At 43.1% G+C, this 48886-nt stretch carries 45 protein-coding genes and 1 pseudogene; 24 read left to right on the forward strand and 22 right to left on the reverse strand.

Annotation, left to right across the window (positions count from 1 at the left end; all coding sequences use genetic code 11):
- The 8 genes and pseudogenes from OCT63_RS17755 to pspF form a co-directional block, all read right to left on the reverse strand.
- Nucleotides 1–558 (reverse strand): annotated as a pseudogene (locus tag OCT63_RS17755) (hypothetical protein); the annotation flags it as partial.
- 80 nt (nucleotides 559–638) lie between these two features.
- Nucleotides 639–1439, reverse strand: coding sequence for a DUF2927 domain-containing protein (locus OCT63_RS17760; protein WP_443088553.1), 801 nt, complete (start codon nucleotides 1437–1439; stop codon nucleotides 639–641).
- A gap of 81 nt (nucleotides 1440–1520) precedes the next feature.
- Entirely contained in the window at nucleotides 1521–2303 is a 783-nt protein-coding gene (locus tag OCT63_RS17765; RefSeq protein WP_017057090.1) for a peptide ABC transporter ATP-binding protein, read from the reverse strand.
- Nucleotides 2300–3301 (reverse strand): peptide ABC transporter ATP-binding protein, encoded by a 1002-nt coding sequence (locus tag OCT63_RS17770; protein ID WP_060468013.1) that lies wholly within the window; start codon nucleotides 3299–3301, stop codon nucleotides 2300–2302. Before OCT63_RS17770 ends, OCT63_RS17765 begins: the two co-directional genes overlap by 4 nt.
- Nucleotides 3301–4188 (reverse strand): putrescine export ABC transporter permease SapC, encoded by an 888-nt coding sequence (gene sapC / locus OCT63_RS17775; RefSeq protein WP_017057092.1) that lies wholly within the window; start codon nucleotides 4186–4188, stop codon nucleotides 3301–3303. Before sapC ends, OCT63_RS17770 begins: the two co-directional genes overlap by 1 nt.
- On the reverse strand, nucleotides 4175–5137 hold the full coding sequence (locus tag OCT63_RS17780) for an ABC transporter permease (RefSeq protein ID WP_060468012.1): 963 nt from the start codon (nucleotides 5135–5137) through the stop codon (nucleotides 4175–4177). The genes sapC and OCT63_RS17780 overlap by 14 nt, the downstream gene beginning before the upstream one ends.
- Complete coding sequence (sapA, locus tag OCT63_RS17785; protein WP_060468011.1) at nucleotides 5137–6759, reverse strand: ABC transporter substrate-binding protein SapA; 1623 nt, start codon at nucleotides 6757–6759, stop codon at nucleotides 5137–5139. The genes OCT63_RS17780 and sapA overlap by 1 nt, the downstream gene beginning before the upstream one ends.
- 102 nt (nucleotides 6760–6861) lie before the next feature.
- Complete coding sequence (pspF, locus tag OCT63_RS17790; protein WP_060468010.1) at nucleotides 6862–7884, reverse strand: phage shock protein operon transcriptional activator; 1023 nt, start codon at nucleotides 7882–7884, stop codon at nucleotides 6862–6864.
- 272 nt (nucleotides 7885–8156) lie between these two features.
- Here pspF and pspA point away from each other — a divergent pair, with 272 nt between their 5' ends.
- The 7 genes from pspA to OCT63_RS17825 all read left to right on the forward strand — a co-directional run bounded on the left by pspA (nucleotide 8157) and on the right by OCT63_RS17825 (nucleotide 15480).
- The gene (pspA, locus tag OCT63_RS17795; protein ID WP_060468009.1) at nucleotides 8157–8828 is read left to right on the forward strand and encodes a phage shock protein PspA; all 672 of its coding nucleotides are present in this window, start codon (nucleotides 8157–8159) and stop codon (nucleotides 8826–8828) included.
- A 14-nt stretch (nucleotides 8829–8842) separates the two neighbouring features.
- Entirely contained in the window at nucleotides 8843–9076 is a 234-nt protein-coding gene (gene pspB, locus OCT63_RS17800) for an envelope stress response membrane protein PspB (RefSeq protein ID WP_004734605.1), read from the forward strand.
- Entirely contained in the window at nucleotides 9069–9455 is a 387-nt protein-coding gene (gene pspC, locus OCT63_RS17805; protein ID WP_060468008.1) for an envelope stress response membrane protein PspC, read from the forward strand. Before pspB ends, pspC begins: the two co-directional genes overlap by 8 nt.
- Before the next feature lie 157 nt (nucleotides 9456–9612).
- A complete protein-coding gene (locus OCT63_RS17810) occupies nucleotides 9613–10647 on the forward strand; it encodes an efflux RND transporter periplasmic adaptor subunit (RefSeq protein WP_269984206.1) in 1035 nt (344 codons plus the stop codon).
- A 1-nt stretch (nucleotide 10648) separates the two neighbouring features.
- On the forward strand, nucleotides 10649–11734 hold the full coding sequence (locus OCT63_RS17815) for an efflux RND transporter periplasmic adaptor subunit (RefSeq protein ID WP_161679156.1): 1086 nt from the start codon (nucleotides 10649–10651) through the stop codon (nucleotides 11732–11734).
- Complete coding sequence (locus tag OCT63_RS17820; protein ID WP_161686044.1) at nucleotides 11727–14837, forward strand: efflux RND transporter permease subunit; 3111 nt, start codon at nucleotides 11727–11729, stop codon at nucleotides 14835–14837. Before OCT63_RS17815 ends, OCT63_RS17820 begins: the two co-directional genes overlap by 8 nt.
- A 76-nt stretch (nucleotides 14838–14913) precedes the next feature.
- Nucleotides 14914–15480 carry a DNA-3-methyladenine glycosylase I gene (locus OCT63_RS17825; RefSeq protein ID WP_060468004.1) on the forward strand — a complete coding sequence of 189 codons (567 nt, stop codon included), beginning with the start codon at nucleotides 14914–14916 and terminating at the stop codon, nucleotides 15478–15480.
- A 105-nt stretch (nucleotides 15481–15585) separates the two neighbouring features.
- Here the strand turns inward: OCT63_RS17825 and OCT63_RS17830 are convergent, their stop codons facing one another.
- The gene (locus OCT63_RS17830; protein WP_161679158.1) at nucleotides 15586–16770 is read right to left on the reverse strand and encodes a cystathionine beta-lyase; all 1185 of its coding nucleotides are present in this window, start codon (nucleotides 16768–16770) and stop codon (nucleotides 15586–15588) included.
- Between the two features lie 175 nt (nucleotides 16771–16945).
- Nucleotides 16946–18400 (reverse strand): cardiolipin synthase, encoded by a 1455-nt coding sequence (cls, locus tag OCT63_RS17835; protein WP_269984207.1) that lies wholly within the window; start codon nucleotides 18398–18400, stop codon nucleotides 16946–16948.
- Nucleotides 18401–18767: 367 nt separating this feature from the next.
- Between cls and OCT63_RS17840 the strand changes: the two genes are divergently transcribed.
- The 3 genes from OCT63_RS17840 (at nucleotide 18768) to OCT63_RS17850 (ending at nucleotide 22136) form a co-directional block, all read left to right on the forward strand.
- Nucleotides 18768–20201, forward strand: coding sequence for a sodium-dependent transporter (locus tag OCT63_RS17840; protein ID WP_082710334.1), 1434 nt, complete (start codon nucleotides 18768–18770; stop codon nucleotides 20199–20201).
- 274 nt (nucleotides 20202–20475) lie between these two features.
- Complete coding sequence (locus OCT63_RS17845; RefSeq protein ID WP_161686042.1) at nucleotides 20476–21174, forward strand: TIGR01621 family pseudouridine synthase; 699 nt, start codon at nucleotides 20476–20478, stop codon at nucleotides 21172–21174.
- An 8-nt stretch (nucleotides 21175–21182) separates the two neighbouring features.
- Nucleotides 21183–22136, forward strand: a complete 954-nt coding sequence (locus OCT63_RS17850) for a class I SAM-dependent methyltransferase (RefSeq protein ID WP_161686040.1) — start codon at nucleotides 21183–21185, stop codon at nucleotides 22134–22136.
- A gap of 75 nt (nucleotides 22137–22211) precedes the next feature.
- Here OCT63_RS17850 and OCT63_RS17855 read toward each other — a convergent pair whose 3' ends face one another.
- The 5 genes from OCT63_RS17855 to OCT63_RS17875 form a co-directional block, all read right to left on the reverse strand.
- The gene (locus tag OCT63_RS17855; RefSeq protein WP_161686038.1) at nucleotides 22212–22832 is read right to left on the reverse strand and encodes a CDP-alcohol phosphatidyltransferase family protein; all 621 of its coding nucleotides are present in this window, start codon (nucleotides 22830–22832) and stop codon (nucleotides 22212–22214) included.
- Entirely contained in the window at nucleotides 22822–23472 is a 651-nt protein-coding gene (locus OCT63_RS17860; protein ID WP_161686036.1) for an ATP-binding cassette domain-containing protein, read from the reverse strand. The genes OCT63_RS17855 and OCT63_RS17860 overlap by 11 nt, the downstream gene beginning before the upstream one ends.
- Entirely contained in the window at nucleotides 23438–25138 is a 1701-nt protein-coding gene (locus OCT63_RS17865; RefSeq protein ID WP_161686034.1) for an ABC transporter permease, read from the reverse strand. The genes OCT63_RS17860 and OCT63_RS17865 overlap by 35 nt, the downstream gene beginning before the upstream one ends.
- Before the next feature lie 5 nt (nucleotides 25139–25143).
- Nucleotides 25144–26310: an ABC transporter substrate-binding protein gene (locus tag OCT63_RS17870; RefSeq protein ID WP_161686032.1), complete on the reverse strand. Its 1167-nt coding sequence runs from the start codon at nucleotides 26308–26310 to the stop codon at nucleotides 25144–25146.
- A 311-nt stretch (nucleotides 26311–26621) separates the two neighbouring features.
- On the reverse strand, nucleotides 26622–27068 hold the full coding sequence (locus tag OCT63_RS17875) for an META domain-containing protein (protein ID WP_161686030.1): 447 nt from the start codon (nucleotides 27066–27068) through the stop codon (nucleotides 26622–26624).
- Between the two features lie 194 nt (nucleotides 27069–27262).
- Between OCT63_RS17875 and OCT63_RS17880 the strand changes: the two genes are divergently transcribed.
- Nucleotides 27263–27526: a DUF1289 domain-containing protein gene (locus tag OCT63_RS17880; RefSeq protein ID WP_161686028.1), complete on the forward strand. Its 264-nt coding sequence runs from the start codon at nucleotides 27263–27265 to the stop codon at nucleotides 27524–27526.
- Nucleotides 27527–27633: 107 nt separating this feature from the next.
- A complete protein-coding gene (locus tag OCT63_RS17885) occupies nucleotides 27634–27801 on the forward strand; it encodes a hypothetical protein (RefSeq protein WP_167346763.1) in 168 nt (55 codons plus the stop codon).
- 262 nt (nucleotides 27802–28063) lie between these two features.
- Here the strand turns inward: OCT63_RS17885 and OCT63_RS17890 are convergent, their stop codons facing one another.
- Nucleotides 28064–28285, reverse strand: coding sequence for a hypothetical protein (locus OCT63_RS17890; RefSeq protein ID WP_060467992.1), 222 nt, complete (start codon nucleotides 28283–28285; stop codon nucleotides 28064–28066).
- A 233-nt stretch (nucleotides 28286–28518) separates the two neighbouring features.
- Nucleotides 28519–29757 carry a DEAD/DEAH box helicase gene (locus OCT63_RS17895; protein ID WP_161686026.1) on the reverse strand — a complete coding sequence of 413 codons (1239 nt, stop codon included), beginning with the start codon at nucleotides 29755–29757 and terminating at the stop codon, nucleotides 28519–28521.
- A gap of 389 nt (nucleotides 29758–30146) precedes the next feature.
- Here OCT63_RS17895 and OCT63_RS17900 point away from each other — a divergent pair, with 389 nt between their 5' ends.
- The gene (locus OCT63_RS17900; RefSeq protein ID WP_161686255.1) at nucleotides 30147–30503 is read left to right on the forward strand and encodes a PilZ domain-containing protein; all 357 of its coding nucleotides are present in this window, start codon (nucleotides 30147–30149) and stop codon (nucleotides 30501–30503) included.
- A gap of 139 nt (nucleotides 30504–30642) precedes the next feature.
- Here OCT63_RS17900 and OCT63_RS17905 read toward each other — a convergent pair whose 3' ends face one another.
- Complete coding sequence (locus tag OCT63_RS17905) at nucleotides 30643–31767, reverse strand: M14 family metallopeptidase (protein WP_161686024.1); 1125 nt, start codon at nucleotides 31765–31767, stop codon at nucleotides 30643–30645.
- A gap of 138 nt (nucleotides 31768–31905) precedes the next feature.
- The gene (locus OCT63_RS17910) at nucleotides 31906–32181 is read right to left on the reverse strand and encodes a nitrogenase-stabilizing/protective protein NifW (RefSeq protein WP_019824239.1); all 276 of its coding nucleotides are present in this window, start codon (nucleotides 32179–32181) and stop codon (nucleotides 31906–31908) included.
- Between the two features lie 306 nt (nucleotides 32182–32487).
- On the opposite strand from OCT63_RS17910, the gene OCT63_RS17915 reads away from it, so the two are divergent.
- From OCT63_RS17915 to proX, 6 genes are all read left to right on the forward strand, one after another.
- Nucleotides 32488–33582 (forward strand): NapC/NirT family cytochrome c, encoded by a 1095-nt coding sequence (locus tag OCT63_RS17915; RefSeq protein ID WP_161686022.1) that lies wholly within the window; start codon nucleotides 32488–32490, stop codon nucleotides 33580–33582.
- Between the two features lie 22 nt (nucleotides 33583–33604).
- Nucleotides 33605–36052: a molybdopterin guanine dinucleotide-containing S/N-oxide reductase gene (locus OCT63_RS17920; RefSeq protein ID WP_269984208.1), complete on the forward strand. Its 2448-nt coding sequence runs from the start codon at nucleotides 33605–33607 to the stop codon at nucleotides 36050–36052.
- Between the two features lie 143 nt (nucleotides 36053–36195).
- Nucleotides 36196–36408, forward strand: coding sequence for a TIGR02450 family Trp-rich protein (locus tag OCT63_RS17925; RefSeq protein ID WP_060467988.1), 213 nt, complete (start codon nucleotides 36196–36198; stop codon nucleotides 36406–36408).
- A gap of 538 nt (nucleotides 36409–36946) precedes the next feature.
- Nucleotides 36947–38134: a glycine betaine/L-proline ABC transporter ATP-binding protein ProV gene (proV, locus tag OCT63_RS17930; RefSeq protein ID WP_060467987.1), complete on the forward strand. Its 1188-nt coding sequence runs from the start codon at nucleotides 36947–36949 to the stop codon at nucleotides 38132–38134.
- A gap of 3 nt (nucleotides 38135–38137) precedes the next feature.
- Complete coding sequence (gene proW / locus OCT63_RS17935; protein WP_060467986.1) at nucleotides 38138–39241, forward strand: glycine betaine/L-proline ABC transporter permease ProW; 1104 nt, start codon at nucleotides 38138–38140, stop codon at nucleotides 39239–39241.
- A complete protein-coding gene (gene proX / locus OCT63_RS17940; RefSeq protein ID WP_060467985.1) occupies nucleotides 39234–40241 on the forward strand; it encodes a glycine betaine/L-proline ABC transporter substrate-binding protein ProX in 1008 nt (335 codons plus the stop codon). Before proW ends, proX begins: the two co-directional genes overlap by 8 nt.
- Before the next feature lie 342 nt (nucleotides 40242–40583).
- Here proX and OCT63_RS17945 read toward each other — a convergent pair whose 3' ends face one another.
- The 3 genes from OCT63_RS17945 to OCT63_RS17955 all read right to left on the reverse strand — a co-directional run bounded on the left by OCT63_RS17945 (nucleotide 40584) and on the right by OCT63_RS17955 (nucleotide 42910).
- A complete protein-coding gene (locus OCT63_RS17945) occupies nucleotides 40584–40775 on the reverse strand; it encodes a hypothetical protein (protein ID WP_060467984.1) in 192 nt (63 codons plus the stop codon).
- A gap of 402 nt (nucleotides 40776–41177) precedes the next feature.
- A complete protein-coding gene (locus tag OCT63_RS17950) occupies nucleotides 41178–41699 on the reverse strand; it encodes a prepilin-type N-terminal cleavage/methylation domain-containing protein (protein WP_269984209.1) in 522 nt (173 codons plus the stop codon).
- Between the two features lie 236 nt (nucleotides 41700–41935).
- A complete protein-coding gene (locus tag OCT63_RS17955) occupies nucleotides 41936–42910 on the reverse strand; it encodes an integron integrase (protein ID WP_161673356.1) in 975 nt (324 codons plus the stop codon).
- 229 nt (nucleotides 42911–43139) lie between these two features.
- On the opposite strand from OCT63_RS17955, the gene OCT63_RS17960 reads away from it, so the two are divergent.
- The 5 genes from OCT63_RS17960 (at nucleotide 43140) to OCT63_RS17990 (ending at nucleotide 47109) form a co-directional block, all read left to right on the forward strand.
- Entirely contained in the window at nucleotides 43140–43574 is a 435-nt protein-coding gene (locus OCT63_RS17960) for a hypothetical protein (protein ID WP_161749054.1), read from the forward strand.
- A gap of 741 nt (nucleotides 43575–44315) precedes the next feature.
- Nucleotides 44316–44606, forward strand: coding sequence for a hypothetical protein (locus OCT63_RS17965; protein WP_269984210.1), 291 nt, complete (start codon nucleotides 44316–44318; stop codon nucleotides 44604–44606).
- 151 nt (nucleotides 44607–44757) lie between these two features.
- The gene (locus OCT63_RS17975; protein WP_269984211.1) at nucleotides 44758–45381 is read left to right on the forward strand and encodes a hypothetical protein; all 624 of its coding nucleotides are present in this window, start codon (nucleotides 44758–44760) and stop codon (nucleotides 45379–45381) included.
- 219 nt (nucleotides 45382–45600) lie between these two features.
- Entirely contained in the window at nucleotides 45601–45966 is a 366-nt protein-coding gene (locus OCT63_RS17985) for a hypothetical protein (protein ID WP_269984212.1), read from the forward strand.
- Nucleotides 45967–46698: 732 nt separating this feature from the next.
- Entirely contained in the window at nucleotides 46699–47109 is a 411-nt protein-coding gene (locus OCT63_RS17990) for a GNAT family N-acetyltransferase (protein ID WP_054963648.1), read from the forward strand.
- The last annotated feature ends 1777 nt before the right edge of the window (nucleotides 47110–48886 follow it).

The following is a 48886-nucleotide window of genomic DNA, read 5'->3' on the forward strand; positions in this document are numbered from 1 at the left end:
TACTATTGCATATTGTGGTTTTAATGAAATGGCCAAAGCTATAATTAAAATATTAGCAAATATAACTGTCTTCTTTGGGTTTAGTCCTAGCAGCCTGATTGAGATCATGCTGAAATATGAAAGGAACGAACTGGTGATGATATGTTCTCGTTGAAGGAAATCATTGGGGAAAGTAAAGAAAACACAGAAGGATAAAGTTAAGGCGATCAATAATCCATTTTTTATGTTAATAAAATTGTATAGTATTATACTAGAGCACAAAAATATGTAGGTTAACATCCCCACTCTTAACGCTGATATATCATTGATATGTAAAACAGAACCAATTGAAATGAATAGCTTGTAAATATAAACAATGAGAGGGGGATTAACTTCATAGAATTGAAGGTAAAAATCACTACCTTCTGAATAAATAGCCATTTGTGATAAGAAAGAGACATCTGCATTTAGAATCATGGATGACTGTATGTAAAAAGCCTGAACGGAGAATAGAAAAATCAGGCATATACCTAAACTATAAGATCGCCACTTGAAATGCTGTTTGATTTGGTCTTCCAAGCGGTCTCCTTTTCCTTTTAATCCGTTTAAACTATTGTAGGAAAGAATTTTTGGTTTCACCGTTTATTTTGATGGTTTTATTAGTACCCAATCAACTGATATAGAGGTGCTTGTTGTGCGTCCTTTGATGCTTGTTGAAGTACGCCTGTTTCGCTGTATCTTTTTAGTATCTTTCTAACCATAGGCTTAGCTTGTGCTTTGGTCATTCCCGCTTTCAATTCCGATTCATACAACAGTTTTAATAACACAATATCTAATGGTGATAATAAGTCCTCTGGTGTGTGGTCATTGAAAATAGAAGGGTAGGCTTTATCTGAATCATTCGGCAGGCCTAGAACCTGAGTGATCTCTTCTACGATACAGGCGATTAACTTACCCCGCGACCTTGCTTGATCAACCGGTATTACAATCCCAGCGTAAACAATCTCACCTTTCAAATTAGTTCGATAACCTGCAGTGCAGATGGCGCTGTTTAAGTGTTGAGTCGATTTTAGCTTGAGGATGGTTTTGGCTTCAGCTATCCACTTGCTTTGTCTCGTGTATATCCACTTAATGTTGGCTTCAGATTCTTTGCTGACGATTTTGATGGGGTGTTGGGTGACTTCGGATAAGTGTCGGATATGAAGCTCTGTCAGCTCTTGATGCAGTACTTTATCGCCGACTCGGTGATCGACCCATATGTTGATTGGCTGTTTCCATTTGGCGAGAGGTTTATTACCTTGGGAGTATTCGTGTTGGAGCGCAACATCGTAAAATGCATTTTCGACAAACGTTTTATCAAGCCAAGTCAGCGGAGTGCTGACAACGTTGAAAGAAAGCAATGTTAATAGGGGAAATACCAAGAATAGGAGTGGTGCGAAAATTGAAGTTCGTCTCAGCACGTGTTTCTCCTCTTTGAGGTCAATATTGAATCTGTTCTCCCACCTCTCAATTATGGTAGAGATGGGAGCTTAGGCGATAAGCTAGTGATTGGGTGCTTTGAAGAAATGGCTTTCCACTAACCTTTGTGTGATCTGATGGCTTGGATTGGTTAAGACTTCATGTGTATCACCCGCTTCAACCACACTGCCTTCGTGCATGACGATGATCTTATCGGTGATGTGTTTAATGATACCTATGTGCTGAGATACGTACACAAACGATACCCCCATTTCTTCTTGCAGCTCTAAGAATAGGTTAATGATCTGAGAGCGCATGGCCATGTCTAAACCATTCAACGCTTCATCTGCCACAATGATGGATGGCTGAAGTATCAAGGCTCGAGCCAAACAAACCCTCTGTTTTTGACCTGCAGCCAGCATTTGTGGGTAAAAGTAAGCATGTTCAGGCAAGAGGCCAACTCGTAATAATGTGTCTCTCACACGGCGCATACGTGCTTCTGGCGGCATGTTAGTGTTTCTTTTTAACGGACCTTCAAGAATTAGGCCTATCTGAATTCGTGGGTTTAGTGATGTGTTCGGATCTTGGAAGATCATTCGAATCAGTTTACAGCGAGTTGAGTAGTCTTTGTGCTCCAGCTTTTCACCATTTACACGAATTTCGCCCCCTGTTGGCTCAACCATGCCTGCCAGCATTCGCGCCAATGTTGATTTACCAGAGCCATTTTGACCGATAAACCCAATGGTTTGGCCAGCTTCAAGAGTGAAACTTACAGGTTTAACTGCCTGGTGAATCTTTTTACGGAAAAGACCGGAGCGTGTCGTAAAGTCTTTAGATAATTCATTGACTTCTAATAAAGCACTCATGATTTCTTTTTCTTCTCCATATTTAGAGGAAAATGACAATTAAACTTATGGCTTTTAATACGTTTGGTGTAAGGAATCTCAACACATTGCCTTTGTGCGTAGGGACAACGAGGTCCCAATCGGCAACCGATAGGAAGATGCTGTAGTGGAGGGATAGACCCCGGTAGTGATTGCAACTTCTCTTTATGAGGTATCCAATCGTTGAAATCTGGCATCGCTTTAAGCAAAGCAACAGTATAGGGATGCTTAGGCGCATCTAGTAACTTCTGGGTATCTGCAGATTCGACTGATTGGCCACAGTACATGACGGTAATACGCGTTGCCCATTGTGTAATGGTGGTTAAATCATGGCCTATTAGCACGATGGTCGTGTTATTGAGCTGGTTCATTCGGCTCAATAAGCGCAATATTTGAGACTGTGTAATTGGGTCTAAATCGTTGGTCGGTTCATCAGCGATTAATATTTTTGGTTTAGCCGCAATCGCCATGGCAATCATCACTTTTTGACACTGACCATCGGTAAGCTCATAAGAATAACTGTCCATCAAGCGAGAGTGATCTTTGATACCGACTTTATGAAGTAAGGTGATAGCTTGTTTCTTACGCCACTTAAACCTTTGCCACCATTTTCCTTCAAATGAATGGGAAGGAATTGATTCGATAAGTTGACGACCGACTTTTTCCGAAGGGTCGAGACAAGAAGATGGCTCTTGAAAGATCATTGCGATATCGCGTGCAATCACCCTGCGCCGTTCTTTGGGCGTCAGTTGCAAGAGATCAATATTACCAAGACGCATTCGATCGGCAGATACCTTCCAGTTCTCTTTACAAACGCCAACAATCGCTTTTGCAACCAAACTTTTACCTGAGCCGGACTCTCCTACGAGACCTCGAATCTCCCCTTCGTTAAGAGTAAGGCTCATGCGGTCAACCGCTTTAACAAGCCCTTGAGGGGTTTCAATTTCGATAGTCAAATGTCGAATATCAAGTAACGGCATTATTCGATTCCTGCGTTTAAAGCTTGGCGAACACCTTCACCTACAAGGTTAATAACAATAACAGTAAACATAATCGCTAAACCAGGTAGGGTGACTGTCCATGGTGCCAAGTAAATAAGCTCAACTGAATCACCTAAGATAGCCCCCCATTCAGTGCTTGGAGCTTGTGCTCCTAAGCCCAAAAAACCGAGCGCTGTGATGTCGAGGATTGCTACCGACAATGCGAGTGTTATCTCAAGCGCAACCACGGTAAGAATATTCGGAACGATTGAATTCCATAATAGATAAAAGTTGTTCGCACCATCGAGGCGAGAAGCCAGAATATAGTCTTTCTCAACCTCTGCATGCACTGCAATGTAAACAGAGCGAATAAAGCGTGGTATCAGTGCCAAACAGAGTGCGAGGAATATATTAAATTCACCAAAGCCAAGGAATGCTACGAAAATAATGGCGAGTAGCAAAGATGGGATTGACATCACTGTATCTAGCAAGTGATTCAAAGTACTTGATAGGAGACCGCGCGTCATCCCCGCGAAGACACCAATCAAACAACCGATCACAGCAGCAATGAAGGTAATAATAACAGCGGCACCAAACGTCAACTGTGAACCAATGATGAGGCGCGAAAGGATATCTCGTCCTAAGTCATCAGTACCTAAGAAATACTCAACGGTGCCTGTTGGATCCCAAGAGGGCGGGGTCAACAAATGCCCCGTTTGCTCTTGAGCGTCATGAGGTGCTAACCAAGGTGAAGTAATTGTCACTAGAATGATCAAAGCTAAGCACCACAAGCCAAACATCGAGAGGTTGTTCGCACGAAAGCTTCGCCAGAAACGCTCAAACTGGGTTGGAATTTGCTCTTCTTGGTAGATGTTATTTGTTAGCATACCATTCCTTTCTTACCAGAGGATTGATCATCGCTCCCAGTAGATCTGAAAGAATATTAGCGGTCAGAACTAGGGTTGCTACCACGATGACGCCTGCTTGAATAGAAACGTAATCTTGGTTGGATAGGGCATCTAACAACCAACGACCAATACCCGGCCAGTTAAAAATGGACTCTGTAATGATCGCCAGTGTTAACATACTCGACAGCTGAACACCGACTTTTGGAATGATCGGCGGGATCGCATTTCTTAATACGTGCTGCATGACAATTTCTCTCGTCGAAAGGCCTTTAATTCGTGCTGCTCGGATATAGTTTTGTGTCATCACTTCTGCAACTGATGATCTCATCAGTCGGATAACTTGAGTCGTCGGAGCTAATGCCAAAACAAGACAAGGCAACGCCATGTGTTCAAGAACACTTTGCAGGGCATGGGCTCGATACTTACCTTCTGCAAAGAAAGTATCAATCATCGCAAAACCTGTTACGTGCTCAATCTCATAAAGTAGATCGTATCGCCCCCCGACTGGGAATATTTCAAAATGCAGTGAAAACACCATAATCATCAATAGTGCGACCCAAAACACGGGTGCTGAGTAACCCGCCATGGACGTAAATGAGATGGTAGTATCGACGAATTTACCTTGCCTCATCCCCGCGATAGTGCCAAAAGGAATACCAATAAACAGCGCTAAGATAAAAGCAAAAAAACAGAGTTCTAAAGTCGCGGGAAATACGACAACAAGCTCATCAATGATAGGTACGCCATGTTTACTTAAACCAAAATTAAGTGTTGATAACTCTGTGATATAGCTGAGCCAACCGGACCAAAATTCTTGAATTGCCCAAGGAGACGTTTGATCGAGTCGAAGTAATGAAAAACCAACTAACGTCAAAATTCCAAGAGTAATAACGAATAAGTTTATACGTCTTAATGTATACCAAAACATCAGTTCACCTCTCTTCTGACTTGATCAAAAGGTTGGGCATTGAACGGGCTTTGTTTAAAGCCGGTCAGCGAACGATCGTGAACTCTAAATTGTACACCGTGAGCTAGAGGGATTACTGGGACTTCAGCGTTGAGAATGTTTTGGGCTTGTCGATACAAATTCACACGGTGCCTTTGTTGATTGATCTCCAACGCTAGGTCCAGAAGAAAGTCGAAATCTGAATTACACCACATAGAGACGTTTAGGCCTGCGCGTTCAGAGCTACAAGAGAGAAGGGGGCGCAAAAAATTATCTGGGTCACCAGTGTTACCTATCCAACCTGTAAGCAGTAAGTCTGTTGATGCTATGGATGATAGTTGAGTACGATCGAAACGGTCGTCGGTATAAAGTTTGAGGTCGATTCCAATATCGGCCAAGTTCGCTTGGATTAGCTCTGCGGTTTTTCTGGGACTTGGATTGTAAGCTCTTGGTTCTAGCGGCACCCACATTGAAAGCTCTAATCCTGGTTCTACGCCAGCTTCTCTAAGAAGAGCGAGTGCATAATTGCGGTCATAGCGAACCTGAATGGTGTCTTTCTGATAAGCCCAAGATGTTGGTGGCAATAACGCGTAGGCTTTAGTTCCCGTACCATAGTACACAGAGTCGAGTATATTTTGACGATTTATGGCTAAATTGAGCGCCTTGCGAACTCGTGAGTCACTTAGTGCAGGGTGTTCAGTATTAAGCGCAATGAAAGAGACATTGACCGCTGGTGTCGCCGTAATCACTAGTTCTTCATTAGCTTGAATGATTGGGATTTGGCTAGAAATTGGCGAGTTCAGCACGTCACATTCATTACGAAGCAGTTTGGCGAGTGTGCCAGTTCCACGTTGTGATGTGTCGAACACTACTTGGTCCATTTTTACGCCACCCTTCCAGTACTGTTTGTTCTTTTTTAAGCGTACAAGGTCGTTGATTTGGTATTCATCTAAGTAGAATGGACCGGTGCCTACCGGTTTAGAATCGATTTCATTTTTCTCGTCAGCAGCGACGAGCTTATTGGCATATTCTTTGGAGTGAATGACCGCATAGCTGGTGGCAATATTATTGAGGAATGAATTGTCTGGACGGCTAAGTTGGAATTTAACGGTTAGGTCATCAACTGCTGTGATATCGACAATTAAGTTTTTAAAATCGATTCCTGCAAACCATGGGTATAGACCGCCACCCACATAATGGAATGGGTTCGAACTATCAATAACACGCTCAAAACTGAAGACCACATCTTGTGCGTTCATACTGCGAGTCGGGGTAAACCAATCTGTGGTTTGGAACGAAACGTTAGGACGCAGTGTGAAAGTGTATTCCATCCCCGTTTTATCGACAGACCAACTTGTTGCTAAATTCTGTTTTGGTCGATAAGTCATAGGGTCGAGAGTTAGCAGTGTGTCGAAGATTTGAGGGCTCAGCGACTCTGACGTAATTCCACTATCAACCAGTTGTGGGTTGAAGGTAGTAGGATTACCTTGGCCGCAATAAACGAAGCCTTTCTCTCGAATTTTCTCGTGATCCACACTCTCACCACATCCAGCTAAAAAGCTCAGCGTACAGATGCTCAGTGATAGTTTTATTAGTGCATTCATAAAAAGAAATACTTTTCGAAACGAGGCATTAGAAGAGCCTCAAGATCCGCATAATTTAACATTTTATTTATTCTGCTCCAAATAATAATCCTGTGTGGTCAGCTATTTGTCGTTAACCGATCCGACAATCGCGTACTTCCTTACCATACCTCTTAGTTGGTTGTAGGTCAGCCCAAGTAATTCTGCAGCCTGTTTTTGATTGAATTTACTTTGTTTTAAAGCTTGATTGAGTAGCTTAATGTCTTGTTGTTCTTGCCACGCTTTGTAGTCAAGTGGCAGAGGAAATGGCTCTTCAGGTGAAGTATGGTCGCTGGATGGCTCATTGCCAATTTCTTGAGTTGAAACCTGCTCAGTTTGCCATACTGGTTTAAATGGGTTGAACACCAAAGATTCAATAGGATATGGATTTTTACCGTGTTGATAGACTGCTCGTTCAATGACGTTCTTGAGTTCTCTGACATTTCCCGGCCAAGAATAATCTAGCAACGTTTCAACGGCTGAAGTGGTAAAGCCGACAAATAGCTCTAGCTCTAATTCTCGACACATCTTGATGGCGTAATATTCGGCCAGCAATGTGATGTCTTCTTTACGTTCACGAAGCGGTGGGATAGTAATAACGTCAAACGCTAGTCTATCTAATAGATCCGGCCTAAAGTCGCCTTTTAATGCCATATCTGGTAAGTCTGCATTGGTCGCACACACCAATCTTACATTAGCACTGAGCGCCTTTTGACCGCCAACACGTTCATATTGTCCGTATTCAATAACGCGTAATAGCTTCTCTTGAACAGCAAGAGGAGTTGTGGCTAGCTCATCAAGAAACAGTGTACCACCTTCGGCTCTTTCAAAGCGTCCTTGATGACGCCCTTTTGAGCCAGTGAAAGAGCCCGATTCATGCCCAAATAATTCAGAGTCAATCAACCCTTCACTGAGTGTTGAGCAGTTTAGGGATATCAACGGTTGATCCCAGCGCTTAGAGAGATAATGGAGCCGTTGAGCGATCAGTTCTTTACCAGTACCGCGTTCTCCAATGATCAGAATGGGTCTTTCGATTGGTGCTAATTGAGAAACTTTATCTAAAACTGAGAGAAAGCTAGGTGATTCACCTATTAGGTTCTGCTGCATAGCGGGTCCTTGTGTGAGCTGAGTGCTGGTGGAGGTCATATAAGGGCTGTAGTGGTGAAAAATACCAATACTTGGCTAAATTCATCATAGCATGGTTCGAATTAATCACCATTTTATTGTAAGTTACTGATTATATACAGTTTAAGAGTTGGCACGCTACTTGAATTACTTACAGTAGGTTTAATAATAAACGTAAATTTGTGAGCAAGTGAATTGGAAGTCGAACAACGATTTAAAGCACATTTGCCGTCATTGTAATTAAGGAGTTCCTCATGGGTATTTTTTCTCGCTTTGCAGATATTGTAAATTCAAACATCAGTGCACTATTAGATAAGGCTGAAGATCCTGAAAAGATGATTCGCCTGATTATACAAGAAATGGAAGACACGTTGGTTGAAGTTCGGACTAACTCAGCAAAAGCCATTGCAGACAAAAAGGAGCTAGCGCGTAAAGTTGAAGCTATCGAAACGCAGATTGTAGATTGGCAAAATAAAGCGACGCTAGCACTGACTAAACAACGTGAAGATTTGGCGAGAGCGGCGCTGATCGAAAAGCAAAAACTGGAAGACATCCTTAAGAGTCTACATACCGAACAAACCTTGGTTCATGAAACGATTGAAAAGCTAACCAGCGAGATTGGTAAGCTAGAAACCAAAATCGCCGAGACTCGCGCAAAGCAGCAAGCTTTAATGATTCGTAATAATGCCGCGAGCAATCGTCGTGATGTTCAAAAACACCTGCATTCAAGCAAAACCAACGAAGCAATGGCGAAGTTTGAGCAATTCTCGCGTAAAGTGGATGAATTAGAAGCTGAAGCAGACGTTTACGCAAAAACAGGCAATGCAAAATCTCTAGACCAAGAATTTGCAGAGCTACAAGCTCAAGATGAAATTGAACAAGAGCTAGCGAAACTGAAGCAACAAGTTGAAAACCGCGATAAATAATTTAGGAGTTGTCTATGTCAACATTTCTAATTGCAGGTCCACTGATTGTCTTCTTGATCTTCGTGGCACCGCTATGGTTATTCTTACATTACCGCAGCAAGAAGAAATCCAGTAACGGTCTTTCTGAAACGGATCTTCAGCGCTTGCACAAGCTTTCAGCTCAAGCTGAATCTATGCAAGACCGAGTGAAAACGCTAGAAAAAATACTGGATGCGGAGTCACCTAACTGGAGGCGAAACTATGAGTAAAGAACTGTATCGCGATCCAATCAACGGCAAATTGTCTGGGGTGTGTGCAGGTTTAGCGAACTACTTTGGCCTGGAAGTTTGGTTGGTTCGTATCTTGGTTATCTCTGCCGCACTGCTTGGAGGCAGCTTCCTCGTTTTACTCGCGTATTTAGCTTTGACGTTCATGCTTGAAAAACAACCATCCCAGTATGTCGATGAAATGAAAGCCAAGCAAGAGCATACATTGAAGCAAAAACCTTGGGAAAAAGGACAAACAGCCGAGTCTTTATTGGGCACTCTAGAAAGTGATTTCCAGAAGTTAGAGACGAGTGTGCGCAACATGGAAGCCTATGTCACCTCAGATACTTTTAAAGTCGACCGCGAATTTAAGAGAATGTAGTAGTAAAACCTAAAAACATTAGATAGTGGTTTGGGACGGCTGATCCTAAACCATTATTATTTTTGATAATTTTGTCTAAATAAATCTTACGATAATTGGTAAGTTACATGTGATTAATCTATGTTATAAAAATATTTATAGTTATGGATGATTACTAATGTATAGAGCCTCCGTAGTCCTATTGACAGCCATCGCTGGGTTGTTTGGGTGTGGTAAGGAGCTTCCTCCGGTACCTGAGCCTGAATCTAGACCCGCCAAACTCTTCACTGTCTCTGTCGGCAACAATGCCTTTGAACGTCGCTTTCCTGCCACCACAGAAGCCGGTAATAAAGCAGTCCTTGCATTCCGTGTTCCCGGGTTACTTCAGACTATTGACGTCACTTCGGGTCAACCGGTTACCAAAGGCGACGCACTTGCAACACTAAATCCAGATCAATATCAGTTGTTAGAGAAACAAGCGAGGGCCAACTTTAAGCTTGCCGATGTACAGTATCAGCGTGCGATCAAGCTACGGAAAGATCGCGTGGTATCAGAACAAGATTTCGACCAAGCGAAAGCCAATCACAATTCAGCTAAAGCAGTTCTTAATCAAGCTAAAGCTAACCTGCGTTACACGACTCTGGTCGCGCCTTACGATGGAACAATTTCCATCATTCCAGCTGAAAACCATGAATATATCGCTGCGAAACAAGGTGTGATGAATATTCAAACCAATCAGGTTCTTAAAGTCGTTTTCCTATTACCCGATCAACTTATCTCGCGCTTTTCTTCTGGGTTTGAAACCGAAGCAACCATGGTATTTGATGCATTCCCTGAAAATTCTTACGTTTTAACCTTCCAAGAAGTTGATACCGAAGCGGATCCAAAAACAAGTTCATACAAAGTAACGATGGTGATGGAAAGACCAACCGATATCGGTATTTTGCCTGGCATGTCTGGCACGGTAAATCTCGTGTCTGCTCTCGCTGCGGCAACCAAAATACCAACCTCTGCAATGATGACCGATGGCGATGATGTGTCAGTGTGGCGTGTCAATAATGACGGTATTGTTGAGAATGTGGCAATCGTGATTGATGAAAAACGTCATATTGTCTCTGGGCTGAACGATGGAGACCGTATTGTCACTTCTGGTGTTAATGGTCTTGAACCGGGCGTTAAAGTTCGAGAGTGGATCAAGGAAAGGGGGCTATAACATGAAAACACTTAAAGTGGCCGCAGGGCTGTCGTGTTTAGCCCTACTTACAGCTTGTGAAGATAAACAAGTGGCAGAAGTGGATAACACACCCTTGGTTAAAGCCGTCGAGATTTCAGTCATCGATTTTAGCGATAAGCTTTATTTCCCGGCGGTGGCTAATGCTGCAGAGAAAGCCCGCCTTAGCTTTCGTGTCGCTGGAGAAATCAATAAGCTGGATGTAAAAGAAGGTGAGCGGGTTAAAGCCGGAGACATCATTGCTGAGTTAGATCCTACCGATTACCAATTGGATGTAGACAACGCTCAGGCGCGTTACACGGTAATCAACAGCCAGTATAGACGTTCGAGTCCGCTCGTGAAGAAAGGGCTATTAGCGAAGTCGCAGTTTGATGAAATCGCCGCGCAACGTCAGATTGCTTATTCTGAATTAGAGCTTGCTAAATTACGGTTATCGTTCACTAAGCTTCGTGCCCCGGTTGATGGGATTATCTCTCGAGTCAGTGTTGATCAATATGAAAATATTCAGGTTGGCCAACAGGTTGTAAATATTCACAGTGTTGAGGATGTGGAAGTGGTTATCCAACTACCTGACCAAATTTATGTGAACCAGCCAAGCGAACAACTTTTATCGAATGTAGAAGCTTTGGTTCGAGTGCCTAGTGGTAATGAATACACGGCGAGTATTAAGGAGTTCACGACTGAACCTGATCCAAGCACTGGGACTTTCACCGTCACACTAGCTTTACCTATGCCAAAAGATGATTTGATTCTTGATGGTATGGCCGTTGATGTCACTTCTAATGGGCGAGATATCGGTTTGGATTTAAAAGCCGGCGTCCTTATTCCGATCGAAGCTGTCTTTAATGCCGATGGTGATGAACTGACTCGTCAAAATTCTTATGTGTGGGTTCTTAATGACGACAAGACAGTTTCGAAACAACAAGTCGTGTTAGGAAAAGCAAACCAGAAAACATTGCAGATAATGAAAGGATTAGAAATGGGGCAGCATGTCGTTGTTGCAGGCGTATCGCGATTGCGAGATGGGATGACAGTGGAAGTATTGTCTCAGGAGACGAACAATGAGTGAAGTAAATAACAAGCCCCAAAATGACTCTCAACAGGGTGATGATCAGATCACAGGGGTTGCTTCTTATTTTATACGTAACAAAGTCATCAGCTGGATGTTGTCTCTGATCTTCCTTATTGGTGGTGTTTCTGCATTCTTTGGTTTGGGTCGTCTAGAAGATCCTGCCTTCACTATCAAAGATGCGATGGTCGTGACTTCTTACCCTGGGGCGACCCCTCAGCAAGTGGAAGAGGAAGTGACCTATCCGCTAGAGAAAGCGATTCAACAGCTTACCTATGTGGATGAAGTGAACTCTATCTCAAGCCGTGGCCTGTCTCAGGTAACGGTAACGATGAAGAATAACTACGGTCCCGATGACCTTCCACAAATATGGGATGAACTTCGCCGAAAAGTGAATGATCTTAAGGTGGAACTGCCACCCGGCGTTAATGATCCTCAAGTCATTGATGACTTCGGTGACGTTTACGGTATTTTGCTGGCGGTGACGGGGGATGGCTATAGTTACAAAGAGCTGTTGGATTACATTGATTATTTAAGGCGAGAGATGGAGTTGGTTGATGGGGTCAGTAAAGTTTCTGTTTCCGGTCAACAGCAAGAGCAAGTCTTCATTGAGATATCGATGAAACGTATTAGCTCTTTGGGCCTCTCTCCGAGCACGGTATTTAATCTTTTATCGACTCAAAACATTGTATCAAGTGCGGGTGCGGTAAGGATTGGTGATGAGTACATTCGAATTCATCCCACAGGTGAGTTTCAGAATGTTGAACAACTCGGTGATTTAATTTTGACGGAAGGTGGTGCTCAAGGCCTCATCTATTTAAAAGATGTAGCTGACGTCACTCGTGGCTATGTTGAGGTTCCGAGTAATATCATTGGCTATAATGGCAAACTTGCCCTCAACCTTGGTGTCTCCTTTGCGCAGGGCGTGAACGTGGTTGAGGTGGGGGAAGCCTTTGACCGACGGCTTGCAGAGCTTAAATATCAACAGCCAGTTGGTATCGACATTTCTGAGGTGTATAACCAACCAAAAGAAGTCGATAAGTCGGTAAGCGGTTTTGTAGTCAGTTTAGGGCAAGCGGTTGCGATCGTGATTGTGGTTCTCTTGTTCTTCATGGGGCTACGGTCGGGTCTTCTGATCGGTTTGATACTGCTGTTGACTGTTTTCGGTACCTTCATTTTCATGCAATACCTCAAGATCGACCTTCAACGTATTTCATTAGGCGCGTTGGTTATCGCCTTGGGGATGCTGGTGGATAATGCCATTGTGGTGGTGGAAGGAGTATTGATCGGCACGCAGAAGGGGCGAACCCGGATGCAGGCCGCCACCGATATCGTTACTCAGACCAAGTGGCCATTGTTGGGGGCAACGGTTATTGCAGTCACCGCTTTTGCTCCTATTGGCTTGTCTGAAGACTCAACCGGTGAATATTGTGGCACCTTATTTACGGTGCTACTTGTCTCGTTAATGCTGAGTTGGTTTACTGCTATCTCAATTACGCCTTTCTTTGCTGACATGTTCTTCAAAGGTCAAAAGGTTGACCCTGATAACGAAGGCAAAGACCCATACAACGGGATGGTTTTTGTTATCTATAAAAACTTCCTTGAGTTCTGTATGAAGCGTGCGTGGCTCACCATGCTCGTTTTGATTATCGGTTTGGGGGCGAGTGTTTATGGTTTTGGTTTTGTGAAACAGGCCTTCTTCCCATCTTCAACCACACCAATGTTCCAAGTGGATGTGTGGATGCCGGAAGGGAGCGATATTCGTGCGACCAACACCAAGCTTAAAGTGCTTGAAAGTTGGTTAGCAAAGCAGGAAGAAGTTGATCATATCACGACGACGGCAGGTAAAGGTCTACAGCGCTTCATGCTGACTTACTCACCAGAGAAAAGTTATAGCGCATATGGCGAGATAACGGTTCGTGTGAAAAGTTACGAAGTACTTGAAGGGTTGATGCTGCGTTTTCGTGAACATGTAAATAGTCAGTTTCCTGAAATCGACTACAAGCTCAAACAAATCGAATTAGGCCCTGGTGGCGGTGCGAAAATTGAAGCACGAATTGTAGGTTCTGATCCAACGGTATTACGCTCAATTGCAGCTCAAGTGATGGATATCATGCGCGCCGACAAAGGTGCATTTAACATTCGTCACGATTGGCGTGAAAGAACCAAGGTGCTAGAACCTCAGTTCAATGAAAGCCAAGCACGCCGTTATGGTATTACAAAATCAGACGTTGATGATTTCCTCGCGATGTCTTTCTCTGGTAAATCGATTGGTGTGTACCGTGATGGTACTACGCTGATGCCCATTGTCGCGCGTTTGCCTGAAGGTGAGCGTGTCGACATTCGTAACATCGAAGGCATGAAGATCTGGAGCCCGGCATTAAGTGAATACATCCCACTGCAACAAATAACGTTAGGCTACGAGCTGGAATGGGAAGATCCACTGATCATTCGTAAGAACCGTAAGCGCATGTTAACGGTAATGGCCGATAATGACCTTTTGGGTGAAGAAACCGCTTCGACTCTGCAAAAACGATTACAACCACAAATTGAAGCGATTGAGATGCCACCGGGTTACTCACTTGAGTGGGGTGGTGAATATGAATCGTCAGCAGATGCACAAGCATCACTGTTCACAACCATGCCTCTTGGCTATTTGTTCATGTTCTTAATTACCGTGTTCTTATTTAACTCAGTGAAAGAGCCTTTAATTGTTTGGTTAACGGTTCCATTGGCGTTAATAGGGGTGACGACAGGCTTATTAGCCTTGAATACACCATTTGGCTTTATGGCGCTGTTGGGTTTCTTGAGTCTATCTGGGATGCTTTTGAAGAACGGTATCGTACTGCTTGATCAAATTGAGATTGAGATGAAGTCGGGTAAAGATCCGTATGTCGCGGTTGTTGATGCGGCATTAAGCCGTGTGCGTCCGGTATGTATGGCGGCGATCACAACTATTTTAGGTATGATCCCCCTATTACCAGATATCTTCTTCAAACCAATGGCAGTAACCATTATGTTTGGTTTGGGCTTTGCGACGGTACTGACGCTAATCGTAGTACCTGTGTTGTATCGTCTATTCCACAAGATTAAAGTGGCTTAACGGCAATTAACCTTTGAAATAGTGCCCCTGAATGGGGCGTTATTTTTATATACCGATTGATAAAAGAGAAGACAAAATGGAAGCGAACGCATCGGATAGAACCTGCGCATGGGCTCTTAAACATGAACTGGAAAGGGAATATCACGATACTGAGTGGGGCGTACCGGTTTACGACGACCAAGTGTTGTTTGAATTCATTACGTTAGAGGGGGCACAAGCTGGCCTGAGTTGGATCACGATACTCAAAAAGCGCGACGGCTACCGTGCCGCATTTGATAACTATGATCTCAACAAGCTAGCCGCACTCAATGAAGACAATGTGGCGAATATCATTGAAAACTTCGATGTGGTTAAGCATAAGGGTAAGATTGCTTCGGTTTACAACAATGCTCGTGCAACGCTTGAACTTCAGAAAGAGTTTGGTTCTTTATCCAATGCTTTATGGCAGTTTGTCGATAATAAGGTGATTGAAAATCAATGGACCGAGATGTCCCAAGTTCCCGCCTCTACAGAGCAATCTAAAGCGATGAGTAAGTTTTTAAAGAAGAGAGGCTTTAAGTTTGTTGGGGAAACAATCTGTTACGCGTTTATGCAAGCGACCGGTATGGTCAATGATCATTTAGTCGGTTGTCCTCATAAATAAAGTGTTATTTCTTGTGACGAAATAATTGTGAGGTAATTGAACATAGAAAAGGCAGGGTAGTTCTGCCTTTTGATATGAATAATACGATTGGTATGACTCTTGAAATTAAACCAGAGCGTTGTAACGTTCTAAGCCCGCCTCTAGATCGGCAATCAGGTCATCGACATCTTCTAACCCAATATGAACACGTATCAAGGTACCTTCGAAATTAGGATTGGCAACAGTTCTCAGGCTGTTAAAGCTACTTGGTTCATTTGCTAGAATCAAACTCTCAAATCCACCCCATGAGTAACCCATGCTAAAGTGGGTCATGCCGTCAAGCAGCGCCGTCGTTGCTTGTGGGTTTGAGTTCTTTAAAACAAAAGAGAATAAGCCATTACCACCAGTAAAATCTCGTTTGAAGAACTCATGGCCGGGGCAAGTCTCTAGGGCAGGATGACGAACGTGGTCAACTTCAGGGCGAGTCTCTAACCATTTTGCGACTTTCAAGCTGCTTTCTGCGTGTTGACGTAGTCGAACATCAAGAGTTCGAATACCACGAAGACCAAGATAAGCGTCATCTGGAGAGACACATTGTCCCATCAAGTAACTCTGTTCTCGTAGTTGTTCCCAGCATTTTTCGTTGGCAACAGCGGTCCCCAACATTACATCAGAATGGCCAACGATGTATTTGGTCGCTGCTTGAATCGATATATCGACACCGAAATCAAACGGTGAGAAGTTAACGCCTGCTGCCCAAGTGTTGTCTAGCATCACGATGATTTCATGCTCGTGAGCAATACGTGCGAGTGTTGGGATGTCTTGTACTTCCATGGTGACCGAACCCGGAGACTCGGTAAAAAGCACTTTGGTGTTTGGCTTTATAAGATCTTTAATGTCTTCGCCAATGGTTGGCTTATAGTAAGTTGTTTCCACACCCATCTTTTTCATGATGGTTTCACAAAAATCACGAGTTGGTTCGTAACAGGTGTCGACCATGAGAATATGGTCTCCTGTTTCTACAAAAGATAAGATTGCGTTTGAGATTGCTGCTGTACCACAAGGATAAAGAGCACAGCCTGCACCGCCTTCAACTTCAACCATTGCATCTTGAAACGCGAAATGAGTCGTAGTGCCACGGCGTCCGTAGAAAAGAGTTTGGTTAGCGCGATTAACGGTTGCTTTACGTTTCTCTTCTACTGTGTTGAAAACGACAGTAGAAGCTCGTTGAACTGGTGGGTTTACGACGCCATTGGTCCACTTCTTATCACGACCTGCTGTGATGAGTTTGGTGGTTTTGCTTTCGGACATGCTGTGAATTCCTTATCGATGGTTATGTTCTATTTAAAACACGCCAACAGCCCCCAAATCAAGAGGGAGGCTGGAGTTTTTATACTTTTTAATTTTTGTCGTGGTTTAGGATTAACGGTTACAAGCGTAGTTAGGAAGTGATGAGTGGCCAGTTGTTACTGATTCTTTGACCTTATTAAAGCAGCGGATTGAACAAATAGAACAACCTTTCAAAGAAGCGGTTACGTAGGCTCCTCTTTTCCCATTGTTCTAATTCAACTTGATGAGCCGATTCAATGTAAGACTTTTGTAATTCTGATAGTTGTCGAGTGAAGTGTACATCATCAACGGCAAGTGTGACTTCAAAATTGAGCCAGAGACTGCGCATGTCAATATTGACCGTTCCGATCAAACAGAATTCTTCATCAACCACTACAGATTTGGTATGAAGAAGGCCACCATAAAATTCATAAATTTTCACTCCTGCTTCAAGCAGCTCGGTATAAAAGGCGCGAGAAGCCCATTTAACCATTAACGAATCGTTGTTGTGTGGAATGATCAGTTCTACGTTTACACCACGTTGAGCTGTCATTTTAAGTGTCTCTAATAAGTCTGCACTAGGGACAAAGTAAGGCGTGGTGATGCATAGAGATTTATTTGCCTGATTAATGGCAATAGTTAGAACCTGCAGGATTAAATATTCAGGCATCCCCGGACCTGATGGAACAACTTGAACTGGATGATGAGTCATTATTTCTTCAACAGGACATTTCGGTAAGTCGGGAAGAATTCGTTCGCCCGTTTCTACTTCCCAATCCCAAACATGGATTGCCGACAGCACGTTAACGGTTGGGCCAGTTATACGGACCATTACGTCGATCCAGTGACCCACCCCTGAGCTTTGTTTGAAATGGAGTGGGTCAACCATGTTCATTGAACCGGTATAAGCAATGGATTCGTCAATTACGATGATTTTGCGATGTTGTCTTAAATCTAAGCGCCGTAAAAAAATACGCCATGGGCTCACTTCCAACGCTTGCACAACTTGGACGCCTGCGTTTTTCATCATTAGATGCCAGTGGCTCCTGAAGAAGCGAGGGCTACCTGCTGAATCGAGCAAAACCTTAACATCGACGCCGCGTTTTGCTGCTCTAATGAGTGAAGACGCTACCGAGTCAGTAAGGCCGCCAGGGTGCCAAATATAGAAAACCATCTTAATACTGGTCTGTGCATTTTCTATATCTTCGATAATGGCGTGTAAGCTCTCATTAGGAGAAGCTTGCAGTGAAAGCGTGTTACCACTGAGTGCAGGAATGCCCATCCTATTGTTACAAAGTTCATCAATCTTGTGGATAGGCGAGCCGACTTTGCCTGGCTGGTGCAGTTGGCAATTATTTAACTGGCGGAACCAATCACCAAAGGGAGTAAACATTCGGTGCGCGCGTTCAGCTCGCTTTCTACCTAAGTTCAGTTCACCAAAAAGGAAGTAAAAAGCGACTCCAACAATAGGGAGAATGTAAATAATCATGAGCCAGGAAAGAGAAACACTGAGAGAACGTCGTTTTAGTACGATACGTAAAGTTACACCGGCGACAAGAACCCAGTACAAAGCGACAGAAGCCAAAGTTAAAAAATGGTAGAACTTTTCCACATTGAATACTCGAAAAAAGAGACAGTTAGATAGTAATGCTATTTTAAGAATATGGGAATTTAAGGAATCAACTATTTACAAAATAGAGCAAAAGCTGTAAATAGGTTAAAGTTGTTAAGTTTTAGTTAACTTAAGAAGAAAGCGATTGTTTTGAACGAAAGCGTACTATTTAACCATAAAAATTTACACTGGTAACGAAATATGTACGGTTCGCGCTTCCAATTTTATTTTTAAACTGGTTTACTTGCTATATAACGAGCGTCAATCAAATCTTTTAGTTGTGTAAATTTATTTATACACCTTATCTTTTAAAGACGCCACCCAAAGCAAAACACAACATCACATAACACAAAAGTTTGGAGTACACGTGGCTACGAGTAATACAACCACAACACCTCGCGATACCTGGGGTTCGAAGTTAGGATTCGTAATGGCTGCAGCAGGTTCTGCTGTTGGCTTAGGTAACATTTGGAAATTCCCTTACACAGCAGGCGAAAGCGGCGGCGGTGCATTCGTTGCAATCTACCTGTTTTTTGTCATCTTTATCGGTTTCAGTGTCATGTTGACTGAATTTGCGATTGGCCGTCATACGCAAAGATCAGCAGTAGGCGCATTTAAAACAACAGACCGTCGTTGGACGTTCGCCGGCGTTATCGGTGTGTTCAGCGGCCTATTAATCATGGGCTTTTACCCAGTTGTAGGTGGTTGGTCAATCGCATACATTGGTAAAATTGCTGGTGGTCTTCTTGATGCACCAGAAGCCATTGGTGATAGCTTCGGCGGCTTTATCTCAAACCCAGTTCAACCATTAATGTGGATGGGCCTGTATCTGTTGCTTAACGTTGTTATCGTTATTAAAGGTATCTCTGGTGGTATTGAGAAGGCGGGTAAGATATTGATGCCAATTCTTTTCATCATCCTTATCGTGGTATCAATTAAAGGCATCATGCTTCCGGGCGCGATGGCTGGTCTTGAATTCCTATTCAGCCCTGACTTCTCTAAAGTAGACAGCGGTGTAATCCTAGCAGCACTAGGTCAAGCCTTCTTCTCATTAAGTCTTGGTATGGGTTGTATGTTGACATACGGTTCTTACCTTAAGAAGAAAGAGAATCTAGTTCAAACTACAGCTATGGTTACAGCGATGGATACTGGCGTTGCTATCCTAGCTGGCGTAGCAATGTTCCCTGCAATGTTCGCATTTGGTATGGAGCCTGCAGCTGGTCCTGGTCTAGTCTTCGTTGTTGTTCCTCAACTATTCGCTGAAATGGGCGGCGTAGTTGGTCTTCTATTTGCTCTTATGTTCTTCGTTGGTCTAAGTGTTGCTGCACTGACTTCTTCAGTATCTCTACTTGAAGTTGTGGTTTCTTACCTAATTGATGAAAAAGGCATGAAGCGTGTAACAGCAGTACTGACTGCAAGTTCAGTTATGGTCATTCTATGTATCTTTGCTTCTTTATCACTTGGTGGCTTCGGTCCAACACTGTTTGATACTGGTGCATTCGATATCTTTGACCTATTGACTGACAAGATCTTCCTGGCCGTTGGCGGTATGTTGGTATGTATCTTTGCTGGTTGGAGGCTAAACCGTGCTGACCTAGAGAAAGAAATCACTAACGACGGTGAAGTCTCTTTCCCATTGTTCGGTCTGTGGTACACACTCGTTAAGTACATCATCCCAGTAGCTATCGCTATTGTAGCGTTCATGGGTATCTCTTCTGGCTTCGACAGCGGTAAAGGGGCAATCATGCTACTAGGTATTGGTATCATTGCTGGCTCTGCGGTAATTTCTAAAAAATTCTAATCGCAAGCTAAAGTCAATTGATAAACGGGAGCCCTAGGCTCCCGTTTTTTTATGCTTACGACTCTATTCGTTAATTATAATAACTAAAGTTACCCTCTTGGTACTTAGTATAAATACCATTAACGATCAGTTGAGCTGTATTTTGATTTAGGTCGGTCTAGTGTGAAATTGTTCGTGAGAAAGAAAGTTTATTGAGTTCGTTGGGCTTTTTCGTAGCTGGAATCTGGGTTCAGACACGGTATACTCCACGTTCTACAATGGAGCTAGCCTTTACATGTTCGATATTCTTCTGAACCACTCTGATTTTTTACTTATCAATAAGCACCCTGGTGTCAGCGTCCACAAAGACGATGGCGATACTATGCTGCTTCAAGAAGTGGCTAAGGCAATCAATGAACCTAAGCTGTATCTCGTTCATCGCCTTGATAAAATGACCTCAGGTATCTTGCTGCTAGCAAAGAACTCTTCAGCGGCGAGTGAACTTTCACAGCTTTTTGCAAAGCGTGAAGTGGAGAAGTACTACCTTGCGATTGGCTCTAAGAAACCCAAGAAAAAGCAGGGTTTGATTTCTGGAGATATGGAGCGTTCACGACGCTCGAGCTGGAAGTTACTGACCAGCAAAGAAAACCCAGCGATTACCCAATTTTTATCAGCAACGGCTGAGCCCGGTGAGCGCCTACTTTTATGTAAACCTTATACTGGGCGAACTCACCAGATCCGTGTCGCGATGAAGTCGATCGGCTCTGCTATTGTTGGTGACCCTATATACAATCCATCGAGTGAGGCTGATAGAGGTTATCTGCATGCCTTCGCGATTCGATTTACCTATCAATCACAAGCCTACGAATATGTCTGCGACCCAAGGAGCTTAGACTCTTTAGGAGAGAAGTGGCATCAAGAAACCGTCTCTAACGGTTTGGACAGTTGGCTTGAACCTTGGTCATTAATTTGGCCAAAGCTAAACACTAAGTGAGTGAAATAATGGAAGCATCAGCTTTACCTCTGTTTTTTAGTCATATTGAACAGCAACTTAATGAAGTTCCGAATGAACTGCGTCGTATCTTTCACGGTCGTGGTAAGTTTTGGCCAGGTCTAGAGCAACTGACATGTGATTGGGTTGATGGGCAACTACTGGTTAACGTATTCAAAGAAGTAGACGATGAGTTCTTGTCATCTCTTAAAGCTGGATTGGTGGACTTGACCAATAAAGAGACCTGGCAAGCAAAGCAGGGCACAAGTATTGTTCTGCAACACCGTTATGCTGATGGTGCGCCTTCAGAGGTTCTATGGGGTGAGTTGAATGACTCTCCAGTCGTGGTTGAGCACGGTCTTAAATATCAGCTCGACATTGGCCGTAATCAGAACTTCGGTTTGTTCCTAGACATGCGTAACGGTCGTCAGTGGGTACAAGATAATGCCAAGGATAAAAACGTACTTAACTTGTTCGCATACACTTGTGGCTTCTCTGTCGCAGCTATCGCTGGTGGCGCTCGCCAGTGCATGAACGTGGATATGTCGCGTGGTTCGCTAAACAAAGGCCGCGATAATCACCGTTTGAATGACCACGACATGCGCTCGGTTAACTTTCTTGGCTACGATATCTTTAAGTCGTGGGGAAAAATCAAGAAAGGTGGCCCTTACGAGTTGGTTATCATTGATCCGCCTTCGTTCCAAAAAGGCAGCTTTGCGTTAACTAAAGACTACAAAAAGATCTTACGTCGTTTGCCTGAGCTTCTAACGGAAGGTGGTGAAGTGATTGCGTGTGTTAACTCACCAGCGGTTTCTCCTAATTTCCTTATCGAAACGATGGCAGAAGAAGCGCCAAACGTTGAGTTTATTGAGCGCCTAGACAACCCGCCTGAGTTTGTCGATGTCGATCTTGATTCAAGCCTCAAAGTACTGAGATTTAGAATTAACACTGCTGCTGACGCTTAATCGAATGTTAGCATTAGAAAGAAAACGCCACTCATATTGAGTGGCGTTTTTGTATCTTTTTTTGTCGTTAGATTGCTAACTCTCTTGCTGAGTCTTGAGGGTTTGGAACCCAAAATAAATACGCATGAACGTGGTTAGCCAACACGCCGCACCAAAGGTATAAGCGATAACTGCAAAGTGTTGCGGCCAAATACAGAATGCGATGAAGCTAGCTATGGTTTCTGTGCCTTCTGTTAGCCCAGACATGTAGTACAGAGACTTATGTTTATAAACGGGGTTCTCGATGCCTCGCTTGCCTGCCATCACCGCAAACGCTAAAAAGCTGCTGCCTGTGCCGATAAAAGAGAAGATCAAAAATGCACCGGCAATGGCGTTGTGCTCTGGATTGGCAATCACAAAGCCAAAAGGGATCAGCGAGTAGAAAAGGAAATCTAGGCTGATATCGAGGAAGCCGCCCGCATCACTGATGCCTTGGATTCGAGCCAAGGCGCCATCAAGTCCATCACACACTCTGTTGAATACAATGAAGCCTAACGCCCAATCATATTGTTGAAATGCTAACGCAGGAAACGCTAAACAGCCGACTAAAAATCCGAGCAGGGTGGTTTGGTTCGCTGTGATACCGAGTTGATTCAGTACTTTTGCTGATTGGTTTAACGGCCACTTAATGACCTTGATAGAGTATTTATCCAGCATGGTGACTTCTCCATGGCCAAGACAGTACTTGCGCCCCTTGAGGCACGTCTGCGTCGTCGTGCGTCACCATCAGCGTAGGGATATTGGCTTTCGTCAACTGCTCAAACACCCAATCGCGAAACTGTGCTCTGAGCTCTTGGTCTAACTTACTGAACGGTTCATCAAGCAAAGCCAATTTAGGCTTAGCCAAAAGCATACGAGTTAAGCTTATTCTCGCACGTTGACCGCCGGAGATTTGATCAGGGAATGACTCCGCTAAGTGAGTCAGTTCAATGTCTTTTAACGCTGTCATTGCTTGCTGTTGACGAGCGGAACCCTTAATAGAGTTAGGTAATGAGAATGCTAAGTTTTCCCACACTTTTAGATGAGGGAACAGCAAGTCATCTTGAAACAGAATACCGACCTCACGTTGATGTGATGGAAGATCATCGAGCTGAATATCATTCAAAACAACAGTGCCAGAGTATGAAAACTCATCATTCAGATGCCCAGCAACGGCATCCAACAAAGTCGATTTTCCGCAACCGCTCGGGCCCATCAAAGCCAGTACTTGGCCTGATTCTAATGTTACGTTTAGCGCTGAAAACAGCGATTCACCATCGTTTTTACGGATGGCGAGGTCGTTGAGGTACAGACTCATTACTTAGAAAACCCTTAAAAGTAAGACGGCGATATCTGAGCTGAAGTCGGCTGACCAATATCGCTAAAGAGAAAAAGAACAGAGGCAATAAGGCCTGCCAGATAGCGTAAATAGCGGTCACTCTGCGGTCGAAACCACTCGTTAGCGCAACAGCTTCTGTGGTGATCGTGCTAATGCGACCCGCGCCAAGCATTAATGTTGGTAAGTATTGAGCCAAACTCACACTGATCCCGACCGCCCAAGCGAAGGCAACAGCAGGCAACAAGATAGGAAGCTTGATGGAGTACCAACTTTGAAATGGCGACTTGCCTAGGCTGAGTGACGCTTTAATGAGCCCATCATTGAAGCTCTTCCAAGGCCCGTCTAAAGACAGGTACACAAATGGAAAGGCGAAGAATACGTGCGCCCAAATCACCCAGAACTCATAAGTGCTGCTACCGATATAAAGTGTGGTGACTTGCATACCGAACAACACAGAGAGCTGAGGGATCAACATTGGGATCGCGATAATAAAGCCGGGAACTTGCCACTTGTACTTGATCCGATATTCGTGAGCAACAAGCGCAAGTATTAAAGCCACAGAAGCGGCGATAAGACCAATCCATAAGCTTTGTCCCACGGTACTCATGATGCCATCCCACTCAAACTCCCAGAAACGCATGCTATATCGGCTAGGGAGTAGGTCTGGGAAACGCCAACGTTGGGCAACACTCCAAATCACCATCAATGGAATGATAAGCAGTGACAACGCAGCGAGAACAGTAAAGACGGTTTTCCCCGGAAGGTTTGCCCCTGTTCTGCCTGAATATTGCCAAGTTCGAAAGTACTTCAAAACTGCCCATTCGATTAAACGCGCTAAGGCGATGATTAACGACGCTAAGCCAAATAGCACAATGGCTCCGGCTGCTGCTCGTGGCAGTAGGTTGAGATCTGGATCATTGAACCATTGCCAAACTAAAACGGCAAAGGTCGGCGGGTTAGTTGGGCCAATGATCAAAGCAATATCAACAACCGATACACTGTAAGCGAGTACCGCAAGCATTGGGAAACGAAGCTTAGTAAACCATTGTGGGAAAATACACTTCCACCAAATCTGATAGCGACTGTAGCCCAGTGAAGCACTCACCTTAGTGATACGTTCGACATCGATTTGTTGAAGTATCGATATGCTCATCAGCAATAGGAAAGGCACTTCTTTGAATGCCAGCATAATGATAAGGCCGAAAGCGTATGGGTCTTTAACCAACAAAGCCAATTCAGAACTCGTCGCCGATTCACCGAGTAGGTGATGCACAGCTCTCGCTCCGAGACCTGTCGGGCTAAATAGAAAAGCAAAGCCAATAGCGAAAGCCACATGGGGAATAGCCAGCATGGGTGAAAGGGTCAGTTCAATCTTTCTCCAAAACTTGTTTCCCCAAGAGGCTTGAAGAATACAAAAGGTAAGAAAGCAGGCGATGTAGCTGCTCGCGATCGCAGAGCTTAGGCTTAAACCAATTGAGTGCCAAGCTCCTTCCCATTGGAAGACTTGGCTAAAACCGTTGAGAGAGGGCTCCTCTAAACCCAGGGGCGGAATAAAACTCAGTGACGAGGCCATCACTCCCGCTACCCCAGGAATCGTAGGGATAATGCACACAGCTATAACAACAAAATATAGAGCGCGTAGCATGAAGACTAGTTACCGTATCGCTTAAGCCACTCTTTCTCGAGCGCGTTTTGCCAGCTTGGGTGTGGTTCATCAATCGACTTAAATTGCTGAGTGTTTTTAGCACTTCCGGTCAGGTATTTGCTGCTCAAGACTGAAGGATCACCCCAAACATTAAGGTCACCCTTGCGAGATTGCGCTTCTGGGCTCAATAGGAAGTTGATGGTCACTTGAGCGCCTGCAGTTGCATTGGCATTCCAAGGAATCGCAAGGAAGTGAATGTTAGATAAAGCGCCGCTTTCTAACGCATAAGCCTTTGTGGTTTCCGCTAAACGGCCACTTGCTTGCGCTGAATACACAGAGTTTGGATTGAAGGTTATCGCGAGGTCGAGTTGTCCATCATCCAAAAGTTGGATGCTTTCAGATGTACCTGCAGGGAATTGTTTGCCACCACGCCATGCCACTTTATGGAATTTGTCTAGGTAAGCCCAAAGTGGTGCTGTTACCGATTGGAAGTTGTCTTCCGAAACCGGCTGAGCGAGCGCTGGGTTGTTATTTGTTAGTTCAATCAATAGAGACTTGATAAAGCTGGTGCCGTGAAATTCAGGTGGGCGAGGGTAGCTCAAACGGTTTGGGAAAGCCTGAGCGTAGCTCAACATCTCTGAAAACGATTGTGGCGGGTTGTGTAGTGTCTCTTGGTCGTGAATGAACACAAGTTGTCCAACGCCCCAAGGTGCTTCAAGGCCTTCAGTTGGTTCAGAGAAGTCGACATCAATAGGTAAAGACTTATCGACATATTGCCAGTTTGGAAGCGACTTCGTGAATGGGCCAAACAACAAAGCGTTGTCTTTCATTGAACGGAAGTTTTCGCCATTGATCCAAACGATGTCAACACTGCCTTCGCTATTCTTGTCTGCCGCTTTTTCTGCAAGTAAGCGAGTTGTGGTTTCTGCAATATCGGTTACTTTTACATGCTTTAAGGTGACACCGTAGTCGCTCTGTAACTTCTTGCCTGCCCATTGTAGGTAACGATTGATTTCTTGGCTTCCGCCCCAAGCGTGAAAGTAGACAGTTTCTCCCTCTGCCTGCTGTTCAATTTGGTTCCAGCTATCGGTTGATGTTGCTTCATCAGCATAAATGGTTGCGCTGTATGCAACGGTTGCCATGATTCCTAACGTACTTACTATCTTGTTCATAAACTTTTCCATTTGGTAGTGAACGGGCAAGAGCATTGTGTTTTCGAACTCCCTAATAGTTATTCTATCTGTTTCTGAAATAATTTCTAATTCAATAGTAAATTCAATCAATTACTAGGGGCCTCTGCCATCCTACCAACAGACCGTTAAAGCGGTGAATTAATTGCATCTAAATGAGCTTTTTTTGATATTTATTGGAGGCTGGTACGAAAAGAAGGCGAGCAGTAGCGTTTTTAATGATTAGGTTTTGAGCTGGCAATAAAAAGGAGCCCTGAAGGCTCCTTAAATCAATATCTGATGTCGATGACGGATTAGTTTACCCAGTCACGAATTGTGTACGTTAGTGTGTGTACATCGTTTTTCAGTACTAGCGTATCGTTTGTTAGCGTTACGTCGCTCCACTCGCTTAGAGTAGCAGAAACCGATTGTTCGATTTCCATCGCAGAGCCGTGACACATTTTCATTGTCATGCCCATTTGCTTAATGCGGAATTGACCGTCTTTCAGCTCGCCCTGACCAAAGAAGTTGTTACAACCAGCCATGCCGTTTGCTGTCATCTTTTCGCCGACCTCTAGACGAGGTGTTGCTTGATGTTCGCTTTTCTCAATGTCCTTACCATCAATCTGCGCAAGTTCCCAATTATGGTGCTGTAGATCGGTTGGTGTTACTTGCACAGCGTTATCACCTGTTGTCGTGCATGCTGCTAGCATCATAGGTAAAGCGGCTATTGCTAGTAATTTTTTTGAACTAAACTTCATACTATAAGGCTCCAAAGGAAAACGAAGTTATGGGGTATGTGTAACTTAATAGGTTAAAAGTATAGTTTACAAAACACTATATGTGTCAGTATAAGGTCATAGTTTATTATGTATATTATGACCTCAGCGACCAATTAATCGCTTATTTTTTAATTAGTAAGCTTGATTTTTAATGTGTAAGGAAGTGAGGAGGCATGGTGGAGCAGTTAGAGTTTTTCCAAGTTCTAAGCCCTTGCGTTGGGGTTTGCTCAAGCGATGAAAAAGGTTATTGCAATGGTTGTATGCGTAAAAGAGATGAACGTTTTAATTGGATGTCGATGACACCGTCAGAGCAATTGCACGTGATAAAACTGTGTCGTCAGCGCTATAGACGAAAAGTAATGAAGCAAAACAACTTAGTTGGTAAGCCTGAAAAAGAAGAGGGAAATACCAGCCCCCAAAGAGATCTTTTCGGCTAAAGTGAAGTGTTAAGATTTTATTTAACCCCGAAGTAACTATTACTTTACATAATGCTTGGTGTGTAATAATAAGATAGGTACGTTGTACCAGAAGGAAAGGTGTTGGTATGAATAAAAAGGACACAAAACTAAATAAAAAACCAGCCCAAGCACTGGATAGAAAGCGAATTGGGGCTAAAGATGATCCAGAAAAAAGTGCACGCGATTGGCATTCGATGACAGAAGAAGAGCAACTGGAGATACTTTCACACCTTTCAGATATGCCTTTTCAATAACATGCAGAGTGTTGTGAACGGTTAAATTTGTCTAAAGCTAAATCAACACCTTCATCAACTGGAAGTCGTTGCCTTCTCTAACTCAATGGGTATTGGGTATTTAGAAGGCAACCATTAATTTTATGATCTTTTAACTAAGAAACTTTCTACTGGCTCAGTGATAGGAAATTGTTGCAGATAGTGGGTTAATTAACGCCAAGATAAACACTACAGTCGGCTACGTTGCTTGCTGCTTTATTTATTAACTCAGCCAGAAATCGACTTACTTACTGCCCCAATGATCGCTAACCCAACCACCGATATGTTCATCAAAATGACTGCCATTGAACCTTTGGTTACGTTCCACCAAAGTATCACAATCGTCTTTTCTGTCTATTAGATCTTGTATGTAGTTTGTCATCGGGTCATTGCAACGTTGACGATCTTGGCGGGTTGCCACTTCCTTAATCAATTGCAATCGATATGTAGAGCTAGCACGTTTCATTTCAATGACCTCCTGTTTTAGACACTAATAGAAAAATCTAGTTGCCAGATATAGGGGCGTCAACGTGATTTAAGAGTATTTTTTTTGAGCAACCAAGAATCAATACGTTGGCATCATAATTCACAAAAGTGTCATTTAAGTTGGCATCTTTAGAGCAGTTTTCGGGTGTGACTTTTATGTTTTGTTGCATATAAAAAGGCCCAGTAAAAACTGAGCTTATTATTCGCTTCTAGTTACTTTGAGCTGCTTGGTTTGCTCTTAAATTGCTTGATGCTCTTCTTCTTTGCTGTTCGTCGGTTGGCCATTTTGTCTTTTGGCGGACGCTTACGAGCTGTTGATTCTGATGCAGGTTTATCAGTTACAGGGAAACCTTCCAACGATTGCAGCGGAAGTGGTTTGTTGGTCAGAGTTCGAATCGCATTGAGGTGTTCGTTTTCACTGTGGCTAACCAGTGAAATAGCACAGCCTGCGCTTCCTGCTCTCGCCGTTCTTCCTACGCGATGCACATAAGTTGCTGAGTGAGAAGGTAATTCAAAGTTGATCACAACAGGCAGCTGATCAATATGGATGCCACGAGCCATCACATCGGTTGCGATAAGCACGCGAGTTTCTCCATTTTTGAAACTCTCTAATGCCTGCGCGCGCTCTTCTTGGCTCTTGTTGCCATGTAACGCACTCACGCTGATCTTAGCTTTGTTTAATCGCTTGGTTAATGCGTCTGCATTGTCTTTCGCGCCAATAAAAACCAACACCTGTGGCCATTGGTTTTGATTAAGCAGGGCAATCAGAGCTTGAGCCTTACTGCCTTTGTTCACGAGATACAGTATTTCTTCAATGGTTTCGACAACGCTGTTTTCTTGGTGAGTCGTGATCTTCTCTGGGTTTGATAAAAGCGTTTCAGCTTGATTAACCAACTCTGGAGGAAGTGTCGCTGAGAATAGCAGTGACTGTCGTTTCGCTGGCAGAGCTTCGGTGATAGCTTGAATATCTGGCCAAAAGCCCATGTCGATTAATCGGTCTGCTTCATCAAGAACCAATGACATACATTGAGTTAACTCCAATTCGCCACTCTTGATGACAGCAAGTAAACGCCCCGGTGTTGCGATAGCAAGTTGTGGATTGGTTAATAATTGCTGTTGTTGGTCATCCGTGTTCACACCACCCGTCAACGTAATCGTGTTGATGTTAAGAGCCGTTGCGATGGGATCTAAAGATTCTGCGACTTGAGACGCAAGTTCACGTGTTGGAACGATAACAAGCGCTTGCAGTTCATTGACATCATGGTTGAGGTTGTTCAGCAAAGGTAAGCCAAACGCCAATGTTTTCCCGCTACCCGTTTGAGCCAACGCTAGCACGTCTTTCCCTGCAATAATTGTAGGAATTACTGCTTGTTGTATCTCTGTCGGTTTATCGAATTGAGATGGTATAGCCGCGACGGTTTTTGCGTTAAGGGTTAGGTTATCAAATGACATAAATGAACCAAGTATCAAAAGGGAGATGGAGTCTAACAGGGCTACAAATGTTAGAAAATCAGTTTTGCAGCCATAATGACAAGCTTATTGAAAACAAAGTAAAAAATGTTGTGAGTATAGTCAACTAACGGTTCAGTTTAGACTTTATGCAGGAGTGAATTACTCAACGTATATGACTGAAGTCCTTTTTTGTACGCAATGAGTCAATAATTAGCGCCCGGAGCAAATATCTAAAGTATTATATTCTCAAGTCGATATAATGGTTAGATATCAACTTGGTGAATGTATTTGTTTGAAGCCGAATTGAAGATTAAGAATGGCCATTGCTGATGATTACTGAAATTAACGGTCAGTTCGCTTTACAGAATAACAGAGACAGGGAGTCACTAATGCGTGAAGAGTCATTCACCCAGAAACGCAAATATTACCGTTTAAAGTACCCTCAAAAGGCACGCCCGGTGATGCGAATTAAGGATGAGCTTTTTCATGTCAGTGAAGTGTCTGAAAAGGGCGTACGACTAATGATGCGTAACATCATTCCTGTTTATCGCGGCTTTTCAATGGCAGGCACCCTAAGGTTGCATGACAACAACAGTATCGATATTAGTGGTGCGGTGTTGCGACAAGAAGGGGACGAAGTTATCATTCAGTTATCACAAGGTCCAAGCTTTAAAGATATGGTGTCTGAACAACGTCACATCAGACAGCGATACCCAGTATTTTTTGCAAGTTTGAGAGTGGCATAGAAAGCTTTTAAAGTTAGATTCACTCATTCAAGCCGATATTAAAAAGCCCAGCACTTTCTCAAGTGCTGGGCTTTACTATGTATGTAAGCAAACTAACGATACGGACAAACTAAAGTGCTTAGTCTGTCTATAGTTCGTTTTATAGCTCGTCTATTGTCGCCCAAACTGCGGCTAGCATGTCGTGACCAAATGCAACGCTGCGCTCTGGAGACCAACCGTACAGTTCGTCAGCGTGGCTGATGTGATCTTTAAATGGCATCTCGACTGTGTAAGCTAAACACTTGAACTGCTCACCAATCCAGTTTGTGCCAACCGTCATGTTCGCTTTGCCCAGTTCGTCTTTATCGTAACCAAACTCATCTTGGAACTCTGGCGTGATCGTCAGTAGTGCTTGCTTGAAGTGATTCTCTAGCTTAGCAATGCGCTCATTGTATGAAGGCGTGCCTTCGCTACCTGCTACAAAGTTATATGGAATCGCTTCGTCGCCGTGAATGTCTAGACACAGATCAACGCCTGTTTCTAGCATGCGTTCGCGAACAAAGAATACTTCTGGGCTACGTTCCATAGAAGGCGATTGCCATTCACGGTTCAGGTTAACGCCAATTGCGTTAGTACGCAGGTGACCGCGGATGCTGCCATCTGGGTTCATGTTAGGAACAACGCGGAAAACAACGCTGTCTAGCAGTGAACGACCTACCGTGTCCGTTTCATCAAGCAGGCGTTGCAACAGGCCTTCGATCAACCATTCAGCCATAGTCTCGCCAGGGTGTTGGCGACCAATAACCCAGATATTTTTCTTCTCTTCACTTGGCTCGCCGATGGTTAGCAAAGTGATGTCGTTGTTGTCTAGTGTGTGACCTAGAGTTTCAAGCTTACAAGCCGGGTGCGTTTGAGCACTGTGCAGAAGATCTTGGTGACGATCGTATGAATATGGTGCGAAGTACGCGAAGTACATTGAATCGTGCTCAGGAATGATATCGAAACTTAGTGTGTCGCCATCGAACTGAGATGGAATACGGAACCACTCTTCACGATCATAAGATGCAACCACGTCGTAATCTTTCCAGCCTTCAGGGTATGCAGACGTCGCCAATTGGCCGATTTCAAAGTGGTGTGCTTGTTGAGCATCACTTTCTAAGCGGAAGTGGAACCACTGAGAGATTTCAGTCTGGTTGTCTGCTGGGATAGTCAGTTGAATGTTTTGTGGTGAATCTGCTGAAACGACGTGAATGTTGCCGCTTTCGAAGTTGCTGAAAATTTTCATTGTAGTTTTTATCTCGTAGTTGAGTTGCCGTAAGACTAGCACACTTTTTTTCGAGCAAACCACTAACTAAATCGTAATGAGATGTTATTTCAACTATCTACTTTTTAGTTGTCTATTTTTGAACAACCAACTTGCCAACTATCGGCGCTGGCAAGTGGTACACCCACGACAGGCAGAGCGTGTGTGGCGATCTAACTTACTACGTTGCACCTTGCAGTAAGCGTTTTTCAATGCTCTTCGTCCAGAAAACCAATCGTCAGGTTTCGCAAGAATCAGATAACCATTAAATCGTTTGACGAGTTCGATTCTGTTCTGCTCGATGAACTTGCTATCAAACCCAATTTCAAAGTAATCAAGCGCTTGTTCGATGGAGGTGAAACTCGCTATTTTTTGCTGGAATTCTGTTTGGTTCATGGAGTGAAGAGCTTATGAAAAGAGTTAGCCGATATTGTATTAGATTTACAATTTACTTCTTTGACTTAGAAAGCCGTTTTGTATCGTTGATATTAGATTAATCAATAATCAACATTTAAGCATAGCCTTATATTTAGCAAGTGATTAGGTTTCGAGGGGACTAATTTCGCGAAATAACCGTGGGTTCTCAGAAAGGTTCAATTTTTGTTCCTCAGGTTGCGATTTATGATCCAAATCAAACAGATCTACCCCTAAAGTACTACTCTGATCTCAATTGTAACCAATTGTTGAAGATGATTAAGAATTATGACAATAAAAAAACGTTATATCGCACTAATAGCGGCGGTCGGTATAGGTATTGGCTGGTTAACCTTAGGGGGAGCTGCAGCTGTTATGCACTATACATCGAGCACTGAGTTTTGTGTTTCTTGCCACACGATGGAAGCCCCCCACAAAGAGTATCAAGGTTCAGTTCACTTCAGTAACGCAACAGGCATTCGAGCCGAATGTGCCGATTGCCACATTCCAACGGATCCGATTGACTACGTGATCACCAAAGTAAGAGCGTCTAAAGACATCTACCACGAATTCATCACAGGTAAGATCGACACGCCTGAGAAATACGAAGCACACCGTGAAGAGATGGCTGAAACAGTATGGGCTCAATTCCGTGAGAATGACTCAGCGACGTGTCGCTCTTGTCACGAATTCGATGCAATGGAAGAGTTCGAGCAATCTCGTGATGCGGCGAAAATGCACGCTTACGGTAAAGAGCACAACCAAACGTGTATCGATTGTCATAAAGGCGTAGCGCACTTTGCCCCTGAAGCTCAGCTAGACAGCAAAGCCTTCGATACCCTGATCGCCTTTACCAAAAACACGCCAGCAGATGCGAAAGTGGTTTACCCAGTAACCGATATCGCAATGGGCGAGTTCGGTAGCGTAAACCCAACGGCTGAACTTGAAGTCGTTAAAGCTGAAGGCGACAACCGTACGGTGACTCTGAATGCGTTCCAAATGAAAGGTGCAGAACAAGTGCTTTACTTCGGTGAAGGTCAACGTGCAATCGTTGCGACACTGACAGACAAAGGTCAAGAAGCACTGACTACTGGTGAATATAAAGCCGATGCTTATGGTAACGAGTGGCGTTCAGTGGCGTTAACGGGTGATATTACTGACCCAGTTGTCGATACCCTAGACCCAATCTGGTCTTATGCAGAAGAGTTGGACAATGTTTACTGTGCAACGTGTCACGCGAAGATTCCTTCAAACCACTTCACTGTGAATGCTTGGGGACCTGTTGCGAAAAGTATGGGCGACCGTACCGACATTTCTGAGCAAAACCTTGAGCTGCTGACTAAGTACTTCCAAAACCACGCGAAAGACGTTGTTGGTCACTAAAGAGAATTAGAAGGATAAAATTATGACTAATATGACCCGTCGTGGATTTATGAAAGGCACAAGTATCACTGCTGGTGCGTTGGCATTCACATCCTTGACGCCGATGAGCGCAATGGCTTCTGACAAGCGCGGTTCTGGTGTTCTAACATCAGGCCGTATGGGACCAATGCTGTGTGAAGTGAAAGATGGCAAGTTAGTGTCGACAACGAATGCACTGGCACAAACCGTTCCAAACAGCCTACAAACTACAGGCCCTGACCAAGTACACACCAAAGCGCGTGTTAAATACCCTATGGTTCGTAAAGGCTACTTGGCTAACCCATCTGCACCTGAAGGTGTACGTGGTAGCGATGAGTTTGTTCGCATCTCTTGGGATGAAGTGTACAAACTGATTCATCAACAACACTCACGTATTCGTAAAGAGCACGGTGCAGAGTCTGTATTCGCAGGTTCTTACGGTTGGCGTTCAAGTGGTGTTTTGCATAAAGCGCAAACACTTTTACAACGTTACATGAGCATGGCTGGTGGTTACTCTGGTCACTTAGGTGATTACTCAACAGGTGCTGCGCAGGTCATCATGCCGCACGTGGTGGGTTCGATTGAAGTATACGAGCAACAAACGACTTACCCAGTCATCCTTGAACACAGTGATGTGGTAGTACTTTGGGGTCTAAACCCAATCAATACCTTGAAGATCGCTTGGAGCTCAACGGACTGTGCAGGTCTTGAATTCTTCCACCAGTTGAAGAAATCGGGCAAGACAGTGATCGCGATTGATCCAATGCGTTCTGAGACTATCGAGTTCTTTGGCGACAACGCAGAGTGGATTGCTCCGCACCCAATGACTGACGTAGCCATGATGATGGGTATTGCGCACACATTAGTGAAGCAGGGTAAACACGACAAAGAATTCTTGGGCAAATACACAACAGGTTATGACGTATTCGAAGCTTACCTAATGGGCAAAGAAGACGGCGTTGAAAAATCTGCTGAGTGGGCGTCTGAGATCTGTGGTGTGCCAGTGAAGCAGCTTGAGCTACTTGCTGATATCTTCAGTAAGAACCGCACTATGCTGATGTCTGGCTGGGGTATGCAGCGTCAACAATACGGTGAACAACGTCACTGGATGTTGGTCACGCTAGCGACAATGCTAGGTCAAGTTGGCTTGCCTGGTGGTGGTTTCGGTCTTTCTTACCACTACTCAAACGGTGGTAACCCAGCTCGTGATGCAGGTGTACTTCCTGCGATTTCAGCGTCGCTTGGCGGTGGTTCTTCGGCGGGTAATGACTGGGCAGTTTCAGGAGCTGTGAACGCATTCCCTGTCGCGCGTATTGTTGAAGCGCTAGAAAATCCGGGTTCAAGCTACCATCACAATGGCCACAACCTAACGTTCCCAGAGATCAAAATGATCTGGTGGGCAGGAGGTGCGAACTTTACTCACCACCAAGATACCAATCGCTTGATTAAAGCGTGGCAAAAACCTGAGCTGATTGTTATCTCAGAACCTTACTGGACAGCAGCAGCTAAACACGCGGATATTGTGTTGCCAATTACTACATCGTTTGAACGTAATGATATGACGATGACAGGTGACTACAGTAACCAGCACCTAGTGCCAATGAAGAAAGTAGTTGAGCCTCAAGGTGAAGCGCGTAATGACTTCGATGTGTTTGCGGACATGTCTGAGTTACTTGCCCCAGGTGGCCGTGATGTGTACACAGAAGGCAAGACCGAAATGGAATGGCTGTACGGTTTCTACAAAACCGCACAGCAAGGTGGTCGTGGTCAGCGCATCGTAATGCCTAACTTCAGCAAGTTCTGGGAAGATAACCAACTGATTGAGATGAAGTGGAACGAGAAGAATGCACAGTTCGTTCGTTACGCAGATTTCCGTGAGAACCCAATCATGAACCCACTAGGTACACCGAGTGGCAAGTTCGAGATTTTTTCAAGAACGATTGAAGGTTACCAACTAGACGATTGTCCGGCGCACCCTACTTGGTTAGAGCCAACAGAGTACACCGGCAATGCAAAAGATGGTGAACTGCAATTGATGACAGCGCACGCCGCGCACCGTCTACACAGTCAGTTCAACTACGCCAAGATTCGTGAAGAGTACGCGATCGCAGACCGCGAGCCGATTTCAATTCACCCTGAAGACGCAAAAGCGCGTGGTATTAAAACGGGTGATTTGGTTCGTGCACACAATGGTCGTGGCCAAGTATTGGTTGGTGCATTAGTGACTGATGGCATCAAACAAGGCTCTGTATGTATCCATGAAGGCGGTTGGCCAGATTTAGATAAAGATACAGGCCTATGTAAAAACGGCGGCTGTAACGTACTTACGTTGGATATTCCGACCTCTCGTTTGGCGAATGGTTGTGCGGCGAACTCTGCGCTTGTGAAAATTGAAAAATACACAGGCCCAGTATTAGAACTGACGGCATTTGATCCACCTAAAAATGGTTAATCTTTAACGAGAAATAGCTAATTGAACGAAGCCAGCCTAGCCGCTGGCTTTTTTTATGATCTTTTTTGCGGTGGAAAGACTATTACTGTGTGTCGAGTAGACAACTCATAATAATCAACGACATCAAAGCAAGAGAGAATCCCATGAATCGGATCAACCCAAAGAAGTTATTTCGTAGCAAATGGACAGCCGTAAGTCCTGTGAAGAAAGAAAAGCACTTTATGGTCACAGAAGTCGAATTTGATGAAGGGGAGGTAGTGCGCTGCATGATAGAGGCGGTAATGACCAAACGAGAAGAAGACATCAATTGGCGAGACCTCATTGATAATCAAAATTGGCTCCCAGGCTGGAAATAGGGGAGAGAATATTGTTCTTTGTTAAAGGTCGTTAGATCATTCTAAGGCAAACTAGAGGCTACCAGTTTCTCCAAGCTTGTTTTAGCCGGTGATGGAGAGCCGTGGTCTTGTTTTATTCTGCCTTTGATTTATCCATTGAACAAAGTGAATCTCTGGCTCTGAAATTTTGATAAATAGTTCGCATTCTAATGATTTGTGTACGAACTATTTTCTTTGTTCTTGGTTTGTGGACTTTATTGTTCACTCAAGTTTTAAATAAACATTCAATAATCTTTTAGCCGTTGACACATAATTTATAAGGTTTATTGTTTTTTTAATTTTATATAAATATCAATATATTATGTTTTTTTAAGTTGATGTTGAATTGGTTTTTTTATGGTTGATTATAGTCTTAACAGAATTTTTTACAGTATAGAATCTCTTGATCCTTACCAGGCAATTGATTAGAGTGCTAATTGTTTTCCGGGTTTAAATAAACTACTTTTAATCTTAAATAGCCGTTTTTAAGCTTAAAAAAACTAAGAAAGGATTAGATTACATGGATCCCATACTGGAAGTTAAGGGACTGTACAAGGTGTTTGGTGAAGACACTGATCGTGCTTTTTCAATGATTGATGAAGGTGCGGATAAAGACAAAGTTTTCGAAGAGACAGGGCTAACGATCGGTGTTAACGATGTTTCTTTGAGTATTCAAGAAGGTGAAATTTTCGTCATAATGGGATTGTCAGGATCTGGCAAATCAACCCTAGTACGCCTTCTTAACCGCTTGATTGAACCTACCAAGGGCAATGTGCTTCTTCGAGGCAAAGATATTGCCCACATCTCAGAAGATAGACTCCGCGAAGTTCGCCGTAATAACATCTCTATGGTTTTCCAAAATTTCGCCTTGATGCCACATATGACGGTGATCGAGAACGCAGCTTTTGGCCTTGAGCTAGCAGGTGTGGAAGCCGATATACGAAAACAGTCAGCATTTACAGCACTAGAACGAGTTGGCCTTGGCCCATATCCAGAATCTTATCCAGATGAATTGTCTGGTGGGATGAAACAGCGCGTTGGTTTGGCTCGTGCTCTCGCCTGTGACCCTGACATTTTATTAATGGACGAAGCGTTTTCTGCACTCGACCCTTTGATTCGTACTGAAATGCAAGACGAGCTAATCCGACTGCAAAATGACGACAAGCGTACGATTGTTTTTATTTCCCATGATCTTGATGAGGCAATGAGAATCGGCGATCGAATTGCGATTATGCAAAATGGTGAGGTGGTTCAAGTTGGTACACCAGACGAGATCTTAAATAGCCCTGCTAATGACTATGTTGAAGCCTTTTTCCGAGGTGTTAATGTGGCGAGTGCATTGACCGTCAAAGATATTGCTCGCAAGAAACCTGCGGCGGTATTTAAGAAGTCAGAACATGACGGCCCAGCCTCCGCATTACAGATATTGATGGATAACGACCGTGAATACGGCATCGTTATTGATAAGAGCAGTCACTACTCCGGCATTGTTTCTGTTGAGTCTCTTCGTAAAGCACACAAAGAAAATAAGTCATTAGTTAGTGCTCAATTAGATGATGGCTTAACTCTTAACCCGGATTTACCAATCAACGACGTACTTGGCCTTGTTGGCGGTGTTCCTTACTCCGTTCCTGTCGTCGACGATAAAGGTACTTACTTTGGCGTGGTAACTAAATCACGACTGCTACAAACATTGGATAAGGGGTAGAGCATGTCGTCAGAACAAATAGATAATGACCCGTGGTCACAATCCACTAAATCAGAACCATCAGATCAACCTGCAAGTGACCCATGGGGTCAAGCAAGTGATACATCACCATCGGCTGATTGGTTAAGCAGTGAAACAGTAGAGACTGCACCTTTTGATCCACTAAACCCATTTGCGGAAGCAGTGTTGCCAGTTGATAATTGGGTTGAATCTGGATTGAATTGGCTAGTTGAACATGGTCGACCATTATTTCAGGCAGTACGTATACCTATCGATTTCATTTTAAGTTCATTTGAAACGGCACTTGTGTCTACACCTGCACCATTCATGCTGATCATTTTGTTTTTGGTTGCATGGCAGTTTTCAAACCTCAAGCTTGGTGTTGCGACTGCAGTATCCCTTACTTTTATTGGCTTGATTGGCGCTTGGTCTGAAGCGATGACCACTCTTTCACTGGTTATGACATCGGTATTCTTCTGTTTATTGATCGGCTTACCAATGGGTATATGGTTGGCCCGAAGTAATACTGCCGCTAAATTTGTGCGTCCAATTCTCGATGCGATGCAAACCACGCCTGCTTTCGTTTATTTGGTACCCATCGTTATGTTATTTGGTATTGGTAACGTGCCGGGCGTAGTGGTAACGATCATATTTGCATTACCACCAGTGGTACGTTTGACCATCTTGGGTATCCAACAGGTACCGGAAGAATTGATTGAAGCGGGACATTCGTTCGGTGCCAATAAAAAGCAAATGCTTTATCGCATTCAGCTGCCGCTCGCCTTGCCAACTATAATGGCAGGTGTAAACCAAACACTCATGTTGTCGCTGTCTATGGTTGTTATAGCGTCAATGATCGCAGTAGGCGGTTTAGGCCAAATGGTACTGAGAGGTATCGGTCGTTTAGATATGGGGCTTGCTGCTGTCGGTGGCTTAGGCATTGTTATTCTTGCAATCCTACTTGATCGAATTACTCAAGTTTTAGGGGTTAATGCAGGTGATACAAAACTACGCTGGTACCGTATGGGACCTGTTTCCATTTTACTTAACGCTTTAAATCGCGGTAACCAATCAAAACTACAATCAAGGAAAAACACTAATGAATAATTCATGGAAGAGCAAATTAGCTGTTAGCATCGTTTCTACATTAGCCGTATCAACAAATGTTTGGGCAGCAAGCTTACCGGGTGAAGGTATCTCCGTTCAACCTGTTCAATCGTCTGTAGCGGAAGAAACATTCCAAACTTTGATCGTTAATCGTGCTTTAGAAGAACTTGGCTATGACGTGAAATCGACGCAAGAAGTGGACTACAACGTAGGTTATACCTCGATCGCAAAAGGTGACGCCACATTCCTATCAGTAGGCTGGTTTCCACTTCATGATGATAAATACAAAATGGCAGGTGGCGATGATAAGTTTTATCGTGAAGGTCAATATGTCAGCGGTGCAGCTCAGGGCTACTTGATTGATAAGAAAACGGCAGAAAAGTATAACATTACGAATATTGGTCAACTAACCGATCCAAAAATTGCGAAACTGTTTGATGCAAATGGAGATGGTAAAGCTGATCTAACGGGCTGTAACCCAGGTTGGGGTTGTGAGACGGTTATTGAGCACCAACTTTCAGCATTTAAACTGGATGATACGGTTACTCATAATCAAGGTAACTATGCAGCCATCATTGCTGATACCATTTCGCGCTACCAAAAGGGTGAATCAATTCTATACTACACGTGGACACCGTATTGGGTGAGTGGTGTATTGGTTCCAAATGAAGATGTAGTTTGGTTAGAAGTTCCATTTTCTTCACTTCCTGGTGATCGTTCTGATGTTGATACTACGCTATCTAACGGTAAGAACTATGGCTTCCAAATGAACTCAATGCGTATTATCGCGAATAAAGAGTTTGCAAAAAATAATCCATCCGCGGCTAAGCTTTTCGAAATCATCAAGCTTAACATCAATGATGTAAGTGCACAGAACATGATGATGAGCAAGGGTAAAAACAGCTCTGCTGATATCGAAGCACACGTGAACGGCTGGATTAAAGCGAACCAAAGCATGTTTGATGGTTGGATTGAAGAAGCCAAGAAAGCAGCACTATAACAACGTTTAATTGTATTAGTTCAGACTAAGTGAGTACTTTCTTTGGTGTTTGTGAGCATCAAAGAAACGCTATAATACTCAGTCAGGAAACGATGAAGTTAATCATTAAAAAGCTAGCAGTCTTATTCCGACGCTGGCTTTTTATTTTATGTTCTAGCGCTCACATTGAACAGCTAAGCTTTTAGAAAACTCGATAACTCAGTTGTGTTTTGAATATGGATATAAGTATGACTTATCACAAACATCAGAAGGGGGAAGAGTAGAGTGTTTGGTGTCAAATTAATTAAAATAAATAGTGAGTCACATTGTTTATGACTCACTATCAATAATGAGACTGTTTTCTTAATTATTTAAAACCGAAATTGATACTACATTTGAAGACAAATCAAAATGAACATTAACAGTTACGTCTTCACGCTCAAAAGTCACATCATCAAAGTCTGTTGCTGCTATTTTAAATCCGCTCAGTGCGAATAGACTTGTTACGATTGTTCTCTGTTTTTTCTCCATCACGCTCGTTAGTAGCTTGTCCATTGTCATCAATCCTTAAGTGATCATGTGCATAAGGAAACGATACAGACTTCAAAAAGTGAAAGCAATTGCTCAATTAATGGCCACGGCTAATTGAGATCGTTGATATTACTTATGTATACAAAATAGTGATAAGAAAGATCGTACTTTTTTCACTTTTGTATCAGATCTCAAGTGTTTTGTGAGGTGGTTTAAGTTTGTCTAACGTACTTGCGTAATTATGAAAACAGTCAATGAAACATATAGTTACAAAGTAGTAGGTTTTGCGCTAATACAAAATGCTGGTTAATTGCTAATAGACTAACTAGATATAACACTTGTTCCCATATATTAACTTTTAACATGTGATATTTTTATTGGAAGCGGTTACTTACTATAGTACCTCAACATTATACCATCTAAGGCTTAGTTATTGGGCTCATCGTCTACAATAACCTCACCAGTCATTGAGTTATAATAAATGGAGAGTTCTGGAACTGTCCTGTAATGGTAGCGACATTGATCGGTTTGAATGTATTCAGCGATATAGTCTGTATCTGTAGGAGAATTAAAGCTAGAAATACTTGGTGGGTCTGCGAATAGCGCATCCCAGACCGATATGCAATCATCGATATTGTCTAACCTTGGAAAGTCTTCCTCTAAATGCCATTGCTGGGCAGGGTACCCCCACTCATTGAAATCAAGCTGTCCAGTAGCGGAGTCATCGTAAATAGGAATATTGGTTGCAGGGCCACCGCCATTCGTTGCCATTAACTTTGAATAAGCAAAGTCGACACCTGTTTTAAAAGATGCGCCCGTCCCTTTCACAACAGCTACATGAGAATTGGTACTAATATTTAGATATCTAGGAGCAGCGGTCACAGCAATTATTCCGAGAATTACAATTACGACAACAAGCTCAAGAAGTGTAAAGCCGTTCTTTTTCATTGACTATCCCCTCTTTAAAAGCCACTAGTATGCATCATAAGCCACTCTTACCAAAGGAAATATCTTTTCTATGGTGACAATTTTACTATCTAATATCGATGTTATGATTCCAAAATACTGATCTTTTACAAATTGAGACGTGTAGATTAAGGTTCAGCATTATTAGATTAGGGAGCTTTAGCGTTACGAGTTTCTTCGAGATGCTTTGGATCTAAGCGCTTCCGTCGGTAAAAGCATCATTTGACGAATATTTTTGATAGCGGGCTAATAACGCCATTGGCCCCTCTGTCAATGATGTGGGTATATATTTGGGTTGTTTTCAAATCACAGTGTCCTAGTTGTTCTTGAACGGTTCTAATATCCGCACCACTTTGAAGAAGATGTGTAGCAAATGAGTGTCTTAAGGTATGGCATGAGATATTTTTATCAATGTTCGCTTTTTGGCCAGCGACCTTAATGTGCTTTTGCAGCGCTGTTGGGTGAATATGATGTCTACGTACCTCGCCTGTTTGTAAATCTGACGACAAACGATTAGAAGGAAAGAGAAATTGCCAATTTAAATTCGTTTCTGCATTTGGATATTTTCTAGCTAAAGCCTCAGGGAGGTATACACCAGAAAAAGTTTCGTCATTCACGTCTTGTTGATAATAACTCGTAGATACCTGTTGTTGATGTTTGATTGCTGGGAAAAGTTCTGGAGCTATTGTAACTATACGGTTTTTGCCTCCTTTACCTTGCCATACACGTACGGATTTATATTCATAATCGATATCTTGTATGCGTAAACGCACGCATTCCATTAAACGCAAGCCTGACCCATACATTAATTGGTAAGCCAATTTGTAATTAGGTGAGCAGTGACTGAATAACCTTCCAATTTCTTCTGGAGTCATAATCGTGGGCAATTTTCTGGACTTGTCTGAACGTCGAAACTGCATATCAAGATCTATGGGTTTTTGAATGATTTCTTTGTATAAAAATACTAGTGAATTGAGTGCCAGACTTTGTGTTTTCTTTGCTGATTTTTTGTCAACAACAAGGTGCGTTAGGAAATCCTCTACATGCCTAGAGGTTAAGCGTTTTGGGTGTATTTTGTCATGATAAAGAATGTATTGGTGGATCCAATAAATGTACGCTTCGGTTGTACGAAGAGCATAGTTTCTCCCAAGCATATATTCTTGTATGTGCGATAAAAATGGTGATTTTTTCATTAAGCTTTTACTGGTTATATATACATAAACTGCAGTTTGGCATATCAACTCATACTATATAGAAAAAATCTGCATTGTGGGATGAAGGCTTAGGGTTGTAGTATTTAAGCTACTGTTATTTTTCATAAAAATGGGATATGGTTTATGTTATTAAGGTACTAGATATAAAAGTTCTGTATTTAAGTACAGAATTTTTCTGTCTAATAACTGTTAGGCTTTCGGAGGTAATATGAACTCAAGTATGGTAGCTTTGCATTCACATTGGCTGAATGCTGATGCTGTAAATGTCGTAATCAACGCAAATTTACCAGTCGATGACAGTTATTCAAGTGAGTTGCAAACTCTATCTCAGTTACACTCATCATTTCGTAGGATTTCAGTTTTTTACTCGTTGTTATACGTTGTAGTCGAAGGTTATCGCGAACTAGATATTACCGGTGAAAGAGTGGATTCATTATTGGAACAATACGATTTTGTAGATGCTTTGCGGCTTTTTAGAAACGCCACATTTCATTATCAAAAAGCCCCAATACCTGAAAAAGCGATGAAATTTCTTGAAACCGAAAATAGTGAAAATTGGATTCAAGATCTTCATGTTGCATTTCGTCAGTACTTTGAAAAGCAGTTGCCGATAAGGGAAACAATGGAGAAACTAAAAGCCTAACAAAGCGTTTAAGGCAGATTCCCAACGCTTGGCATTTTCAGTTCAAGTTTGGTTTAGTGTTTACGGTGCAATGGTTTAGATTAGGTGGTAGCGTTGCTCACTACTTAACGCGGCGTTAGTTTGCAAGGGGCAGAAAAGCGTTTGTGGTCTAAAAGCCTTGTTCTGCGTTCTAGCTATTCACCTGTTCGCTTTCCAATCTCACGAGCTTTCCGGTGGCACTATTTTGGAAGCGTTTGCGGTGAGTTAGTAATTTACTGGTTCTAACATTATTGCTAGTTCTTTGGCGCGTTTTCTTTTTCTTGGTGACTAATTCGCTAACAAATAGCTTAGTCACATTTGGTTGTCAGGTTAGTCGAACGAATCCTTTGCCAGTTAAAGTGCTTCAAACCGTGGTTGTTTGTCGTATGTCGCTTCTTAGCCCAGTACGTTTTGTTGGTTGGTTTTGAATTCTGAGCTGCCCGTTTTACTTTTGCATTCAAAGCCAGTAGTTTTGTAACTAATTCAGCACCTTGGCGCTAAACCTCTGGTTTCATCGAGGTGGCAAACTAACAAAGCGCTTAAGACAGATTCGCAACGCGTGGCATTTTTAGTATGCGTTGATTTATGTGTTTAAGGCACTATGCAGTGGCTTCGTATTGCGTTGCTCACTACTTAGCTTAGCGTTATGCGCAATTGATCTCATAAGCGTCTGGTTCTTTAGTTTATTCTCTTCTTTGGTTTATTACACAAAGAGGAAAGGACATGATCCAAACATTAATGGATGCTATTGATGAGCGTCTTGAAATTCGTTTTACCTACAGCGGTTACGACCGAGTTGCACAGCCTGCTGCAATTGGGGAATCAAGAAAAGGCAATGTAGTTTTGCGTTGCTATCAAACAGAAGGCGGTCATGTTACCCCTGGTCATGAATGGGATTTATGTATCGTAGATGACATATCTAGCTTAACTGTTACTAATGATGTGTTTGAAGATAATCCGCCGGGGTACAAGAAAGGTGATAAACAAATGCGTGAGGTATATGCTGAGTTGTAGACTCGTTTGCGCATAACAAACTGTTTAAGAGTGATTCGCAACGCATGGCATTTTTACTATGCGTTGCGTTTAGTGTTTAAGGTGGTATGCGATAGCTTCGGTATTGCGTTGCTCACACCTTAACAGAGCGTTATATTTTTCTGAGGTATCGATGGAACAAATAATTTCTAAATCATTTGATGAAATGGTCGTGACTTACACCCGAACGCTAACAAACTTTTATCCAGCGCGAGGGAGTACTGGTTTCACAGAAGCCAACCAAGTTCATATCTACGTAAATGCCCTAATGAAGTGTCTCGATGATGATCGAGCTGTATCATGGCTTGAGTTTCCGTGGGTTGAGAAAAAGCAGCACATTGATGGTTTTGTTTTTTCCCCTAAGCACAAAGCTGTTTTTTTCATTGAGGCAAAACGTTTATCTCACACAAAGAAAAAACAAGAAATTATAAACGATATTGAGCGTCTACATCATCGAGACAAAAAGTTCCTTCATGACAATGGGATTACCGGTTTCGAAAGTGAATACGTAGTTGCTTTATCTGATGTTTGGCTTGAGACAAAGTGGAAACGCTCGATGCCTGAATGGTGGTGTGGACTAAACAATGTACCAGAGCAAGTTGTGGCACATGGTTCACTTAGTACCCCAGATAGTACAATTCACAATAGCTTGGTTGATCTAAATTGGCACCGAAGTACCCCATATGCATATTGGATGGGTGAGCATTGTGAAAGCGTAAAAAACTACTGTTTATTGATGGCGGCATCAAAAATATAACAAACAATTTAAGAGTGATTCCCCACGCTTGGCATTTTTGGTTTGGATTTGGTTTAGTGTTTACGGTGTTCAAATTGAGTGTCGTGGTAGCGTGGCTCACACCTTAATTGGGCGTTAGATGCTCGTGATTTCCCAAAATCGTGAGTAATGCATATTGTTGCGTGTGCATATCTCATGTAAGTTGCTCTTGGACCTAAATAAGAAGTAGAGGGCTAAGCAATGCATAAAGAAACATTTACCGCATCGGTTCAATATAATGATCAAACAGGCACAGCTGCTGCCGATCATTCAGATGATGACAGTCTAATTTCATGGTTGAGAGACAATGGGCACGCAGAAGATTCAGAGTTCCTTATTGGTGTTGAAATGTTTGTCAGCGATATGGCTATTGAGAATGACGATGATCCAGTATGGGTTAGTGCCTTTTTAGAAGATGAAAATGACGGCTCTATAAGAAAGGTAAGGGCTAATATGTCATTTGAGGGTTTCTTTTCCTCTTTTAAACGGTTCAATATCATGCTCTCTCGTGGTGGCGAATTGACAGATGAAGATGTATCAATAGATAGTGAGACGGAAGTAGACTAGCGCATCTAACAAGGCGTTTAAGACAGATTCCCAACGCATGGTATTTTTCATTCCATCGTTGGGTTTTGTGTTTAAGGTGGTATGGTTAAGTTTCGTGGTTGCGTTGCTCACTACTTAACGCGGCGTTAGTTTGCAAAGGGCAGAAAGGCATTTATGGTCTGAAAGCCTTGTTCTGCGTCCTCGCTATTCACCTGTTATTTCCCAAAGACTTTTCATCGAAATAGGCACCTCGCGTAGCCCGTTTTTCGGTTAATTGGCTTCCGTGTTACTCATTTCTTCCGTGTTAGTAAGGTTCATTTCTCAATATTCTTGCGCGCTGCTTCTTTGGTTTTGAAAGTTAAGCGGGAACATTGAAAGATGGTATTTGTGGCTGTCGGCATCTACGAAAGTCTTCTTAGCCAAATACGTTTTGTCGGTAGGGTTTAAATTCTGAGCTGTCCGTTTTACTTTTGTGTTCAAAGCCAGTAGTTTTGTAACCAATTCAGCATCTTGGCGCTAAGCCTTTGGCTTCATCGCGGTGGCAAACTAACAAAGCGCTTAAGGCAGATTCGCAACGTGTGGCATTTTTAGTATGCGTTGATTTATGTGTTTAAGGTGTTATGCGGTGGCTTCGTATTACGTTGCTCACTACTTAGCTTAGCGTTATGCGTACTAATCAAAAACTCACTTTACATGTTTATTTATACAGTTGTCTTGTGTATGCTCCGAATGTAATAAAAGGAGATGTACATCATGACAATAACATACGAAGCAAAAGTCCCTAGCCCGTCAGAATTTTGCGAAATGAGAGTGAAGGCTGGGCTGTCTCCAAAGTCGTTAAAAGCTGCCACTATTGCTTTGCCAAATAGCTTGTACGCTATCTCGGTTCGAGATGATGATGTGCTAATTGCTATGGGGCGGGTAGTTGGAGACGGCGCATGTAACTTTGAAGTCGTGGATGTTGCAGTTGATCCGAACTATCAAGGCCAAGGGTTAGGCCGGAAGGTCATGGAGCATATAGATAACTATTTGTCGTCGGTTGCTCTTGAAGGCTCTTATGTTTCAATGATCGCAGATGAGCCAGTGTTTTACGAGAAATTAGGGTACAAGCTTGTTTCTCCATCCAGCCAAGGAATGACGAAGAAATTTAAGCCGCACGCATAACAAAGCGTTTAAGGCAGATTCGCAACGCTCGGCATTTTCGGTTTGATTTGAATTTAGTGTTTACGGCACAATATTTTAGGTGTGGTGGTCGGCGTTGCTCACTACTTAACGCGGCGTTAGTTTGCAAGGAGCAGAAAAGCGTTTGTGGTCTAAGAGCGTTGTTCTACGTTCTAGCTATTCACCTGTTCCTTTTCCAATCTCACGAACTTTCCGGTGGCACTATGTTGGAAGCGTTTGCGGTGAGTGAGTCACTTACGGGTTCTAACATTGTTGCTAGTTCATTGGTGCGTTTTCTTTTTCTTGGCGGCTCATTCGCTAACAAATAGCTTAGTCACACTTGGTTGTCAGGTGAGTCGAACGAATCCTTTGCCAGTTAAAGCGCTTCAAACCGTGGTTGTTTGTGGTATGTCACTTCTTAGCCACGTGCGTTTTGTTGGTTGGGTTTTAATTCTGAGCTGCTTGTTTTACTTTTGCGTTTAAAGCCAGTATTTTATAGCTAATTCAGCACCTTAGCGCTAAACCTCTAGTTTCATCACGGTGGCAAACTAACAAAGCGCTTAAGACGGACTAACAAACGCTCGGCATTTTTGGTTTGATTAAGTTGTGTGTTTAAGGTGTTCAAATTGAGTAGGGTGGCAGGTTTGTTAGCCACTTAGCTTAGCGTTAGTTTGCAAAGGGCAGAAAAGCATTTATGGTCTAAAAGCTTTGTCCTACGTTCTAGCTATTCACCTGTTCGTTTTTCAATCTCACGAACTTTCCGGTGGCACTATATTGGAAGCGTTTGCGGTGCGTTAGTCACTTACTGGTTCTAACATTGTTGCTAGTTCTTTGGTGCGTTTTCTTTGTCTTGGTGCTGATTCGCTAACAAATGGCTTAATCGCACTTGGTTGTCAGGTTGGTCGAACGAATCCTTTGTCAGTTAAAGCACTTCAAACCGTGGTTGTTTGTCGTATGTCGCTTCTTAGCCAAGTGCGTTTTGTTGGTTGGGTTTAAATTCTAAGCTGCTCATTTTACTTTTGCGTCGAAACCCAGTAGTTTCATAGCCAATTCAGCACCTTGGCGCTAAACCTCTGGCTTCATCGTGGTGGCAAACTAACAAAGCGCTTAAGGCAGATTCGCAACGTGTGGCATTTTTAGTATGCGTTGATTTATGTGTTTAAGGTGTTATGCGGTGGCTTCGTATTGGGTTGCTCACTACTTAGCTTAGCGTTAGTTTGCAAAGGGCAGAAAAGCATTTATGGTCTAAAAGCCTTGTTCTGCGTCCTCGCTATTCACCTGTTATTTCCCAAAGACTTTTCATCGAAATAGGCACTTCGCGTAGCCCGTTTTTCGGTTAATTGGCTTCCGTGTTACTCATTTCTTCCGTGTTAGTAAGGTTCATTTCTCAATATTCTTGCGCGCTGCTTCTTTGGTTTTGAAAGTTAAGCGGGAACATTGAAAGATGGTATTTGTGGCTGTCGGCATCTACGAAAGTCTTCTTAGCCAAATACGTTTTGTCGGTAGGGTTTAAATTCTGAGCTGTCCGTTTTACTTTTGTGTTCAAAGCCAGTAGTTTTGTAACCAATTCAGCATCTTGGCGCTAAGCCTTTGGCTTCATCGCGGTGGCAAACTAACAAAGCGCTTAAGGCAGATTCGCAACGTGTGGCATTTTTAGTATGCGTTGATTTATGTGTTTAAGGTGTTATGCGGTGGCTTCGTATTACGTTGCTCACTACTTAGCTTAGCGTTAGTTTGCAAAGGGCAGAAAAGCGTTTGTGGTCTAAAAACCCTGTTCTGC

The organism is Vibrio sp. RW (assembly GCF_027587105.1).
Lineage (GTDB): Bacteria > Pseudomonadota > Gammaproteobacteria > Enterobacterales > Vibrionaceae > Vibrio > Vibrio toranzoniae.

What these genes read in the sequence shown, in the direction of transcription:
- OCT63_RS17815 (WP_161679156.1), top strand. Translation starts at nt 10,649, where the DNA reads ATGAAAACACTTAAAGTGGCCGCAGGGCTGTCGTGTTTAGCCCTACTT.
- OCT63_RS17960 (WP_161749054.1), top strand. Translation starts at nt 43,140, where the DNA reads ATGAACTCAAGTATGGTAGCTTTGCATTCACATTGGCTGAATGCTGAT.
- OCT63_RS17865 (WP_161686034.1), bottom strand. Translation starts at nt 25,138, where the DNA reads ATGCTACGCGCTCTATATTTTGTTGTTATAGCTGTGTGCATTATCCCT.
- sapA (WP_060468011.1), bottom strand. Translation starts at nt 6,759, where the DNA reads ATGAATGCACTAATAAAACTATCACTGAGCATCTGTACGCTGAGCTTT.
- OCT63_RS17780 (WP_060468012.1), bottom strand. Translation starts at nt 5,137, where the DNA reads ATGTTTTGGTATACATTAAGACGTATAAACTTATTCGTTATTACTCTT.
- OCT63_RS17915 (WP_161686022.1), top strand. Translation starts at nt 32,488, where the DNA reads ATGACAATAAAAAAACGTTATATCGCACTAATAGCGGCGGTCGGTATA.
- OCT63_RS17765 (WP_017057090.1), bottom strand. Translation starts at nt 2,303, where the DNA reads ATGAGTGCTTTATTAGAAGTCAATGAATTATCTAAAGACTTTACGACA.
- OCT63_RS17830 (WP_161679158.1), bottom strand. Translation starts at nt 16,770, where the DNA reads ATGTCCGAAAGCAAAACCACCAAACTCATCACAGCAGGTCGTGATAAG.
- OCT63_RS17945 (WP_060467984.1), bottom strand. Translation starts at nt 40,775, where the DNA reads ATGGACAAGCTACTAACGAGCGTGATGGAGAAAAAACAGAGAACAATC.
- OCT63_RS17885 (WP_167346763.1), top strand. Translation starts at nt 27,634, where the DNA reads ATGAATAAAAAGGACACAAAACTAAATAAAAAACCAGCCCAAGCACTG.
- OCT63_RS17985 (WP_269984212.1), top strand. Translation starts at nt 45,601, where the DNA reads ATGCATAAAGAAACATTTACCGCATCGGTTCAATATAATGATCAAACA.
- OCT63_RS17975 (WP_269984211.1), top strand. Translation starts at nt 44,758, where the DNA reads ATGGAACAAATAATTTCTAAATCATTTGATGAAATGGTCGTGACTTAC.
- OCT63_RS17820 (WP_161686044.1), top strand. Translation starts at nt 11,727, where the DNA reads ATGAGTGAAGTAAATAACAAGCCCCAAAATGACTCTCAACAGGGTGAT.
- OCT63_RS17965 (WP_269984210.1), top strand. Translation starts at nt 44,316, where the DNA reads ATGATCCAAACATTAATGGATGCTATTGATGAGCGTCTTGAAATTCGT.
- OCT63_RS17845 (WP_161686042.1), top strand. Translation starts at nt 20,476, where the DNA reads ATGTTCGATATTCTTCTGAACCACTCTGATTTTTTACTTATCAATAAG.
- OCT63_RS17825 (WP_060468004.1), top strand. Translation starts at nt 14,914, where the DNA reads ATGGAAGCGAACGCATCGGATAGAACCTGCGCATGGGCTCTTAAACAT.
- OCT63_RS17925 (WP_060467988.1), top strand. Translation starts at nt 36,196, where the DNA reads ATGAATCGGATCAACCCAAAGAAGTTATTTCGTAGCAAATGGACAGCC.
- OCT63_RS17855 (WP_161686038.1), bottom strand. Translation starts at nt 22,832, where the DNA reads ATGCTGGATAAATACTCTATCAAGGTCATTAAGTGGCCGTTAAACCAA.
- OCT63_RS17910 (WP_019824239.1), bottom strand. Translation starts at nt 32,181, where the DNA reads ATGAACCAAACAGAATTCCAGCAAAAAATAGCGAGTTTCACCTCCATC.
- proW (WP_060467986.1), top strand. Translation starts at nt 38,138, where the DNA reads ATGTCGTCAGAACAAATAGATAATGACCCGTGGTCACAATCCACTAAA.
- OCT63_RS17895 (WP_161686026.1), bottom strand. Translation starts at nt 29,757, where the DNA reads ATGTCATTTGATAACCTAACCCTTAACGCAAAAACCGTCGCGGCTATA.
- OCT63_RS17770 (WP_060468013.1), bottom strand. Translation starts at nt 3,301, where the DNA reads ATGCCGTTACTTGATATTCGACATTTGACTATCGAAATTGAAACCCCT.
- OCT63_RS17920 (WP_269984208.1), top strand. Translation starts at nt 33,605, where the DNA reads ATGACTAATATGACCCGTCGTGGATTTATGAAAGGCACAAGTATCACT.
- OCT63_RS17870 (WP_161686032.1), bottom strand. Translation starts at nt 26,310, where the DNA reads ATGAACAAGATAGTAAGTACGTTAGGAATCATGGCAACCGTTGCATAC.
- OCT63_RS17880 (WP_161686028.1), top strand. Translation starts at nt 27,263, where the DNA reads ATGGTGGAGCAGTTAGAGTTTTTCCAAGTTCTAAGCCCTTGCGTTGGG.
- OCT63_RS17955 (WP_161673356.1), bottom strand. Translation starts at nt 42,910, where the DNA reads ATGAAAAAATCACCATTTTTATCGCACATACAAGAATATATGCTTGGG.
- OCT63_RS17810 (WP_269984206.1), top strand. Translation starts at nt 9,613, where the DNA reads ATGTATAGAGCCTCCGTAGTCCTATTGACAGCCATCGCTGGGTTGTTT.
- proX (WP_060467985.1), top strand. Translation starts at nt 39,234, where the DNA reads ATGAATAATTCATGGAAGAGCAAATTAGCTGTTAGCATCGTTTCTACA.
- OCT63_RS17905 (WP_161686024.1), bottom strand. Translation starts at nt 31,767, where the DNA reads ATGAAAATTTTCAGCAACTTCGAAAGCGGCAACATTCACGTCGTTTCA.
- OCT63_RS17950 (WP_269984209.1), bottom strand. Translation starts at nt 41,699, where the DNA reads ATGAAAAAGAACGGCTTTACACTTCTTGAGCTTGTTGTCGTAATTGTA.
- OCT63_RS17850 (WP_161686040.1), top strand. Translation starts at nt 21,183, where the DNA reads ATGGAAGCATCAGCTTTACCTCTGTTTTTTAGTCATATTGAACAGCAA.
- pspC (WP_060468008.1), top strand. Translation starts at nt 9,069, where the DNA reads ATGAGTAAAGAACTGTATCGCGATCCAATCAACGGCAAATTGTCTGGG.
- pspA (WP_060468009.1), top strand. Translation starts at nt 8,157, where the DNA reads ATGGGTATTTTTTCTCGCTTTGCAGATATTGTAAATTCAAACATCAGT.
- pspB (WP_004734605.1), top strand. Translation starts at nt 8,843, where the DNA reads ATGTCAACATTTCTAATTGCAGGTCCACTGATTGTCTTCTTGATCTTC.
- pspF (WP_060468010.1), bottom strand. Translation starts at nt 7,884, where the DNA reads ATGCAGCAGAACCTAATAGGTGAATCACCTAGCTTTCTCTCAGTTTTA.
- OCT63_RS17890 (WP_060467992.1), bottom strand. Translation starts at nt 28,285, where the DNA reads ATGAAACGTGCTAGCTCTACATATCGATTGCAATTGATTAAGGAAGTG.
- OCT63_RS17900 (WP_161686255.1), top strand. Translation starts at nt 30,147, where the DNA reads ATGCGTGAAGAGTCATTCACCCAGAAACGCAAATATTACCGTTTAAAG.
- OCT63_RS17875 (WP_161686030.1), bottom strand. Translation starts at nt 27,068, where the DNA reads ATGAAGTTTAGTTCAAAAAAATTACTAGCAATAGCCGCTTTACCTATG.
- sapC (WP_017057092.1), bottom strand. Translation starts at nt 4,188, where the DNA reads ATGCTAACAAATAACATCTACCAAGAAGAGCAAATTCCAACCCAGTTT.
- proV (WP_060467987.1), top strand. Translation starts at nt 36,947, where the DNA reads ATGGATCCCATACTGGAAGTTAAGGGACTGTACAAGGTGTTTGGTGAA.
- OCT63_RS17860 (WP_161686036.1), bottom strand. Translation starts at nt 23,472, where the DNA reads ATGAGTCTGTACCTCAACGACCTCGCCATCCGTAAAAACGATGGTGAA.
- OCT63_RS17990 (WP_054963648.1), top strand. Translation starts at nt 46,699, where the DNA reads ATGACAATAACATACGAAGCAAAAGTCCCTAGCCCGTCAGAATTTTGC.